Here is a 57671-nt window from a genome sequence, read left to right as displayed (position 1 = left end):
TTTCCACTAACCAATCTAAATCGATTAAATGCCCCCCTCGAATAAAACGCAGTGGGTTGAAAAAGAGTGGGCTTGTCGTATAACGCGTGATCACTCGCCTAGCATAGCCATATTGACCACAGATATAAGCAGAGAGATTTTGTGCTCCCGCCGATGTGCCAATCATGATATCAAAGGGGTTAAAGCCTGTTTTTAAAAACTCATCCAAAACACCGGCCGTAAAAATACCGCGTTGCCCTCCACCTTCACAGATAAGCGCTGTTTTTCCTTTATTTAGCTCATCATAAAAAGCCAAAGGCTCAATACTGCCAAGTGTTACTGATACATGTTTTCCCATCTTCGTCCCCTGACAACCTTCTACACATAGCGATAGGATGCCTATGTATAAACACAGCCCCATAAAGTAAATTGTCACGAATCAACAATGTAAAAACTGAACCTCTCAGTGAGGTTCAGTTTTTAACTTTGAGCAAATTATTTTAGTCGCTCAACTCACCCAATATGTGCTGACTTGAGCTATTGTGCTGGCCGTTATCGATTAATTCGCCACAACTAAACCATTTTGTACTGATTTTACACCTTCAACCATCGAGACAACCTGAACAATTTTATCGACTTGGTTATTCGATTTCACAAACCCAGAGAGGTAAACAACGCCGTTAACTGTCTTCACCGAAATCGAATTACTGTCGATACCACTGGTTGTTAGCAGCTTACTTTTGACCTTAGCAGTGATGGAGGAATCGTCCATATAGTTATCGACACTTTTCGCGCCACTGGATATCGCTTCGCTGGTATCTTTCCCTGCAATATCTGCTGTTTTAACTGCGCTATCCCAAGTTTCAGCAGCTTGCTCTTTCAATGGGGAGTTTGCCGATGAGCTACACGCAAATAAGGTCCCACTTAACCCAATAACAATTAAAGAACGTAAAAGTGCTGAATGTTTCATCGGTACCTTCCTTATCAACTACTGTTTTAAGTATTGAAATACCCACTGTATCGCCATAATCGACGTCATACGCCATATGCCTAAGCGCTGTCGCTATTTCAATTGATAACTATAGACTATGGGAAAAGCCCCTTGAAATAAAGTATTCAAACGCAAAAGACAGAGTAATCTGCAATATTTAGATAAAAAAACAGGAGAGTATTCGAAAATGGATGGTTAATTTGGGAAAACCCACTACAAAAAAGGCCTTTCTGTAGTGGGCTTAGCCTGAAAATAAAATTAGTGTTCGCGGGTTTTACGGAATTTGACTTCCGGATAACGCTCACTGGTCAAGTTTAGGTTAACCATGGTTGGAGCGATATAAGAAAGATTATCGCCGCCATCAAGTGCTAGGTTCTGCTCGTTCTTACGCTTAAATTCTTCGAATTTCTTCGCGTCATCACACTCAACCCAACGTGCCGTTGATACGTTAACCGCTTCATAAATGGCTTCAACGTTATATTCACTCTTCAAACGAGATACAACGACATCAAACTGCAACACCCCCACAGCACCAACAATCAAATCATTATTGGTCAGTGGACGGAAAACCTGTACAGCCCCTTCTTCTGACAACTGAACCAACCCTTTAAGCAATTGTTTTTGCTTTAATGGGTCGCGCAAACGAATACGACGGAACAGCTCAGGTGCAAAGTTAGGGATCCCCGTAAATTTCAGATCTTCCCCTTGTGTGAAGGTATCACCAATTTGGATCGTACCGTGGTTATGTAAACCAATAATGTCACCCGCATACGCATTTTCGACATGAGAGCGATCACCTGCCATAAAGGTCAGCGCATCAGAGATGACGACATCTTTTTTCGTACGCACCTGACGCAGCTTCATACCTTTTTCATAAGTTCCTGAAACAATACGCATGAAAGCAACACGGTCACGGTGTTTTGGATCCATATTCGCCTGAATTTTGAAGACGAAACCGGTAAATTTCTCTTCTGTAGCTTCAACTTCACGCACATCAGTTTGACGAGGCTGAGGCGATGGCGCCCACTGGACTAAACCATCTAACATATGATCCACACCAAAGTTACCAAGTGCAGTACCAAAGAAAACCGGAGTCAATTCGCCTTCAAGGAAAGCATCATGATCGAACTCATGAGAGGCCCCTTTTACCAACTCCAACTCATCACGTAGCTGAGCCGCTAATTCGTCACCGACTTCTTTATCTAAATCAGGGTTATCTAACCCTTTAATAATACGGACTTCTTGGATTGTATGACCTTGGCCTGTTTGATAAAGGATCGTTTCATCACGTAATAAGTGATAAACCCCTTTGAACAACTTACCGCAACCAATGGGCCACGTAATTGGGCAACATGCGATATTCAGCTCATTTTCAACTTCGTCCATTAACTCCATTGGGTCACGAATATCACGGTCAAGTTTATTCATAAAAGTCAAAATCGGCGTATCACGCAAGCGAGTGACTTCCATCAATTTGCGAGTTCTATCCTCAACCCCTTTACCGGAGTCGATGACCATCAAGCAGCAGTCAACCGCCGTTAAAGTACGATAAGTATCTTCAGAGAAGTCTTCGTGCCCCGGGGTATCCAACAAATTAACTAAACAATCATGATAAGGGAATTGCATCACCGATGTGGTAATTGAGATACCACGTTGCTTTTCCATCTCCATCCAGTCTGATTTTGCGTGTTGATTTGAACCGCGGCCTTTTACCGTTCCCGCACGCTGAATCGCTTGCCCAAATAGCAATACTTTTTCAGTAATGGTGGTTTTACCTGCGTCAGGGTGAGAGATGATCGCAAACGTCCTGCGCGCGTTGACTTCATGTAGAAAATTCTGATCTGCCATTTAACCGTTCTTTTTTGTTTGAATACAGATTTGTACATGCATTAGGAGAGGCAATAGGTGGCTCTTAGCTCAGCAAATCCGTCTTGTTAATCGAAATTGGCGGCTATTTTCTCAGATCTTAGGGTCATAAACAATCAAAGGTCACTTAATTGATAGCGATTGTTACCGAGAAAGAGACTCTTTTGTTACTGCCATTAAACTAATTAAAACAGAACGGACGACACGCCAAAGCCATCAAGGAGCCTCAGTAGGCTCCCCAAAAAGAGTGACTATTTGGCTAAAATCAGATCAGCAATGGCTTGCCCAAGTTGCTGTGTACTTGCATTTCCGCCCATATCGCGAGTTAAGTGATGGCGCTCTTTGATCACCGTTTCAACCGCATCCATAATAGTATCATGCATTGCTGGGCAGCCGAGATGCTGCATCATCATTGCGGCCGCCCAAATAGTGCCGATTGGGTTAGCAATATTTTGCCCCGCAATATCAGGCGCTGAACCATGTACTGGCTCAAACATAGATGGGAACTGTTTTTCAGGATTAATATTCGCAGAAGGTGCAATGGCAATGGTTCCGGTACAGGCAGGGCCTAAATCCGACAAAATATCACCAAACAAATTGGAGCCTACAATCACATCATAAAATTCAGGCATTCTGACCAAGTTGGCGGCGAAAATATCAATATGGAATTGATCCACTTTCACATCAGGGTAGTGTTTTGCCATTGCCGCAAAACGGCTATCCCAATAAGGCATTGAGTGAAAAAGGCCATTTGATTTCGTTGCCGAACTTAAATGTTTTTTCTCCCGTGATTGTGCCAATTCGAACGCATATTTTAATATCCGATCCGTACCTTTACGGGTAAAAATACTTTGCTGAGACACCACTTCATCTTCAGTACCTTCATACTGAATGCCGCCAATAGCCGAATACTCCCCTTCTACGTTTTCACGTACCACATAGAAATCAATATCACCGGGTTTTTTATCGGCTAAAGGGGATTTGATCCCTTCAAATAGGCGTACCGGACGCAAATTAACATATTGGTTGAAAGCACGGCGGATGGGTAACAACAGCCCCCAAAGTGAAATATGGTCAGGCACACCAGGGAACCCGACTGCGCCAAGGAAAATGGCATCAAATTTTTTTAACTGTTCTAAACCATCTTCAGGCATCATGCGTCCTGTACGATGGTAAGTTTCACAGGACCAATCAAAATGGGTAAAGTTAAGCTTTACCTGATGTTGACTTGCTGCGGCCTCTAAGACTTTTAATCCCTCAGGTATAACTTCTGTTCCAATACCATCACCTGGAATGACTGCGATATTAAATTGTGACATGTCACGGCACTCCCACAACAATAAATTTTATGAGTAAGTAAGATCTCCAGTTTATGGGTTGCTGTGATAAAGTATAGCGTCGAAGTGTAATCTTTGGGTTTACAAACTATGAACAAGCTACCCGCATTGGAAGACATTAGAGTATTTGTCACTGTTGCTCGCTTAATGAGTTTTTCACGAGCCGCGGAGCAACTGCTTGTTTCACCCGCCTATGTCTCCAAACGCATAAAATTACTTGAAGAAAATCTCGGACAGACGCTATTTCTGCGAGCATCCCGCTCAATTAATTTAACTCATGAAGGACGCATTGTTCTGAGCAGTGGTGAGCGGCTATTACACGAACTCGACAATATGCACAATGCGTTAAACGCCTGTCGAGAGGAGATCCGTGGTGAGTTAAGGGTCAGTTGCAGCACAGGCTTTGGTAGCGCCTATCTCAACCCCTTTATCCTAGCATTACGTGCTAACTATCCACTCTTAGGGATCGACCTTACTTTAACCGATCGTTCCATTGATATTATCAGCGAAAACATTGATCTCGATATTTATATTGGTGGCACAATCCCCGATCATTACATTGCGAAGCAAATCGCCAAAAATAAACGCATTCTCTGCGCTTCCCCTGCTTATTTAGAGCAGCATGGCAGCCCTAATCATCCTCAAGAGCTAGAAAAACAACATTTTTGCATTACGATTAAAGAGCGCAACCAAGCACCTGCACAATGGAAACTACAACATCAAACAGAAAGTATGACGGTGGCACCAAATAGTAAGCTCATAGTGAACAATGGTGATGTCGCTAAACAGTGGTGTATCGGCGGTGAAGGTATTTTGTTGCGTTCATTATGGAGTGTACTACCGGAGTTAGAGAGCGGAAAATTAATTCGCGTACTTCCACAATGGAGCCAACCTGCTGATGTGTATGCCGTTTATTCACGCACCGCCCGCAATAATGCAAACTTGCGCGTTTTTATTGAAAATTTAACAGAATACTTATCAAAACATTTACCGCATCAATTTCAGGATGAATAAACAAAAGGTGGACATGAGCCGATGAAAGACACGCAAACATTTGGACAACGTTTGCTGGCCTTATTGAAACAACAAAAAATGAGCCAGTTAAAAGCCGCTGAAGCACTTGGTGTTTCTCGGACTGCCGTCAACAAGTGGACAAAAGGCGGTATGATTGATGAAAACAACCTTGAGAAATTAGCACAATTACTGAATGTTGATAAAATATGGCTCAAATATGGTGAATACACCAATCACGCCTCTACCGCTTCACACCCAGCCATTGTTCGTAATATCAATGAAGTGCATCTTCAAGAGTCCACTGAGATCGTTACTTGGGAATGGGATTTACTCACGGGCGAACTGAACTATTCGGATAATGTTGAAGATGTTTACGGCATCAAAATCACCACTAATGATGATTTTTGGGCTTTAATGAACCAAGAATCGAAAGATAAATTAGTGAATGGTTACTCAAAGATCATTCGTGAAGGTGGCGCCCACGAAATGGATTTTAAAATTGCGTGGGATGATGGCTACCGATGGATCACCTCACGAGCAACCGGTGTTAAAGGCCCAAATGGTAAAGTGACTAAATTAGTGGGGATCAGCCTAGATAACACCGAACGTAAAAATACAGAACTACGGCTACGTAAAATTAAGTGCTACTTTGATGTCTTACTTGCTCACTTTAACCATTTAGTTGTGTTTACCGATAAAGCGGGGGAAATACTTGCCAGTAATCTCGAAAGCCAAACTGCGGATATCGATTATTTGGAATTACAGCGCTTACTCTATCAACTCGCTATCAATCATAAACCGTGGTTAGAAGGGGTGTATAGTAAAGGTCACGGTCACATTCACTTTCAAGACCGTGAAATTAGTGCCTCTTATCATCTCAATGATGAGCAGCAGCCATTCCTCATGTTTCAGCTTAAATAACACAAAAGCCCCATTATCGGGGCTAGCATACATTACAAATCTAACACTAACCGTTTAGTCTTAGCACGCGAAACACACAACATCATGGTCTTCTGCTCCGCACGCTCATCATCATCAAGGTAGTGATCGCGATGATCTGCCTCGCCTTCTAAAATTGCCGTTTCACAAGTGCCACACACGCCATTGCGGCACAAACATTCAACTTGAATACGTTTATCTGCTTCGATCGCCTGCAAAATGGAGACATCTTCGCTGATATTTAAGCTAAACCCTGAACGTTGGAAATAAACCTCAAAAGCCTCACCTTCATTTGCTACTTCACCAAAGTTTTCAAAATGAACTTGAGATTCACCTAAATGTGCATTGCCATGTTCGATAACCGCATTAATTAATGATTCAGGGCCACACACATAAACATGGCTATTTTTGGGTTGCGCTTTAACCAACTGCTCGACAGATAGGCGCTGCGCTTTCGCATTATCATAAAGATATAATCGCTCCCCCAATCGCTCTTGAAGCTGTTCAACAAAAGCAGCCGTATTTTGATCACGAAAACAGTAATGAAGCTCGAACTCCATACCCGTTTGCTCTAATTCATAAAGGTATGAGAGGAACGGGGTAATACCAATCCCTCCCGCAATCAAAATATGCTTACAAGAACTGTCATGTTTCAATGAAAAATAGTTTTGAGCAGGCGATAAATAAACTAAATCCCCTTCCGCTAACTGTTCATGCATATAAGCAGAGCCGCCTTTCGAGTTCTCATCGCGTAGCACAGAAATACGGTAACAATGGCAATCTTTAGGATCGCTAATTAACGAATAAGCCCGCTGTAATCCCAGCTCTTCGTTCATGTGTACCGTAATATGGCTCCCCGCACTAAACGGTTCAAGCAAGGTCTCTTTTGCAACGAACTCGAACATTTTAATGGTTGGGCTAAGTTGCTCTATGCGGCTAACATTTACGGCTATTTTTTGTTGGCTCATCACAATTCCCTCTTTTACTGATTACTGGCTAAGCGATGTCAATACACAGATATTTCACGGTCAGGTAGTCCTCTATGCCATATCGGGAACCTTCTTTGCCTAGGCCCGATTGCTTAACACCACCAAATGGAGCAACTTCATTGGAGATCAGGCCTGTATTAATCCCAACCATGCCGCTTTGCAGTTTCTCTGCCACGCGATAAACACGACCAATATCTTTTGAAAAGAAATAGGCGGCTAAACCATAAATCGTATTATTCGCTCGCTTAATAACCTCATCTTCATCACGAAAACGAATAAGTACCGCGATAGGGCCAAAAATCTCTTCGTGTACGATATCCATTGAATCATCCACATCCACTAACACTTTTGGATTGATAAAATTACCTTGCTCAGTGATTTCACTCCCCAACGTTAGCTGCTTGGCACCTTTAGCAAGTGCATCTTTAACTAATAAATTCATATTATCGATGGCTCGAGATGTAATCATAGGCCCAATATCAGTACCCTCATCCAACCCATTTCCAACACGTAACTGGCTTACTTTTGCGGTGAATTTCTCGATAAATGGCGCATAGATGGACTCATGAATATAAAAACGATTCACACAAACACAGGTTTGCCCACCATTACGAAATTTTGCCTGTATTGCACTGTTTACCGCTTTATCAATATCCGCATCATCAAACACAATAAAAGGGGCATTTCCCCCAAGCTCTAAAGCGCTTTTTTTGATCGTTGAAGCACACTGCTCATACAGTTGACGTCCAACTTGCGTAGAGCCAGTAAAAGAAAATTTACTGATCAATTCATGACGTGTGAGTAATTCCCCTAAAACACGAGATTCCCCTGTCACAATGTTCAGCACCCCAGCAGGCACGCTAGCTTGTTGCGCTAACTCAGCAAGTGCGAGAGCCGTAAACGGTGTTTCACTGGCGGGTTTGATGATCATGCTACAGCCCGCTGCTAATGCGGGAGCGGCTTTGCGCGTGATCATTGCGGCGGGGAAGTTCCATGGCGTAATGGCACTACACACACCAATCGGTTGCTTGATGGTTAAAAGACGGTTGCTAGCTACGGTTTGCGGGATCGTCTCACCATAAACTCGCTTGCCTTCCTCTGCAAACCATTCGATAAACGAGGCGGCATAACGAATTTCCCCTTTAGCCTCATTCAACGGTTTGCCCTGCTCTAATGTCATCAGCAAACCTAAGTCATCCATATTGGCTTCAATCAATGTAAACCAGCGATGTAAAATCGTAGCACGTTGTTTTGCCGTGAACTGACGCCAAGCCTCCATCGCATGATGTGCCTTCACAATCGCATCATTCACCTGCTCTGGTGAAAGGCTGGGTACAGTACCCAGCACCGATTGATCCACAGGGTTCAATACTGAAATAGTCTTCGAACTATCCACCCATTGACCATTGATATAGCAAGACTGGCGGAATAGCGCTGGGTTATTTAACCTATTCATGTGCTATTTCTCCCGTCACTCAGTGTGTGCCGTTGCAATCAGCTTATGGAAGTGTGCGACGCCATGCTCACTGATCCCACTACGTTGCCTATCAGCCATGATCCGCCCTTGCCCTCGATAGCCACGGGAACGTAACCCTTTTTGAACACTCTCAACGAGGCGTAGATCTTCTGGGCGAAATACCGTCCGATACCACTCCACTAAGTTCTTTTGGTACTCCGTCAATTCTTCGTTTAAGAAATAGATATCGTAATGCTGCAACGTTTCTCCCGCACTAACCGGAAACTCATAAATGACGGTCATAAAATCGCCACCTGGCGGCATATTAAACATGGTGCTAGGCCAAATCCAAAAGCCGAAGAAACGTGGATTGACTACTGATTCATCAAATTGATATGACGACTCTGAAGGTTTGGCTTGACCAATCTGTACCGTCCAGTTTTCATTCAACTGGTGCTCATACACATTCACATCGACCGAGCTAGCAAAACTGACATGGTTTGTTGGACAGTGATAACATTCGATATAGTTATCAACAATCGTCTTCCAGTTAGCTGGCGTATGGCTGACAAAGCGTGCCGCTAATTTCAGATCACGGATCACTGAGCAAGCTTCTTCCATTTTTGCCGCTAATCCAGGCAGTTGCTCCTCGATAGGTTGAGGCTCGCCTTCTGTCAAATTAATATAAATAAACCCTGCGTGCTCAATCACATGAAAACTGCTCAATGACATGGCATCGGCTTCAAAGTTATTTACGTTTTCGCAGTTTGTCGCATGTGCCAATTGACCATCCAATTTGAATGCCCAAGCATGATAAGGGCAAGTGATGACATTTTTCATTTTACCGCTTTCACCACTGATCAACTGATGGCCTCGATGCGGGCAGACATTATAAAAGCCCCGCAAAACATCATCTCGCCCCCTAACGATAACAAGGCTTTCGCCAATCAACTGGCGAGTGATATAGGCATTTTTCTCTTTCACCTCACTACTGTGAGCAACACAAACCCAAGAGTTAGCAAAGATATTTTCTTTTTCGAACTCAAATACGTCATCTGACGTGTAATAGCGTGCAGGAATGGTCCACGCATTATCAATATCAAGGTGATCATTAATCGAAATGACTTTTTTTGCATTGCTCATCATTATTGCCTCACTTATGTAAACTTATAGTTAACATGTTTTTTGGGAATGTTAATCTAGATCTCAATAATGATCAAACGAAATATTAAACATTATTATAACAATAATAATTTACCTATTTAAAACATATAGATAATGACATATCGTGAAATATATTTGTTAATTGCAGGTTAATTAATTGTTGACCACGCAATATTTTCATGGATATTCTCTGTAAACCAAAAGTAGCATTCCCTGCAAACCAACTCTCATTAAAAGACATAAAAATAAGTGAGCAACTGGAGAAGAGGTATGATGAATAATAAGAAATCTGTATTTTACGTATCACTCGCCTTTAGTCTGGTATTAATCAGCTTAGGCGCCTTTATACCTGACAAACTCGAAGCATTTTCAAATTACTCTCTGGGTTTTATCTATAACAATTTAGGTTGGTTTATACTCGGAGCCGTTTTTATCTTTTTTAGTTTTTGTATGTATCTCGGTTTTTCAAAGTTTGGTCATATTCGGCTTGGAGAGGACAGTGATCGCCCCGAATATCGTACCGCAACATGGGTTGGAATGTTATTTAGTGCATCGATTGGGATTAGCCTCGTGTTTTGGGGAGTTGCCGAGCCTGTTTCTTACTATATCAGCCCTCCAGTTGGTACAGGCTATACCGAACAAGCAGCAAAAACCGCCATGCAATATGTCTATTTACATTGGGGGGTCTCAGCTTGGGCCTGCTATGCCTTAGTCGGTGTATCATTAGCCTTTTTCCAATTTAGAAAGAAATTACCTTCATCGCTGAGCTCTGTGTTTTACCCACTGATCGGTGAACGTATCAAAGGCTCGATAGGGAAATGGGTCGATGTATTAGTGGTATTGTCGATCGTTATTGGTATTGCGACCTCGCTAGGCTTTGGCACACTGCAAGTTAACAGTGGCATGAATTACTTATGGGGGATCCCTGTAAGTATCTGGATCCAAATTGCGATTATTGCAGTGGTCACCATCATTTATATCATGTCGACCATCTCTGGTTTACAAGGTGCGATTAAGCATTTATCTAACTTAAATATGCTATTAGCATTCGCCTTGATGGGTTTTATTCTCTTTGCTGGCCCGACACAAACGATCCTTAAAGTTCTTTTTCAAGGTATTGGTGACTATGTACAAAACTTTGTCAGTATGTCATTCCGTACTGAACCCTATAATGATGGTGCTTGGATTGCGAACTGGACTCTCTTTTACTTCGGCTGGTGGATTGCATGGGCGCCTTTAGTAGGGAGTTTCGTGGCGCGTATTTCCAAAGGGCGTACCATTAAAGAGTTTATGATTGGCGCTGTCTTTATTCCTGTGTTCGGCTCATTCGCTTGGTTTGCCGTGATGGGAGGCTCAGCCATCCATCTTATCCAAAACATGGGACAAAAAGCACTTGCAGAAGCGGTGAAATCAGATGTGACTTCTGCTTTCTTTAAATTCTTAGACTATTTCCCTGCAAGCACCTTCTTATGCGTATTGGCCATGGTTTTAGTGATGGTTTTCTTTATTACTTCAGCAAACTCAGCCGTATTCGTATTGGGAATGGTCAGTGAAAATGGTAACCCAAATCCAACTCATACGACTAAGACCATTTGGGGAGTGGTTATCGCGGCTATTGCTATCGTATTGATCATCACAGGTGGATTATCCGGTTTACAATCTGCTTTAGTTGCCACTGCTATCCCGCTTTCCATATTAATGCTATTGATGTGTTATTCGACATACAAAGGCCTTAATGAAGAGGTCCGCACAGAAAAAGCAGAAAAGAAGTACCGCAAAAAAAGCCAAGTTGTGATCAATCCCCCTATTCTACCTGCATCTGAAAAGCTATCTAAATAACCCTCTAAAAGCCTATTAGAATAAAACCACAGTTTGGATACTGTGGTTTTTCATGCCGTCAAATAAAAAGCATCCGATTATAAGATCAAACACTAATAGATTAAGAAATCGAAAAAAAATAATATTTTTTTATTATTCCTTAATTAATGAATTAGTTTTTATTCATTAAAAATCGTTATCTAACAAATTGAATTATAGGAATAATAAAATTATGCCAGACAATAAAACCATTAATCACATTTTCCTCAGCAGTGAGATCGCCACGCTTTTACAGGAAAAGTCCTATCAATTCGCTTTAAATGGTGGGCCTCAAATATCAGGAAGTCAAAAATTAGCAGAGCAGGTTGCAACTCAGTTATACAACTTATTCAATGATGAAGATAAGAAACTACTGGATGACTATAGGAATGAAAAAATTCCTTATTTAGTTTTTGAAGGGTTTGTGGATACGGACGTTAATGGTGAACCGATTAACCTTCCGAATAAAAGCGCCTTACCGACCCTCCAAGAATTAGAAAGTGATATCGAAATTTTAAAATTGGCCTCACAAGAGCAAATTATTTTAGCATTATTAAATGAAACCACATTTGCTTATGATACTGAAAACCTAGGAAATATTATTAGAATTGTAGCTAACTTTAATGGCGGTGGTGCTGAAAAACGCCAAAATGAAGCCCCTGATGCCAGTTCCCATTCGGGCAAAGCGGTCGTACCACACACTGAAGACCCTTATTACTCCGCAATTAACATTATCGATGGGCACTCCCCTTCACCGTCATCGCTGATACTCACTGCAAGGTGGAACCCTTTATCAGAAACAACAAAAGTAGCCCCCATTAAGCGCATCATTGACCAATTATCACCTGAAGAAATCGTTGCTTTAACCACAGCCAGCTTTGATTTCCGTAAAGCGAAAACAGCCAGTGAAGGAAAAAGTATCGGTGGAAAATGTATTTCTATCCTCGAACTTGATAAGCATGGAAAATTGAATATGAATTATAATTCAGAGCGTTTTTCACTCAATCCCGCGGCTTCAGAATTCGTCCAAAAAACGTATAATAAATTTAATTCTATTGCCGAAAATATGGAATTTGATGCCGTCGATTTGCAGCCATATAGGATGATAGTGATTAATAATAAATTAAGCTTACATAGTCGGGATATTGTAAAAGATAACCGCCGTACACTGGTTCGGCTTTTTGGTTACCGAAAAGATGCTGAATATAATATGGTTAGCCAAGACCCACTCATTGTAAAAGGCTAATATGGCTTAAGTATTCGTATTAAATAATCGGCAGGCAAATTTACCACGACCCATATTCGGCCGTGGTTTAATAATCACATTATGCGTCATTAAACAGGGTTAATGCCAAAATAAGCGCATCTTCTCGCCCCTGCTTTGCAGGGTAATAATCTTTACGTACCGTCACTTGATGAAACCCTAATTTATCATACAGGTGCAGCGCCGGTGCATTCGATTCACGAACTTCAAGCCATAATGTCAAAATCCCTTTATCAACCAGATCCTTAATCAGTTGCTCCATTAACATACGCCCATACCCTTTTCCTTGATAATCGGGGTGCACGGCAATATTAAAGAGTGTTGCCTCATCAAGAACACACTGTGTTATAGCAAAACCAACGATCTGATTATTAAGAGTAATTTTGATGTTATGATACTTTTCCCCTTGGTTTCCATAAAAAACACGCTCAGTCCAAGGAAAATCATGACTTAACTTTTCGATTAAGAAAGCTGTCGCAAGATCAGACTGCTTTAGTGCTGAAATTTTCGTCATATTGATAAATCTGCTCCCAAAGTGCCCGTTTAGCGCTATTGCTGGCTGCCAGCTCATCTAATACAGGAGAAATAAAGGTTGTATTTAACCCTTCTGGATGAGATTGGCCGCCTAAGACCCAACAATTTATTGTTATTGGTGTTGGAAGCATTGCCAATTGCTCTGAATTAATACAAACCACATCCGTTGGATAAATTTTCATCGCCAGAAAAATATCTTTTAACAGACGGTTGTTTAAATCAAGGTTCTCATCAGTAATAATAATAAGCTTAGTCGAATCTGGAATTCTTACACCACGTTCACCACGTAATACAGCAGGGTTTCTCACTACCCATTGAGTGATACCCATTTGATTTAAAAGTCTGTCACGTCGTGCCATTCATTTCATTCCAGTCGCTATGTTAACAACGACATCTTATCAAAGCGGATCAATAGCGCCAACAGAGCAATGCTATTTCCCCATTTTCTGATAAAGTGTGCACAAAATAATTAGGCTTACATACATACCATAAACAATTTGCATTGTAGCTAGACGCTAAAACGCGATGGCTCGAAAGATTGAGGGTATTTTAGGAGATCAACAAAGTATGTCACTACTGACACCGGCTAGCGAAGTTATCCAACGCCACCTTGAGCATTTTACCGATCGCCATGTCATTTTAGCGGGTGACATCCAAGATGAATTAGCAGCAACCTTAGAAGCTGCGAGCGTACGTGTTCTCACTAATCAATACCATCGTTGGCAAAATTTGCACTCCTTAATGGGCGACAGTGTGAAATTTGCTGCGGTAGCAGATGCTGATTTTGTACGTCCTTGCAATACCTTGATCTATTTCTGGCCTAAAAATAAACAAGAAGCCTGCTTTCAACTGGATGATTTATGCACTCACCTGACCACAGGTAGCCAAATTTTTATTGTTGGTGAAAACCGTAGCGGTGTAAAAAGTGCCGAATCTATCATGGAAGGCATCGCGACATTGCAAAAAATTGACTCTGCAAGACGCTGTGGGCTGTATTATGGTGAGTTAGAACAACCTACGGATTTTGATATAACTCGTTGGTGGCGCCGCTATGAAGTAGAGAACGTACAGATCCAAGCCTTACCTGGCGTGTTTAGTCACAATGAATTAGATATTGGTAGTGAACTCCTACTTTCTACACTGAATGAGCCTATTACAGGTAATCTACTTGATATTGCTTGCGGTAATGGCGTTTTAGCTGCCGTCGTCGGAAGCCACAACCCTAATGTAACATTGACACTGAGTGATGTGAGCGCGGCTGCTATTGCCTCCTCTATCGCCACATTACAAGCCAATCAGTTAACTGGCAAAGTACTTGCAAGCGATGCCTACTCAGATATCAATGACACCTTTGATTGGATTATCTCTAACCCCCCTTTCCATGATGGGTTAAATACCAGCTACAGTGCGGCTGAAAATATGATTTTCCAAGCCCCGAAATACCTGAAAAAAGGTGGGCGACTCCGTATTGTGGCCAATGCTTTTTTACCTTATCCAGACATGCTTGATAAGGCATTTGGCAGCCATGAAATATTAGCAAAAACAGGTAAATTTAAGGTTTATCAAGCAATTAAACGCTAATCCATAAACCTCCATGATTTCTATCGCGGCTAACCTAGAAATGGTTGGCCGTTTTTACATCAAATAATAAAAGCATAATAAAAAAATTATTGACGCGCGGCTAAATTAGCCTAAAATCCGCTGCGTACTATCGACACAAAATAGAGTCTGATATTGCGAGGGTGGCGGAATTGGTAGACGCGCTAGCTTCAGGTGTTAGTGTCCTTCGGACGTGGGGGTTCAAGTCCCCCCTTTCGCACCATACAGACTACAATTTTTAATCACCAAGTTAAAAATTAAATCGATAGCTTTCAATGAATTGACAGTACCTGCGAGGGTGGCGGAATTGGTAGACGCGCTAGCTTCAGGTGTTAGTGCCCTTCGGGCGTGGGGGTTCAAGTCCCCCCTTTCGCACCACTGTTAACTTCCTATCTCGATCAACGAACCCTTTCCCTATAACCCGAAGATTCGCTGTAGGCGTGTAAACTACGGTTATCTTATACGCTATGTTGTGAGACTAAAGCCATTAGACTGCATAACAGTGCTATCACGGCGGGGATAATCAATAAGCGCCGAGAGCCGCGGTTGAATAACATTGCGGCGGTGGTTAGCATAGTCACTATCGTGACAGCTTTAAGGCTATTTAGCCCCATATTGCTGAGTAGATAAATCACGCTCAACAAAATAACCGCGAAAACACCCCATAACCCTGCTGTAGAGCGACGTAGATAAGTGCTTTTTGTTACGCTAGTTGGCATAGCGACCTCAACAATCTAAATGATAATGATTATCAATCATATCTTGTTTTTGGCAAAATACAATATTTTTTATTGAGGAAACCATGCCTATTTAAGAAAAAATAAAAGCTATTTATTCATTAAATAAATAAACAAAATGAATATCTTCAGGCTCTAAGGCAAATAGCTCTGGGTCTGGCTTATCCAGCAGTTCACACCCCATATACTGATAAAAATGGACTGTATTTTCAGAAGGCGTTGCTGATACATATAAGCCAGCTGCCCCTTTCTCTTTGGCTAATTCACAGCACTGATTAAATAACATGCCCCCTAAGCCCTCACCCCGATAGCGGTGGCTAACATGTAAGAATGACAATTGAAGTAAATTACGCTCTTCACCACGCCATACATTATCTAAACTTGCAGCGGCGATTAGTGTGTCATGATCAAACACGCCAATAAATACCGCTCCGTTATCATAGCTTTCGAGTAAATGTGGCGTATATGCCTCAGGTTCACCTTCCGGCCAACCTTTCATATCAAAGCGTTGCGCGGATAACACTAATTTCCCATTTTGGTGAAGATATAAATTTTCGATTAATTCTGTTCTATCAATTGACCAAACCGAAGGAACTTCATCCCTTGTTAATTCACGTATTTGTCTCATTTTCTAAACTCAATTGTTCTTTACGGCTTTCTGCTACGCCTTCTAGCGCATGATAAGCAACGGCACAAAATAATGAATTCAACCGTTTCATATCGCCTAGCAGGCTAACATGTAAGTTACTAGTATCTAGACTTTGCATATTTTGTTTGTGTAACCTTTCAACGTGCGCATAAGCAAAGCGTTGGTTAATAAGACGAAAACGGTGTTTTGCACGCCGTAGACGTTTCGCATTATCAATATCGGCCGAAACAAAAACAGACATCCCTAGATTCAAATTCGTCTGTAATCGCTCAAGTAAAGAATGTAGCTCTTTATAACCTTCATTAGAGAAGGAACGGCGATTATCAATCGATTTTTTGACTAACTCAGAAGTCATTCGGTGGATGATAGTCGATGATTGCTGCAAATTAAAAGCAGTATCAATAATTTCAGCCCAACGCCTTGAATCTTCCTCACTGAGTTCGCTTTGATGTAACTGCGCTAAATAGAGTTTAATGCTGCTATGCAGCATATCGACCTCTTCATCCAAGCGGTTAATTTCCCTTTTCTGCTCTTTATTACCGTTAAGAACATCTGTAAAACGTTGAAGCATTAATTCAAGTAGATCCCCCATACGTAATGTTTCTCGTACGGCGTTAGCGATTGCCAGTGATGGCGTCTCTAATGCACTTTTATCCAAATAACGCGGGGCAACCTCTTGCTCCATCGAAGGAACAATAGGGATTAATTTATTACATAACCTCGCCATTGGCCCAACAAAAGGCAACATGACAAGACAACGAGCTAGGTTATAAAACACGTGAAAATAGATCACGATTTCGGCTTCATTAAAGCCGTAGCCCCCAATCCATTCTGCCAGTGGTTTCACCCAAGGTAATACGACAACACAGCCGATTAGTTTAAATAGCAAACTCCCCAGAACGACTTGTCGTGAAATTTCATTTTGCCCGCGGCTACTCATCATGGCGAGTAAGCCACTACCAATGTTAGAGCCAATAACGATACTCAAGCTAATATAAAGAGGCACCAAGCCTGTTGCGCTTAATGTGGCAGTCAATAACACCGCTGCTAAGCTTGAATAACTCACCATGGCAAACAGAGCACCCACCAGCAGTGCCAAGACAACATCCCCACTTAACGAGGTAAAAATTGCCTTCACCGCATCAGCATGGGTAATCGGCTCTGCCGATGCCACAATTAACTGTAACGCTAATAAAATAAGCCCAAGCCCGATACCGACACGACCAATTTGCCCTGTGCGATTTTTCTTTTGGCTTAAAAAGGTTGAAACACCCACAAGGATCAGCAGCGGTGATAACCAAGAGAGATCAAACGTTAACACCCTCGCCATCAACGCTGTCCCGACATCGGCACCGAGCATGATAACCATGGCAGGCGTTAATGAAATCAGCCCCTGAGAAACAAAAGAGATAACCAGTAATGCCGTTGCATTACTACTTTGCACGAGCGCAGTTACCCCTACGCCGGAAAGAAATGCGCTTGTTCTCTTATTAACACTCTTTCCTAAAATACGGCGTAGATCTGCACCAAAAACCCGCATAATACCAGTACGGACAATATGTGTGCCCCAAACTAGCAATGCGACAGATGATAAAAGATGTAAAAGTGCCAGCATTGAAACCCTATGACGTTATATTTGTTATATTTAAGACAATGGTGATAAAACTGTACGAGTGATTTCAAACGGAAGGAGACCGCCTTTTTCACTCTAGCTTGATGGATGAATTAATTAGATAACTTAAAACGTTGCCGAATTAAGTGAAATCATACAATCATACATTATTTTTATTATTATTCAAAAAGTTAACAATAAACCTTAATGCGGATGGTATGAATAAGCGATTAAACTCTCCCCACTATGCCACAATACGCATCAAGCAGGCTCAATCGTCTAATCATTTTTTATACCTGAATCGCTGAGTTAACGCAAAAAAGTTAATGTAAGAGAGCGTAAATAGCGGGAGGTTAAAAAGAGGGGGCAATAAAAAATCCTCCGCAATCTCCTATCGCAGAGGATTCCACTTACAGGTTGGTTTATTGTTTCAATCCCATGGCATCGCGCATGGTAAAGAACAAATCGGTTTGGTCAGTTAACCCCATGACGTTAGCGGCATGTGGGCCATACGCTGCAACGCGTAACTGTGCGCCGGTGTGCTCTTGTGAATCTTCTTCTTCAGAGTTACCGTAGTTAACCACCATGACGGAACCATCTTTTGTGATCAATGCTTGTGTTAACCCAGTAGACTTGGTTCCTTCAGGGATAATTTGGCTGGAGTGCGCGTGGTCAGCAGTGACAATCACCAATGTATCACCGTGTTTTTTCGCAAACTCTAAGCCAACTTGTACGGCTTCATCCAAAGCTACCGTCTCACCAATTTGGCCACATGGATTAGCCATATGATCTTGTTTATCAATCGAAGCACTTTCAACTTGCAAGAAGAAACCATTCGGGTTGACTTGCAACAGATCGATTGCTTTTTGTGTCATTTGAGCCAATGTCGGTGCATTTGGATCTAGCTTAGCGTTCGGTTTGCACTCAAGCGGTGGATTATTGATATTGCCATAATGCGTTGCTTTAGGACCTTCCCAAGCAACCGCCATATTGCCATCATGGAATAGGCCTAAAACAGGTTTATCTTGGTTTGCAACAGTAACCGCATCTAAGGATTTCGCATCACGCACGATATTGAAACCACGCTCCTTTGCTTGCTCCTCTAGCGTTTTACCTTTGTACTCACCGGCTTTCGCCACTTGTTTAAAGCTTTTCGCACCACCACCTAATGTAACATCAGCACGGGTAACCAGCAGTTGCTCAGTGATTGAACCACGACCGCCATTCTCTAAGGCATTGCTCGCACATTTTGCGGAGGTTTCTTCTGGCCCATAACATTTACGCGCTGTGACATGGGAAAATTGCGCGGCTGGGGTCGCATCTTGAATTTCAGAGGTCGTCACGTTACCTGTCGCTTTACCATGGCGCTTAGCGATTTCAAGTAAGGTTTCATGGTCTTTATCAAACACATCAACACCTAAAGCACCGTTATAGGTTTTCACGCCAGAAGACCAAGCTGTCGCTGAAGCGGCTGAATCTGTTACGTAATCAGGTTTTTTCGTCTTTTTATCTAATGCGTAGTGAGTATATTGACCAGTAATAGGTAATGCGTCGATACCTTTAAAGAAACCGCCTGCCCCTTCTGCATAATTACGTGCCACCGTAATTTCAGAGTCGCCCATACCATCACCAATAAACAGAATGACGTTTTTCGCCTGCCCATTATGGAGCGCCGCTTTCATAATATCGGTTTGCTCTTGTGCTAGGCGACGAGCACCGCCAAATTTAGTGATATCACCTTGTGCTGCGCGATTTTGTGAAACCGCATCTGTCGGCGTTGCCGCATATACAGGGATAGCACTACCAAAAATCATTGTACTTACAGCAACAGCTAAAATCGATTTCATGCAATGACCTGTCATAACCATTTCCTTGCCAATAATAAAAAGAAATTAAATATGTAATTGCTTCAAATAATGACAGGCATGCTAATTGAGTCAGATGACAGTTGCATGACGCTTTTATGTCGAAAAAAAGATCATTGTCATTAAGAATAAAAAAAGCAGCCTAACGACACGGTGGCTGCTTCCATTATTGTTTTTCTTTGGGTCAATTAAATGACACTATTGTTTCGGTGGTTCCGCCATTAAGTAACGAGTTCCTGTATAGAGCGTTTCACACCAAGAGACATAATCATGTCCACTTGGTAGCTCAGTCGCTTCCACCTGATAACCTTTATGCTTCAATACATCCAATAATCGATAATGATTTTGAATGATACCGCCCCAACTACCACGTTGCTCAAATAGCCCCGCTTCAAGGTAAAAACGCAATGGTTTTTTCGACATCTGCTCTATTTCACGGATCAGCCACTCAGGCTCTTTTCCTTTAGGAGCCCACCAATAAGAGCCTGACATACTGAGTACATTGCCGAATAATTCAGGATGTGAGAGGGCGTTCCAAGTCGCGCCTAATCCTCCATAACTCGATCCGGCAATAATGGTTGACTGTGCAGGTGCTTGGATGCCTTTTGTTGCTAAGACAGGCATCAGCTCTTTTGACAGCATCTTCGGAAAATCAGGATTTGGTGGTAACTCGACGTTGCGGCGCTCGGAGCTAATGCTATCAAGGAACACTACATACATTGGTGGTATTGCGCCCTCCGACATCCACTTATCAAAAAAGTCAGCCATTTTGTATGTATGCAAGTAGGTTTGCCCATCTAATAATACCAACACCGATGGCTTACTCATTGCGACCGCAGGGCGATACAGATAAATCTGCCTATCATTATTTAACAGGTTACTGTGAAAATTAAATGATTCTAAGCGGCCTTTACGTTGGTGCCCCTCAATCTTGGCAAAGTCGCATTGACGTTTTTCTGGCGCTAATGACAATAATGAAAAGCGATTATAGCGATCCGTCGCAAATGACGGGATCCCATGCGCATTGAATGGATCGGCTTGTGCCGTCGCCAAAATCGCTTTGCGTTGCGCGAACCCACCTTCTGTCACTTTCGGCACATCAGGGGCGATTTTATATTGTGACAAAGTGTCTTTCGGAACGATAAAAGTGCGATACCAGATATCCGTATTCGGGATATGGGCCATGGTTTCATGATTCCCTGAAGGCGCACCTAAAATATAAGCATTGGCGGTTGCACCACGCCATAAAAAAGTGACCTTCTTTTGTCCTTTTTTGTACTCTTCAACTAAGGGGGTTCCCTGTGCTTTTACCTCTCGCCAAAAAGCGTCTGTCGTTTTCTCTTGTTTATGTGCATCAAGTAAAGCTTGTAATTTAGGGCTATCAATTTTATGTTCCGCTTCAATCGCTAATGGTTGATAGTCAGTTAAATTAAATTTGAGATGCCAAGGCTGCTCCGGTGCACCTTGTAAATTGAGGTAATATTGCCCCTGCTTGGGCACAATATAAGAGACAGAATGCGGCTCTGTTTGTGGTAAATGTTGTACTAACACGCGAATGGGTTGCTTATCATTCCCTGAAAGCACGGCTTCTGAAATACCATCCCCCTCTTGGCGAATGTACTGTTTATTTGAGATTTCAACCAGCAAACAGCTATGACCTTCGCTATTATGAATCCCCTCAATAGAAGGAGATAATTCATCCAAGCGAATACAATCTGGAACGGCTGCCATAGCTGCCGATGAAAGTAAGATACAGCCTAATAACGGTAACGATTTCACATCCATTTCCATTGAGAAAGAGTTTCAATAGCAAACATTACTATCAAATTAACATTTCAAACTCAATGATTACCATAATGTTTTTCCATAAATTGCTGGAATAATTGCAATGCACTTAATAGGCGGTGCCTTTGTTCTGGTGTTAAACGTAAATAACGGCGGATTGCTGGCATTCGACACACCATCTCGGAAGCGGTAAAAGGCTCTATTTCACAATGCCAAACCCCATCTTTGATCACTAAGTGAAAATAATTAAAGTCTAACTCTTCAAGTGTTTGAGCAATAATGGGGTACTCTTTCAATAAATTAACGACGGCTTGCCCTTCTTCATCCTTCGAGATGAAATGAACATGTTTTTGCTTTAAGCTCCCGCGGGTTTTCACCGTAATTTTTGCATTGATAGCTGAACCACAGCGCCCTGTCACAGAAAAACGGCTAAATACAATAAACGCCATAAATAAGGTTTTAACACGTTCAGTCACTCGAATAGTCAATGACGCCTGCGGGTGTATTAGGAGCTCCCCTGGAGCTCCCCATTCACATTGATACGGTAAAATATCACGCTCTACCCTATTCAAGGTTAACCCTTGTTGATAACCTGCTGGCAACCGTTTTTTATTTAAACGCTGCCAAATGTTGCCCTTAGGCGAGGTTGCGTAGTGGCTCAATTTTCACCCCCTTCAACTCTTCCTCAGTAAAGGTGCTTGATAGCACTTGCTCAACTGGAACAGGTTTAAATGGATTTACTTTCTGCACAAAGACAGTCCAAATTAAAGCGTAACTTGCTGTCAGACTTAACATAATAATAAAAGGAATGTAGACATCAGACTTATTCATTCCCGGCGGCGTAATATAAATAATCGCCAAGATAATGCCGACACTAGAAATAATTTGTGGAAGCGGGAAAAACGGTGAACGATAAGCGCGATGTAAATCAGGACGACGAATACGTAATAGAATAACCGAGATAGTCACCAATAAATACGCCGTTCCCCAAGAACATACTGCCGCTAAAACTAATGGAATGATCCGGTCTAAATCACCTTGGATCGCGAAAGTATGTAGGCAAGGGATCATCACCGCCACAAAAATACCAAATACTGGTGTTTTAAAACGTGGATGCAGGTAAGCAAAGATGCGAGGTAATGCGCCATCAAGAGCCATACCATAAAGGATCCGTGGCACCGCCGCCATCAATGTGTTAATCGTTGCACCACCCGCTAATAACAGCGCAATACCAATCCAATATTTACCAATATCCCCAAACACTTGCCCCGCGAAAGCAGGGATCGCCATTGGTGTTTCTAACAAGCTAACATTGTTCGCGGGATCAACAATGATGTTTTCAACTTGGTGTGTCATTGAAGCACCAAATAAGAACATACAAAAAGCCACACCACACAGCCCCGTTGCCATGGCGCGAGGAATAACTTTTGCTGAATTTTTAATTTCAGGGGCCATCGGTGTGACCAATTCACAACCGACAAACATAAACATCGCCATCCCCACAAAGCTTAACACGAGTGTTGGGTCTGAAATATTTAATCCAAGACCAAACCAGCCTTCAGCTGATGCATGGAATGGCATTAATAATCCGGCAATACCAAATATGACTAAAGTACTCCACATCGCAAACGTGAGCACCACTTCCACTTTACTGAAAGCTTCGATACCAAAGGCATTGAGTAGGCCGAATGTGATCACTAAGCCAACCCCAACCATCCAAGAAGTGTTACTGGTTTCCATCACGGTATTGAGACTTTCAAAGTTTACCAATGCCATGATACCCGACAGAATTGTCTCCGCCGTTCCTGCAAACACATGCACAATCAAATAGGCTGATAATGCCCCCGTAATTGCCCAAAAACGCCCCATACCACATGAAATATAATCATAGACAGAACCTGATGTTGGCAAAATCGCCGCTGCTTCAGAGAATGTCGTCAACTGAGCTTGCATCATGATAAAACTCAGCAGTACGGCTAACGCAAAAGTATCACCGCCGATCCCGAAACCGCTTGTCACCGTCAAGATGACAGGGCTTGCCATAATTACACCCACAGAGCTAGCTAGGGTCGTTGGAAACCCTACTTTCCCCTTTTCAATATGTGAGGTTAATTTTGAGGATATATTCATTTTGCTTCCCTCTCTTTCTCAGAACACAGTCATGATTGTGAATTTTTTGTAAAAATAGAGTGACTGCATTGCCACTATAGAAATAAGCATAATCTTGCCGCTATCGTCCTAAAGGACGATACCCATAGGGGGAGGGAATAAAGGGGATAGCCGCGAAAAGTACCGGATAAATTGCAAAAAAAAACAAATAACACATTAAAAATCAACAAATAACAGACAACTAGATTATTAATATGTTAATAAAGTAGTAACGAAAGATACAGATTGGCGAATTGAGTGAGTTGGCTTATCACCGATGAAGTTTAAATATTGTAATCAAGCTCACGTTATTAACATGTTTATTTTATGTTAACAAAAATTAGTTGCATGATAATGATTGGACCCACTACGGAAGGTAATATGATGAAGACACCCCCTTTGTGCTACCACCAGCGAACATTAATCAACTGTTGCTTGAACACAATTGCTCATATTATTCCTGTTTCGGCATCCGTTTATTACTTGGTGGATGATTTTTGGCAGCCTGATAACCATGTGCTCTATGGTATTAGCTCACGTATGCATCAAGATTATTTAAAGCATTTTTATCAGTTAGATCCGTTACACCCCGATAAATTCCGAGGTGATGATTTACGATTAGTCAGAATGGCACCTGACATGAAACAACAAAGCCAAGAGTTTTATAACGACTTTATGAGGCCAAATAATATTACAGATATGGCAGAGATTTTTATCCGTCGTAAAAACAAGATCATCGCAGGGATCTCCGTATTGCGGGATGCTCCCTTTCAACAACAAGAAGTTATGCGGCTTAACGCGATTTTACCTATTGCTGAATTAATGACTTTTGACATTTTGCCTGATTCTCTGGTTTCTTATACCCCAAAGGAGCAAGAGATCATTCACTTAGTCCGAGAAGGCGCAAGCAATAAACGTATCGCTTTGCAACTTGGGGTCTCACTGTCTACGGTGAAAACCCATTTACGCAATATTTTTACTAAGGCGAATGTCAGCAACCGCACAGAACTGGTTTCATCCGGTTTTATTATTCGCCAAGAAAAGATGCTGTGAGTGCTTAGACACAGCCCTTAATAAATTCATGGAAAAACCAATATATTTGATTCATTAACCATATAATTATTTGTTTATTTAATAATACAACTGGGAGTAAATGCATTGGCAACGCCCCTATTACATTGCTCTCCAAATAGGATTGAACACCAATGCATTTCATTCTTAAATAAATACGTTCACTATCACACTCAATGAAGTATTAGGCAAAGTCCTGTTATTCAACTAACGTAATTACATTAAGGGAAGTACTTTTCAACTAAGGCATAAATGATCGCAACCGTCTCAACATCCGCAATACCATCATAGTTTTCTGGTCTAAAGTGAAGCTGAAAAGCTCGAATTAACATTTTATAGCCATTATCTGTATTCGCTTTTGAAACGTCATACCCATAGCGTTTTAGCTTCTCTAAAATTTCTGCTTTTTCTGGTAATCCCCCGTTATATTTCTGCATATAACAAGATTTAGTCGCCTCATCATACCAAGCCCCAATTCCTGCATCATAAAGTTGTTTCCAAGGAAACGCTGCACCGGGATCACTTTTACGCCCATCAGGTGCAATATCCGCATGTCCGACAATATTGGTAGGAATAATATCAGGGTAACGTTCGATAATATTTAATGCTAATTGTTTGATTGCTTCAATTTGCACTTCATTATATGGCGGAAAAAGAAAATTCCCGTTGTTATCTTGAGCTTCATTGACAATTTCAATACCTATCGAAGTATCGTTCAAGTTAGTTCTACCAGCCCATGCACTCACGCCTGCATGCCAAGCTCTTTCATTTTCATCAACTAAATTAAAGACTCTCATCTCCTTAAACCCAGCATCTGTATACATTTTATCTGTTGGATCGGGAACTAAATAATGAGCACTTACAGCGGCATTTCCTGATAATGCATTAACTGAACCTTGAAAATTCAAAGCAGTGTAATGCATGACTAAAAACCTTACTCTACGATTAAAACCTTTTATTGAACGGTACGCATTGTAATCGACTTTTAACATTATCATGCCCTCATTGATACTGAATTAGCCTAACAAGGATAAAATTAAAACTGATTATCATCCCCTATTGTTGTCGGGATAAAACCAATATTAATTTCGCTGGAAAAAATAGTTCAATCTATCAGTGATATTCAGATGATTCATCTCAATTTATCAAATAGCTTTTTGACCATCTCTGCATTATTTAATGTAAAAAAATGCAATCGCTTGTTTTCTTTTATATACTCTCCGATGAGAAATTGAGTAAGCTGAATACCAAATACCCTATGGTTATTAATATTACTCGGTCTTATGTGTTTCTTTATCCATAATGGATAATCGATCGCATTATTTTTAAAAAACGACTCGATAAAACTAAAGTTAAGCATAGGCATCATTGATATTGTGATAGGAATATCATTCCCCAATTGCTTTTTCATATAAGAAAATGCATTTTTATTCAAACATAATTGACTAATAAGCTCTGTAACGCCTAATTGCAATTTTTTTCTTAGCCAATCAATTTCTATTTCAGGTGTGATACTCTCTTTGTGATAATCAGGATAAACACTGGATTTTATCATCACTTCAGGGTATCTCCTCCGAATAAAATCAATAAGTTCTATGCCATAATTAAATGGGAGTTCCTCATCAAAACGGTGTCTATCCCCCCTAATGACAAACAATTCTGTTATATCATTCTTCAAATACTCTTCAATAATAAAACATAACTCACATTCATCTTTATTATTAATCGCAATATGAGGAACCACATTTATATGAGTAAGGTTCTTTAATTCACAACACGTATTATAGGTATCTCGCCATTCAGTTTTACCTATCTCAGTATTCACTGTATAGAATAAGGGCGTTAGCTCTTCAGTATTTTTTAGCAAATGTTCTAATGTATTATCTATTTTAGACATAGCACTGATTTCAAAGCTCAAGGCTGTTTCCATATACATACCCTCGCTCTCTAACATTTCGCCACTAAAGCTTCACTCATTCATTAATCATAAGTAACAGCATCCCAAAAAACAAAACAATCGAACATTTAAAATAGAGGACATCTTATACCTTTAATCATTTTATTAAACGTTTATAGATGACTTGAAACACGGTTCCTCAACTCACTATTCTATAGAGAAAACACTGAATTATTTTAATTTTATATTCAATAACTTTATCCTTTTATTTAAATTATAGTTCATCATAGGAGAACAACTAAAATACTTCAACAAACAAAATACGCATAAAACGAGTGGTATTTTTCTATCAACTCAGTCATGGCGCATATTCACGAACTCATCGAACAGACAGAATCAATCAATATTTAATTGATTACGAGGTTGATATAGGAAATCAAACGATTAATTTCATTATTATTGATGCTTATTATTTTGAGAATTAAAAATGGTGATAGTGAACTCAGAAGATGAAGAGAATCATAAACCAAAGCATATATTAACACGTATAATGACTCATTATGCGTGTTAATATCAATAAAAAATGGTAAAAATCAATCCATTGATTTTCACCATCACCAAACGTAATTCAAATTAAATATACTCAAAAATTAATACACCACCACCACTCATATTACCTACCGATGCATTAGCCCTATTTTTTCCTAATGTCATACCAATATCTAATGTTTTATTTGTAATGCCTTGTAAAGTGGTAATTAACTGTTTTTTATTATCCACGGATAGCTCACCATACCAACCCGATGACGTGTTACCTAAATCTAAACTAGTACGAGTTGGATTAGCACTATCAATTGGTTTTGATGGTCGGTAAGTCACTTTAATATTGCCTGGATGAGTGCAACTAACCGTTATTGTTTTAGTCAAATTTTTACCTTCTGCTAATGACTGAGGTAATGTACCAAAATTAAAATCTAATTGAGTTTTATCGACTCGACACGTATTCACCACCGTGACATAAAAGTTTAACCTTGCTGAGTTTTTAGGCTGGATTAGCGCAACAGAACTTAACCATTTACTAGGTACCTCCGGATTCCTTACCCCAAACAAAGTTGTATCCACTTGAATAATATGCGGTGTACTTCTAATCGGTAAATTTGTATTACTAATTAAAGTTACTGCCGTTTGCCCACTAAAAGCCATCGGTGTATAAGGTACTGAATTGCACGTTGCACGCCCGACATTACCTGCACTTTGACCTATTTTTGCGTATTGAGCATTAGGATATCCCGAAATTGATCCCAAAGATTGAGGTAAAACAATTCTAAAATCAAATGCCTTCCGCGTTACAGGATCAACATATCTCACTGTATTTGGTACGATAACATACTGCACGTTAATTGAATTAGGAGAACCACCATAAGGAGCACAGGCACGAGTCCCCCAAGCATATTCTGTCATTCTCCCGCCAGAGCTACTTAAAATGGCATTCAACGTTAAGTTTACACCATTAAAATTAGCCCCTGTCCAAGTTGTATTTGCGGTAAACTGAGTGCCATTATATCCCATGACAGTCCAATCATCAGGGTCTCCAGCGGAGCTAATATTTGAAAAAGCAAATAATACGACCGGTAGTAAAGAAAAAAATTTTTTCATCATAAGACCTAATTCAGATTATAAATAACTCATCAAAATAGCCACCGTACTGTCAAAGCTACCTTCAGTTAATAGTGATTTATCAGGTGTAATTAAAGATGCACGAAGAATAAATGAGCCTTCTAGCTCATTACTCCCAAAAGGGATCCACTTATTTAAATCAAGATTAGTGTTTTCTTTTGTCAACGAAATTCCTAATCCCTCCTTTGATGTGCGTAATACATTATTACCTACCTGTGTATAAATGCCATATTTTGTCGGATATAAATATAAGCTCATCACTTTGTTAGCGGGTACTGAACTACCAGCGCAGTTATATTTAAGTTGAATATCTTGATAAGCAGTTCCACTCTCTACGTCAGAAAAATCAATGTTATCAAAGTTCACAAACAAGGGGGATTGATTATTATTGCCTAAAACGGTACAGACCGGAGCAACAATCGTTGCACTAATATTTATTCTGACATCTGCACGACCGCTATTAAAATCAGCGGCAAGACTCCAATTGGATAGAAACAATAATAATAAGAGTAACTGTCTTGTCTTTATCATATTATTTCCTCTTATTAATTATAATTAACCATAACACTTGCTGTGCCATGAATAGTGCCAGGTTTAGCGAAATCACCTTTAGTTAAAAATGCATTTAAAACTAATTCTGCTTTACTATCATTAGTAACCTGTACTTCTAAAGGTTGATTAAATGATATAGGCTCCCCACTCATGCTTTCTAGGCCGACAATGAGACCGGTTCCACCTTGCGTTTTCAAATAATCAACGCCATTTCGCCTATATACATTAGTAGAGTCTAATGAAATTTTTATAATCTTATTCATCAGTGTCGGCGTACAATTTTGAAATTCAATTGCAAATGATTTTTTATCCGAGATATTGCCACCGATTTCAATATAGCCTAATGAATAAGGTATGAATTGAACTGTTATATCTGATTGTTTAATTTCACACTTTTTATCAACTAAATTACCATTAAAATTAATAACCAATTCACTGGCAAAAGCGGGAGATACCATCAAGCTAAGTAATATGACCAGTATTTTTTTAATCATAATCTAGCTCCATAATCACTGCTCTACCCTTAATTTTTTTAGTCTGTAGATAAACATTATTTCTACCTGAGAATAGCTTCTGAGATGCCATCACTTGCTGATTACCTTCAAACACTTTCGCTTTTGCCTGTAATGGAATTTTTATATTATTATCATTAAACAAGCATTTATCTAACTCAATAAAAAAGAAACTTCCAACATATTCATTAGCTAAAATGACACACGGAGAGTACATTAAACTTATTTTAAAATTCAGTTTTCCACTTAATTCATTCATCTTCATTGCAGATGTCACATCATTCGAAGGAAAATAATTATTTTCCTCATACTGAGTGGCCATGCTACTAAATGAAATAAATAAAGTGTAAAACACTAAATAAAAATACTTCATTGCACTCTCACTTTGTTAGCTCTGAAATTTATTGTTTATCTGCTTTACAGACGGATGCATCACAGTTAAATGAAACTGTTGGCCTTCCGCCATAGTCGTTAATATAAGTAAGATAAGGCTTTTGAAAATGAGCAGTCTTGACTTGATAAGAACCAAAAGGTTCGATCATAAACGAATCAAAGGCACCATTTTCTGACTTATTTCTATCACCGGCTAAGCCTATCACGGTCAAATAAAAAGGTGATGTATTTTTAACCACATAACCATTACTGACAGATTGTAATTCTAAATCTAAAGCCCAATTGGTTTTTGCCTTATCTAAAATCGCCTCTGGGCGATAGAATAATTTAATTCTTGACTGTAATGCGACCTGCATAACATTCGGTTTATCACTTTTAGGCGGGATCTCTCTTAAATTAAAGTAATAAACAGACTCTCTATCTTTCGGTAACTGAGATACATCCGTCGTCGAGATTCGAATCATACTTTTTACGTTTGGTTCCAAACGTTGAACCAATGGTGTTGCAATTAACGGCCCTGTTGTTAATTTATTACCATCTTTATCATCAATCCAAGCCTGAGCTAAATAGGGCAAAGTATCACTTTGATTCTCAATATTAATAATAACTGGATTAGAGCTCCCTTCTACTATCGCTCTTGTTCTATCAAGAGAAACCGCGGCCATGCTGTTATGTGCTATAAATAATAGTGGAATTAACAATAATTTATATTTCATAAAAACTCTCTATTTCTCACAAATTAAAATAATTTGATTTACATTATCTAAGGTTGGTAAGGTCGTACTGCATTGTATTTTATTAGACCAGTTGATATTTAACTTTTCTTCTGATTGAACCGCTGTTAACCAAACTAATCCATTATCGCTTACAATCCCGACCTCTCGTCCTTTTTCATTTAATACCTGAGAACCAAATGGTGGTGACCCTGAGTTATCAGACATTTTAATCGTTGCAAATAATTTAAAACCTTTATCTGCACTTATTTTTCTATATCCAATAGCGCCTTCTGTTAAGGCGATATCATAAATTGTATTTGATGATTCAATATTATCTGGTAATTTACTCATATCCACATTGTAACTATTTTTATAATAGTTAGTCATGTTAGGAATAACGCCAATACCTAATCCATTCGTCACGGTTGTACCATTATTTAAAGGAACATCCGCGATATTATTTGTGTCTATCATTAACCTTGAGGCAGAAGAATATGATGAACTGTGTAAAGCTACACCATGTTGCGTCAATGTCACCCCACCATTGAGTCCTAAGCCTAAACTACTATCCCCTTTATCCGAGATAGACATATTACTATTGATAGATGCATAGCGTGTCGGTAAATCATACATTCCAGCAAGTGTACTTTGTTTTTTGGCATCTTTACCGTAGCTTGTCGATGCACTTATATTATAGTAGTCATTATCATCTGTTAAATTAGACACTGAAACACGCGAATTATAAGTATCGTTATATTTCATTGTATCAAAAGTATAAAACTGCTTACCAAATGGCACAGAAAGCATTAAGCTAATTTGGTCATCATATTTATTTTGATAATAACTTCTATTTGCTGATAATGTAATGCTTCCTCCCTGTAGTTTTAAGTAAGGAAGATTGATACTTTTACCTATATTAAGACCATATTGATGAGTTTGACCTCTATCCCAATATTGTTGCAATTGATAATTTAAGTTTATATTAAACTCACCTAAGCGCTTAGAAAGCGTTATTTGATAACGTTCTTTTTCGCTATCAACAACCCTATCATCTCTTAAATCTAAATATTGGGATAATGTATAGTATTTTCTATCAGTAAATCGATACCCTGCAAAAGTTAAGTCCATATCGTAGTCATCGAATGTTTTCGAGTAATTAACACTGTATGAGTTACCTGAAGGACTATCATGATCTAATTGTGCGAACGAACGCGTAATGTTCACAGAAAGTGCACCAAACCGATTCATAAAACGACCAACACCTAATGAAACCTGTTGATAGCCTTGGCTAATATCTGTTGCACCGTTTAACGACCAATTGTTATTTAAACCGTGAGAAGCCTCTGCTCTAAAAAAGAACACACCACGATATACCGAATGATCCACTTTTGTCGGTTGCCCCGCAGATACGTTATATCGCGTGGTGCCCGGACGCGTTAAATACGGAACATTCGAACTACTCACTGTAAATTGTTGTTCAGTACCATCCTGCTCAATAATTTTTACGTTAAGCTCACCACGAGTTCCACTGTTTAATGATTGAATCTTAAATGGTCCAGCAGGTACATTTCCATCGTGCAATACACGTCCGAGTTGTGTAATGACAACTCGCGCATTCGTTTTAGCTATACCTGTTATCTCTGGTGCATATCCACGTAACCTTGGTGGTAACATGGAATCATTAGTGAATAATGATAATCCTGTAAATTTAATTGGCTCTAAAATTTGTGAGGGGGTTGTACTCTCACCAATCACTAATTTAGAATCTAGCGCTTTTATATTTCTATATAAATAAATGGCATTAAATAAAAAATTACGTATTGTCGATGTTTTACCATTGGAATTTTGTCTTTGATAATTACCATAGTATTCACTACGTAGGCGCCATGCTCCCATATTGGCGCCAAGATATCCACTAATGGAAGCAATCTGATTCTTTAAGCTATCCCGATCACTATATTGATAGTTTGCATTATAGTCTAATAACAACCCACTGATACCTTCATCCCACAATGATTTCGGTAACCAGTTATTATCCATATATTCGAGATATAATTGTGGTATATTTAGCGTCACAGTGCCTTCGGATAAATTAGGGACAACACTGCCCCCTTTTAATGCCGAAAAATCAATACACGCCCCATCATTCCAATAGGTTAATTGGTCAATATACTTTTCTTTAATACCTAAGCTATTAATGTATGACTTATCAATGCACACATCACTGACAGAGGCATCTGTACTATCACCAATAATTTGAATAGGAACTGTAGACTGCGTCAATTGAGTACTATTTATAATGATGTTAAAGAAATAAGTTCCCGGTAGAATGAAATTAGGATTTTTAAATCTTGAGACGTCAATGTTAGCTTTATCTTCGCTATCAAGTATATCGGTATTAAACTCTACAGCGTAAGACACTTTAGTCAAACAAAGCATCGATACCATGAATATCGTTATTTTTTCTTTTGTTGATAACATCATAAATACTCATTAGATTAATAGTAATCGATATCAAATGTAATGATACTTGAGAATTCTCCTAATTGAGGCTTTAGCTTATCAACAACAATAACCTCAGATAAAAAGTCTAATTGCTGTTCATTAATCGATTTTGTTTTCCCAGATATTCTTTTTAATTTATAAATTGGGTAGTATTGATTAGGTTTAACAACATCGTTTCCACTTAATATATAAATAGCTAAACCATCGGCATCATTAAATTTAAAGCCATTAAAATTATTTGTTGCTGGACCTGTAAACTTTATTCGTACAGGCGATTTTTCATCATTGAAGTAAGAATTTGATAATTGGCAATTATTTAAAATTATTTTAAATGGTTTCTTTATCTTATTTTCTTCTAACTTGCTTAAGGCATAGGCACCAAAATCAATAATTTGGTCTTTACTCGTCAATTGAATTGAGCAACCAGAAGCGAGTACCTCTCCTTTTACTGTTGCCTGTCCCCAATTCATTGCAGCAAAGACTGGCATACTGAAAATAGGTGAGAATAACAGAGTAATAATCAGCAAGCTTTTCATAGTATTAATTTTTCAAATTATAGGCTCCTTCGCCTAATAGTGAAGGAGCCTGTATAACTTACTGGTATGCGATTTCGAAAGTAGAGATCGTTGAGAAATCACCTGCTGTTACAGCATTAGCACCCACCTTCTTAACGAAAGCAGAATAAGTCAATGTATTATCACCATCACGTAGGTTCAGTGCCGCAGGGGTTCCAAAAGTAATATCTTGGATACCAACTGCAACGTTTGCTGCGCTACCTGATGTTGCTAAAAGATTTTGACCTGCAATTTTGCTAACACCATCAAAAGTAATCGTTGCGGTCTTAGTAACTGTGACTGGGTTTTGTGGATCTGTATCGTCAATAGAAGTCAAAGAACAATTTTTCAGGTTCAATTCAAAATTTTTGTATTTTGAATCGCCCGCATTTAATTGGCTTAGAGATAGCTGACCAAAATCAACAACCGTTGCCGTACCGCCTTGACCCGCATCTAGGTTACAAGGAGTATCACGAACTTCACCTTTGAAAGTCACGGTGCCTGAGTTAACGTCTGCAAGTGAAGCGAAAGATGTGGTTAACATAGCCGCTGCTAATACAGCCATAGCTTTATTTAATTTCATACTATTTCCTATCAATGTTTTAAGTTTAATTATAAATTGAATAATAAAATTAAGACTATTTAATTACTCAACACAGATAAATATATCTGTATTAGAAAGCATTTTAGATAAAACACTTTCTAATACATAAAAATTCACGAAGTCCATCCCCATTAGCTATAAAGCTAAAAGGTTAATTTAATATATTAGAAAGACAATACAGCTAAAACTAGTTTAACTTTTATCTATACTATAAAGATTCTTTAAACAGAAATAGGTTATCATTTCATAACATGTAGTCTTTTGGCGTTATATGGCAATCATCAGACTTAAAGAATGACGAATATGAAATAAAGTCTAAAAATGACACATTCATCACTGATAGTATAAATGTAAAATCTGATAATGAGAGTGTATGATAACCTCTTTCATACCGTGAAATTTGCTGTTGACTTACACCTATTAATTTACCAAGCTCAGCTCCCGTTAACCCTTTTTTTATTCTAATCATTCTTATAAATTCACCAATTTCAGAGTTAATCACATCAAAATGTTCTTTTTCTTGTGAAACCATAAAACAATCTCTCTAGTGCAAGTATTTATCAGAATAAAAAAAATGAAAAACCAAATAGAAATAAATTATTAGATAATTAAATACTCTTTATTTGCATGTAATCTAACTCTTATCTATATTCGATTAAAGAAGTTTATTTCGATCGAACAAACCACTTACGATAGGTGAGGCCTATCAAGTGACGTAAATTGTTCGATGAATTAAATAATAATATAAATACAACTACTGGATTTTCACAACTAACCAAATGATTAAAAAGACTTTTTGAATAATACACTTTAAATGATTACTTTATATTTTAATAATCCCATTAAATTAATATACGTATATTTACCCATTATTATTAATAATAAATTTTTACATATGAAAACATTAAAAAATACGTATACCCATTTATCATGTTTTTCGCTAAAATAATTTTTTAGACAAAAACAAACTTAATAACATTATCGTAAATAAAATAACCAAAAGCAAAAACAACTAAAATGAGTTTCATTATTTTTTATAATATTTAAAATTAAAAAATAAACATTTTAATTGTCTTTATGATTATTTACCCCTACCATCAAAGCATTATCTACTAAATTATCTTGTATCTCACTCATCGATTTTTGTAAATTCAAGTAAACTCCCTTTTCGTGTTAATTTTTAATATGTTCCCCAAAAACCAACACAAAACCATATCGAGAATTTGTCGTTTGAGAGTTAATAGTGAATGCCGTTACAAATAACCTTCAAATCGGTTACCTGTACATTGATAACTCGCTCTTGCTAGGTGGCTTTTGAACGTGACACTGAAACTGAAATGAGTTTACGGCGATTTGATATCTATCTTTAGACTAAAAATAATTAATGGATAAGCGGTATCCTGCATCGTCTCACAATCAATATCAGAAAACGTTCTAACCTATCTAAAGGGCATTCTGTGCCCTACCTAACACTGGGTTATGTACGTAGTTAAGGCACTCTCTTCGAAGATTGTGATACCGACGTTACCAAGAGGAAAAAGATAACAAAAGCTCAGGGAGCACGGGTTTTCATGAGTGACCTCCACTGATAATTTTCTCCAGCCGAGTCTCAACGTTCCTTTAAGGCTAATGTTAGAAAAGCTGCTCCTGACTTTTTGGAGATAAAAAAAACCCAGCGTTAGCTGGGCAACCACTATAAAATTGACTCAAAAAATACTCGATACAACACGTCCAAATACAACTACTGGCAACACTGCATTGGAGGCATGCTGAATACAACAACATTAACAATTAATAACGAACCATGACCGACTTCAGTTCTGTGTAATGTTCAATAAACGCACTGCCGAATTCACGACCGATACCCGAGGATTTAATCCCGCCAAAAGGTACGGCAGGGTCAAGGAATGTGTGCATATTGACCCAAACGGTTCCTGCCTCGATACGTGAAATCATACGCATCGCCTTACTCAGATCGTTAGTCCAAAGGCTCGCGGCCAAACCAAATGGCGTACTGTTCATCTGTTCGATCAACTCTTCTTCATCATCGTAACTTAAGAAAGTACCCACTGGACCGAATGTTTCTTCTTTCATTAACGCATCATCTGGGCTGTTCGCACGGATAATGGTTGGCGGTACGAAATAACCCGCACCAGCTATCGGCTGACCACCGTAGACAATTTCATTGCCTTCTTTACGCGCTTTCTCAAATAACCCTAAAATCTTTTCATAATGGGCTTTATTCGCCAATGGCCCCATTTCGGTTGTTTCATCCAACGGAGAACCAATTTTCAAGGTAGATAAACGCTGTTTAAGCTGAGCTAATACTTCATCCATCAAAGAAGATGGGATATAGAAACGCTCCGCTGCCGCACAAATCTGGCCTTGATTGAGGTAACCCGCTTCAATAATGCCATCAACAATTTTTTCAACAGGCAGGTCAGCCAAGAAAGCCGCCCCATTCTTACCGCCTAATTCGAGAGTTACACGGGTGAGTTTCCCTTCCATTGCAGCTCGGCCTACGGCAAGTCCTGTGGGTACTGACCCCGTAAAGGTCACTTTCGAACATAATGGGTGACTAATTAACGCTGGGCCAACTTCACGACCACCGCCGTTAACAATATTAATAACACCATCAGGGATCCCAGCTTCTTTGGCTAATTCAACCACTCTCAGCATAGTTAACGGTGTAAATTCGCTCGGTTTTAAAACAATAGTACAGCCACAAGTCAGCGCCGCTGCCAACTTCCAAATGGAAATCATAATTGAGAAGTTCCACGGAATAATGCCGGCAACAACCCCTACTGGTTCACGCTGGGTAAAGGCTGAATACTGTTCACCTTTAAATGATGGTAGAGAGACATTCAGTGTTTCACCGCTAATTTTTGTCGCCCAACCTGCAAAATAACGTAAGAACTGAGCAGCAGAGCCAACTTCAAGAAAACGCGATAATTGGATGGTTTTCCCTGAACATAAGGTTTCTAACTGCGCCAGCTCTTCAAGATGTTTTTCGAGCAAGTCCGCTAAGCGATTGAGGCAGTTACCTCTCTCCATCGGCGTTGTTTTTGCCCAAGCACCACGAAAAGCGGTGTAAGCAGCCTGCATAGCAGCATCCACTTCGGCCTTAGTGCCTTCTTTCACTTTCGCGATAACTTGCTCTGTGGCAGGGTTAACGACTTCAAAGAAGGCATCCCCCTCACCGGAAACTGGCTGGCCGTTGATAAAATGTCCATGTTGACGTTGCAAAAACGCACTAACTTCCGGCAATAGGGCTAATTGATTCATCGTTATCACTCCACTTTTAAAAATAAATTATGCGTTTACACAAGCAAGATAATGCTTAACAAAACGCTCAGCGGTGATCTCCCATAGGACTTCAGTGCCTTTAGCAGCAAACCAAGTGTCACCTTTATGATATTCAACAGTCTTACCTGTTTTGACATCAGTCAGTTTGACTGAGCCTTCGTATACTGTCGCCATTTCATCAAATGGGTAAACCATTTTAAACTTACCTTTAGTACAGGCAAAAATACCACACGTTAGGTTATCTGTTGGCTCACCATGGATCATCGCAACGCTAGCTTGTGGGTCACCTTCAACAACCTCTGATCCTAAATTGGTTACACTACCAATATTCAGTAAATCAGGAAGTGGTTTGTTTAACAGTAGTGGACTAATCATGACTTCACCTTTTTATTTATTAACACGATGGTACAAAATAGTTGAGTTAGCGGCGCCCCTGCCAGTAACCCGATGTTTGGTGCATAATTTTTGCCAGTGATACGATGACATTACGCAGTTTGTCCTTACCAATGATGTTGGCATGAGGAATAGAACTCATTAAGTCATAACGGCTTGACCCTTCGACCATACCTTCTGCAAGCACTTTGCACACGATCTGGCTCGGCGTCACACCAAAACCGGAATAGCCTTGTACATAAAATACATTTTTATGTTGTGGCAATGTTCCTATTTGCGGGAATAGGTTCGCACTACATGCCATCGGTCCGCCCCATGCTAATTCGATTTTGACATCTTTTAGATAGGGGAAAACTTTTAGCATCAAATTACGGTTCCAAGCTTTTAGATCAGACGGGATATACTCAAGAAAATGCGTTGAGCTACCAAACAGCAGCCTGTTTTCTTTTGTCACTCGGTAATAATCAATGACAGGGCGAATATCACTGTAAGCACCACGAATAGGGCTAATTTGCTCAATGAGTTCTTCAGGTAACTCTTCTGTCATTAATTGATAAGCGTAGGTATTAATGGTTTTTGGGTAAATTGTGGGTTCAAGACCATTCAGGAATGAGTCACAAGCCCATAGCATTTTTTGCGCTCGCACAGATCCCATTGCCGTACGCACTGTGATGGTATTACCGTATTCCACATTGACGACTTGGCTGTTTTCGAAAATTTTCGCACCATAGACTTCGCTAATAGCTTTTGCTTCACCCAAGAGTAAATTCAAGGAGTGAACATGACCGCCGCCCATATGTTTGATGCCACAGGTATATGCATCCGAACCAATGATCTGTTTAAGATCAGAGCCTGAGTAAAACTCAATTTCCTCATCTGGATCGACGGCTTTAAAATCATTCAACCAACTGCGTAACGTTTTTTCTTGGCGTTTGTTACTCCCTAAGTAGGCGTAACCACGACAAAAATCGGCATCAATATTATATTTAGCAATACGGTCGCGCATGATCCCCGCCCCCATGTTGCTAAGCTTAAAAATAGTTTCTAAACCTTCCTTGCCAACATATTTTTTAATGGCGTCAATATCATGACCGATTCCCGCCATGACTTGTCCACCGTTACGCCCTGAACCGCCATATCCCAGATAACGCCCTTCTAAAATCGCGATATTGGTGATGCCTTTTTCACATAATTCAAGCGCCGTATGGATACCGGAAAAGCCACCACCAATGATCACAACGTCAACATCTAAGTCTTCTCTCAATGTTGGAAAACGTAGGTCATACTTTTTAGTAGCAGCGTAATAAGTTAATGATTCTACTTGGTTATTCATAATGGATACCCTATTTAGTATCTTTCGATAACCTCGATTATCTTAACCTTGCTTTAACATTTACATAGCCCTTTAGGGATATTTGAAACATTGATTTAACATTTGTGACACAGGTAGAATATTTCGATATAAACAACTAATTTAAAAATAGAACAAAAACAAATTAAATCATAATATTATGTATTATTTTTATATTAATAATCACAATTTTAAAGTCATGCTTGATGTTAGAAATTTCAACACAAACAGCGACGATAAGAAGGGTGGTTTCGATGATTCATTAATAAGTTAAACAATTCTGCTTGAGAATTAATATCCAACTTTTGATAGATATTCTTACGATGGTTTTTTACTGTGCCTAAACTAATAAAGAGAGACTGCGCAATCTGCGGAGAGCCTTTACCTTCAAGGATCAGTTCCACTATTTCACACTCTCTTGGCGTTAAACCGAAACGAGTCTGCATATCTGCTAAGCGATAGTGGCTAGAAACATCATTTGGAGAAATTTCTTTATGCAGTTTTGCCATGCTACGAATAATTTCAAATGCTTCTTTTAAAGGTGCCTGTGTTGATTTTTCAGATAAAAACGGTTCATCTTCATTACCAAAAAAGATCCCTAACTGCCTATCTGCGGTGATTTCCAGTAGCAGCCCCGCTTCATCACACCAACCTGTTTTCCGGTAAAAATTGAGATAGTAATCCGTGTGATAAAAACCTTTTGGTGCTAGTTCTCTCAATGTCAGCACCTGGGAGCCTCCCCCTTTTTGTAACTCTTGGTAGAAAGGATCCATAAGGTAAGCCCCGCGTTGATAAATGCGGTTCACACTGTCACTGTTGCGCTTTTCAACTTTCGATAAAAAGCGTGGTGGGGCATCTTTTTCAAATGAATAAACAATGGCATTATCAAATGCAATAAATGATGATAGCCATGATAATAAATTAGGATAAAATTGGTTGGTTGCAACAGAATCAATCACATCAGGTAGTTTATCCAGATAGTTTTCCATTCTGCCTCCAAAGTCATTAACTTATTAATAAGCTATTTTCTCTCAGCGATAAAATCAGCTGCCAAAAGCTTATAAAAACCACATTATCCTAAGCAACTCAATCCAATTGTTATTAATATGTTAATCAAATCACACTCTCGTCCAAAAGTATTAATAATTTGTTACCAACTATTTATCACCATCCATATAAATCCGAGATGTATCACAGGAAATGTACACGCAATTTTTTAACCTTAATAACACGCTTAGATAGACTCAATTAGCAATGGATCCTATGGTTAAGCTCATTCCTTAATACATTCATGCTTAACCATTTTCCTGCCAACTTTAGGAGAGAAAAATGCCACAAAAGAAAATCATTTTAGACTGCGACCCCGGCCATGATGATGCAATGGCAATTCTATTGGCATTAGGGCATCCTGATATCGATGTGCTAGCAATTACTACTGTCGTCGGTAATCAAACGTTAGATAAAGTCACCCACAACGCTCAAGCCATCACTGAATTCGCTGGTGGAAAACAAATCCCTATTGCAGCAGGCTGTCCTCGCCCACTAATACGTAACATCCAAAATGCGGCAGAAGTACATGGTATAAGTGGCCTTGATGGCACCCATCTTCCTTCCCCTACACAGCCACTCGATAAGCGCCATGCCATTGATCTCATCATCGATACCCTAAAATCCCATCCACCTAAAACGGTCACACTCGTTCCTACTGCGGGGCTAACTAATATTGCCCTTGCTGTAAGAAAAGCGCCTGAGATCGTCGATTTAGTTAAAGAAGTGGTTTTAATGGGAGGAGGCTACCACACCGGAAATCGTTCTGCGGTCGCCGAATTCAATATTGCTATCGACCCAGAAGCTGCTCATATTGTGTTTAATGAACGCTGGCCACTCACCATGGTAGGCCTCGATTTAACACACCAAGCAAGGCCGACAGACAAAATTATGGCCGATATCGCCGCACTCAATACACCGATAAGCCAGTTTGTCGTGGACTCATTAAGTTACTACACTGCGGGATATCGCCAACGTAATGGAACCAATGAGCACGCCCCTGTGCATGACCCTTGCGCTGTTGCTTATGTTATTGATCCAACATTAATCACAACCCAAAAAGCGCCGGTAAATATTGAATTACAAGGGGCACTGACCACAGGGATGACTGTCACTGATTTCCGGCATCCGCCAGTTAGCGACTGCCATACGCAAGTTGCGACTCGATTGGATAATGCTAGATTGTGGGAATTGTTTATTGATTCATTGAAAAGATTACCTAATTAGGCCTTTTCAAAACAAGGGTAGCCAATGTTTCCATTCGCTACCCTTTAGCGATTATTTAGCGATAGCTTTCAACTTAGTGTAACGACGGATCAAACGCCATTTTAACTTGATCGTCGTCGCATGAGACCAGATCACATCCCAATAACCTTTCTCAAAAAACATGCGGGCGACATCTCGCTGTGTTTCCGGTGATTTAATGGCAAGTATGGCTTGAGTAATCCCAAGCCCTTCTTTACCGACCTGCCATAAACACGCTGGCGCCTGTTCAACCTGTTTCGGATAGCGCTTATAGATATCCAACAGCATATCAATGATTTTCAAATAGGTATTTATCTTACGAATAGACCGTTCATCCCCTTGCAAGGAGTGGGAAACCGACTGATTATGGATCAGATAATCGTAATATTGCTCATTAATAAATTGAACTCGCTTCGCCACCAGCAGTAATTCCGTAGTCCATGGAATATCTTGATGGTGCAATTTAGGTTCAAAGGAAAAGTTATGCTGGCGAATTAAATCCAAACGATAAAGATTCAACCAAGTCACATGTAAAAATTTACGTGAACTTAAACCAATTTCCAGCCATTCAGGGCCACTAATCACACCTGTTGATGGTACTTTATTGGGTGGAAAAATCGCTTTTGGTGCATCACCATTAGTGTAAATATATGTTCCGTTACAGGTGGCTACATCCAAATCTCCCGCCAACGCAATTTCTAACAAGCGACCATACATTTTAGGACTAATTTCGTCATCAATATCAGGGAAAGTGATATATTTCCCTCGCGCTTCTGCCATGCCGGTATTACGTGCGACAGAAACCCCCTGATTGTCTTGCGTTAATAATGTAAAGTGACTGAATTTATCTTGATACTGGCGGATCACCGCCTCACTGTTATCTTTTGAACCATCGTTTACGACGATTAATTCCCAATTACTCAGATTTTGCGCTAATAAGCTATCAAAAAAATGAGGAAGAAACTTTTCACCATTATAAACGGCAACGACAATACTCAAAACAGGTGCAGGAGACATGTATTAACCTTATTAAACCATTCATTCGAAAGCCACCTTCCTTGGTCACTTTCTGCTATTATTTTGTTCAAACGATACTTTTTAAAACTCATCTAAACACGGTAATTTAGATGATTAGAGAGAAAATATATATATTGGTTCCACTGTCATAAAAAATTCACAATTAAAAAGTGGAGCCTCCATCTCTTGGCTTACAGACATAGATTCCTTCTAAATCGGATTTATTTACCTACCGAAAGGTGAACTAATTATCGCAATATCAGCCTAATTAACATTAAACACACCTTAAATTAGACAAAAAGGATCACTCTGTGGCAGGAAGTAGCTTACTTGCTTTACTTGATGACATTGCAGCCGTATTAGATGACGTTTCTGTAATGACAAAAATGGCCGCGAAAAAAACCTCCGGTGTATTAGGTGACGATCTCGCCTTAAATGCCCAACAAGTCACAGGGGTTCGAGCAGAACGAGAAATCCCTGTGGTATGGGCCGTAGCAAAAGGCTCTTTTATCAATAAACTGATATTGGTTCCGCTCGCCTTATTGATCAGTGCCTTCATACCTTGGGCCGTGACGCCTTTACTGATGATTGGTGGGGCTTACCTGTGTTTTGAGGGCGCAGAAAAATTAATGCACAAATATCTCCATTCCGCCCAAGAACACCATGAAAAAAGGGAACAAAAAGCCGTCATGTCGCCGGAAGAGCTGGCGGCATTTGAGAAAAGCAAAATCAAAGGAGCAGTACGTACGGATTTTGTGTTATCCGCTGAAATTATTGCGATCACACTCGGTATCGTTTCTGCAACAACCTTTATGAACCAAGTTATTGTTCTTTCCATTATTGCGATTGTTATGACAATTGGGGTTTATGGGCTAGTGGCAGGTATTGTCAAACTGGATGATCTCGGATTCTATTTACAGAAAAAGGCTTCTGCTTGGTTAAGCAAATTAGGTACATGGCTTATTTACGCCACGCCTTACCTAATGAAAACCTTATCCGTTGTCGGCACAGCTGCCATGTTTATGGTCGGAGGCGGTATTCTGACTCATGGTATAACAACAGTCTATTATTGGATAGAAGAGTTAGCCCTAGCGCTATCATTAACACCTGCAATTGGTAAGGTAATGCAATTCATTACGCCTTCATTGGCAAACCTTATTTTTGGGTTAATCGTGGGCATTATACTCGTTTTGCTTATCACTTTAGCCAAACAAGTCAAAACACGTTTAAGCGCCTAAAGAAGCAAAAAACCCCATATCGATGATATGGGGTTGCTACATTAGCAATATTTGTTGTTTACACAAGAACACGAGCTGACCTTGCCTTCATTTGCAAGGCCATATTTTTAGTGACGATTTCTCACTAGCTGGTAACGGCGCGTAATATACTCTATTGGCGCACTCCAGATATGCACTAAACGGCAGAATGGGAATAACAAAAATAGCGTCATTCCTAAAACAAGGTGTAACTTAAAGACAATTCCAACTCCTTCGAGGTATTGTGACGCCCCCCAATGGAAGGTGACAACCGATTGTGCCCACCCTACCAATTTCAACATTTCACTACCATCCATATGCTGAGCAGAGAATGGAATAGTCAGTAACCCTAAACAGACCTGTATTACCAGTAAGGTTAAGATCATAATATCGCCAAAGGATGAAGTAGCTCTGACACGCGGATTCGTTAAGCGGCGCTTTAATAACATCGCTCCACCTATCAGTACCATTAGCCCACATACGCCCCCACCAATCATCGCCATCAATTGCTTAATATGCATTGGCAAGAAAGACTCATATACCCAATGCGGGGTTAACATACCGAAAAAATGCCCCAAAAAGACACCAATGATCCCGACATGGAACAAATTGGACGCTAAGCGCATATTCTTTTTATCAAGCATTTGGCTTGAACCAGCTCGCCAGCTATATTGCCCATAGTCATAACGTAACCAGCTACCGACAATAAACACAGTACCGGCAATGTAGGGGTAAATATCGAAGAAGAATTGATTGATAAAATTCATTTTTGAACTCCCGCATTATAGCCCGCATCAAGATCCAAATATTGAGGCACAACCGCGTTTGCAAAGCGATGTTGATGAGCCGTCACTTCACTCGCGCAACTTTTTTCATCGGTAAAGAATTTCACTTGCTCCTCTTCCCAAACAGCATCCAATGCCTCTGGCGTATCATCTCGTGCTTCCGCTGCGACTTGCCCACTCAATTGGCTAGTTTCGATAGCAGTCGCCGATAGCGTCAAAAGAAGGTCAAATAACACACCGAATCGGCTTTGGCGTTGTTTCAATCTTTCACCCAATAGCGCCAAAATTGGCGCAATATCGCTTAAGCCTTCACGGGTTTGGTCGGGGGTTAATACCGTTAAATATTCCAAATAAATCGGTAAATAGTCCGGTAATTCGCGGCAATCAATCTGCAATCCTTGCTGTTGATACTGCGCCATCAAATCAACCATTGCTTGCCCTCTATCACGAGACTCCCCATGCACATGTTCAAATAGCAACAAGGAAGTTGCGCGTCCTCTATCAAATAGCTCGCAATATTGTGCTTGCATGTCTAACAGATCTTCATCAAGGTATTCGCGCACAAACATCATCAGTTGAACGGCTTGGGTAAATGGCAACTCATTCGCTTGCTCTAGCGCCTCGATAAGCTCATCACGATGCTGCCATAACGCTTCACTTGGGTAGTCAAGTAAGCGCGAAATCACTTTCAACGACATCATAATGTTTTCTCCTGCGATGTTTTTGGTGTCACATCTATCGCATCGATACGGCGACTATTAAACAAATTCACCTTGCTATCGCTGCCATGACAGCCATCGCCAAAGCTAAAGCCACACGCTTTCGCTTCTGGGAAAGCTTCTCGCGCTAACTCACGATGGCTTGATGGGATCACAAAGCGGTCTTCGTAGTTCGCTATTGCCAAATAACGATACATCTCTTGTGCCTGAGCTTCTGTTAGACCAACTTGTTCTAGTGCACTGGTATCACATTGATTTTCTACTGTTTCAGCCCGTTTATAGTGACGCATCGCTAACATACGTTTTAGTGCAAGCAATACTGGCTCGACATCTCCAGCGGTTAATAAATTCGCTAGGTACTGTACTGGGATACGTAAACTTTCAACATCAGGTAAGACACCATTGCTCGCCAACATACCTGCATCCGCAACGGATTGGATGGGTGACAAAGGCGGCACATACCACACCATCGGTAAAGTTCGATACTCTGGGTGCAATGGCAATGCAAGCTTCCACTCCATCGCCATTTTATAAACAGGAGACTTTTGAGCAGCGTCGATCACACTCAGAGGGATCCCTTGTTTTTGTGCTTCTTCTATCACATGTGGATCATGTGGGTTAAGGAATACATCAAGTTGGCTTTGATATAGGTCGGTTTCTTTTTCTACACTCGCCGCTTGCTCAATCTTATCGGCATCGTATAGCAGCACGCCTAAATAACGGATGCGCCCAACACAGGTTTCAGAGCACACTGTCGGCATACCAGACTCAATGCGTGGATAGCAGAAAATACATTTTTCTGATTTACCACTTTTCCAATTGAAGTAAATTTTCTTGTATGGACAGCCTGTTAAGCACATCCGCCAACCACGACACTTATCTTGGTCAATCAAGACAATGCCATCTTCTGAACGTTTATAGATAGCACCACTCGGGCAAGTCGCTACACAAGCTGGGTTCAAACAGTGCTCACATAAGCGCGGCAAATACATCATGAATGTATTTTCAAATTGCCCATACATCTCTTTTTGAATATGCTCAAAGTTCTTATCGTGCGCGCGTTTGCTAAATTCGCCACCAAGATCATCTTCCCAATTTGGCCCCATATTGACATTGCTCATACGCTGCCCAGTAATTAATGAGCGTGGGCGAGCCGTTGGCACATGTTGCCCTTCTTTAGCATTTTTTAAATGACTGTAGTCATAATCAAATGGTTCATAGTAATCATCTAGAGCAGGAACATCTGGGTTAGCGAAGATCTTTGAAAGTACCCCGACTCGGTTGCCCATACGCGGCACTAATTTACCTTTGATATTACGGATCCAGCCGCCCTTCCATTTTTCCTGATCTTCCCAATTATGGGGATAACCGATACCTGGTTTCGTTTCGACGTTATTAAACCAAGCATATTCAACGCCTTCACGGCTGGTCCAGACATTCTTACAGGTCACTGAACAGGTATGACAACCAATACATTTGTCGAGGTTCAATACCATGCCGACTTGAGAACGAATTTTCATTATGCTTTCTCCTTTCCGCTCAGCGCCTGCTGATAGCCATCTTGCTCACCATCAAGCCAATCGACCTGCTTCATTTTACGTACCACCACAAATTCATCGCGGTTAGAGCCCACGGTGCCATAGTAGTTGAAGCTATATGCTAAATGCCCATAACCACCAATCATGTGGGTCGGTTTAGGGCAGACGCGGGTCACTGAGTTATGGATCCCGCCGCGCTGCGCCGTAATTTCGGAGCCTGGCAAATTAATCAAGCGTTCTTGCGCGTGATACATCATGATCATGCCATCAGGAATACGCTGGCTCACCACGGCTTTCGCGGTCAACGCCCCGTTGCTGTTGAAGGCTTCTACCCAATCGTTGTCTTCAATACCTAACTGGCGGGCATCTTCTTCACTTAACCAGACAATCGGTCCGCCTCGACCCAGCGTTAGCATCAGTAAATTGTCACTATATGTGGAGTGGATCCCCCATTTTTGATGCGGCGTTAAGAAGTTAAGCGCCTTTTCAGGGAAACCATTTGGCTTTTTCCCCATCAACGGTTGGGCCGCACGGGTATCAATAGGAGGACGATAAACCACAAGGCTTTCACCAAAAGCTCTCATCCACTCATGATCCTGATATAACTGTTGACGACCACTTAAGGTACGCCAAGGGATCATTTCATGAACATTGGTATAACAGGCATTGTAAGACACATGCTCATCTTCCAAGCCTGACCATGTGGGGCTAGAGATGATTTTACGTGGCTGCGCAACAATGTCGCGGAAACGGATTTTTTCATCCTCTTTATAGCGTGCTAAATGGGTATGATCACGGCCTGTGACTTTACCTAAAGCATCCCACGCTTTCACTGCCACCTGCCCGTTGGTTTCTGGTGCTAACGTTAAGATAACTTCCGCAGCATCAATAGCAGTTTCAATCTTCGGCCGTCCTTGGTTAACGCCACTAGGTTGGGTTTTATTCAGTTTTTTCAGGAAGTCTATTTCATCTTGCGTATTCCAACTGATCCCTTTACCGCCATTACCGAGCTTATCCATCAAAGGACCAAGTGAGGTATAACGTGCATAGGTCGATGGATAATCACGCTCAACCGTCATAATGTGCGGTGCCGTTTTCCCTGGGATCAGTTCACATTGGCCTTTTTTCCAATCACGCACATCGAAAGGTTGCCCCATTTCAGCGGCACTGTCGTGCTGGATTGGCAGCGTAACAACGTCGGTTTCTTTCCCGAGGTGACCTACGCTGACTTCTGAGAATGCTTTAGCAATCCCTTTATAAATTTCCCAATCGCTTTTCGATTCCCAAGCAGGATCAACCGCCGCAGACAATGGATGAATAAATGGATGCATATCCGAAGTATTCATATCGTCTTTTTCATACCACGTTGCGGTTGGTAGAACCACGTCCGAGAACAAACAGGTACTCGACATTCTAAAGTCGAGGGTTACGACTAAGTCGACTTTTCCTTCTGCCGCTTTATCTGCCCATTCAACCTCTTCAGGCTTCACTTCTCCTTGTTGTCCTAAATCAAGCCCCTGAATACCATTTTCAGTACCTAATAGGTATTTCAATAAATATTCATGGCCTTTACCGGCTGAGCCAAGTAGGTTCGAACGCCAAATAAATAGGTTACGCGGAAAGTTTTGTGGGCTATCGGGTTGCTCCGCAGCAAAGCGAATATTCCCTTCTTTCAATTGGTTAACCGTGTAATCTACCGCCGACATACCTGCACTTTCGGCTTGTTTAGCAATCGTAATAGGGTTAACGTTTAATTGTGGTGCGGAAGGTAACCATCCCATGCGCTCTGCGCGCACATTCATATCAATAAGAGAGCCGCTAAATGCTTTTTTATCGGCTAATGGGGATAATAGCTCTTCCGTCTTGACTGTTTCATAGCGCCATTGGCTTGAATGATTGTAGAAAAATGAGGTGCTATTCATATGGCGCGGTGGACGTTGCCAATCTAAGCCAAAAGCAAGAGGCAGCCAACCCGTTTGTGGACGTAATTTTTCTTGTCCGACATAGTGTGACCAACCACCACCACTTTGTCCTATACAGCCACAGAACACTAACATATTAATAATAGCGCGATAGGTCATATCCATGTGATACCAGTGGTTGATACCTGCACCAACAATCACCATAGAGCGTCCATGCGTTTTTTCTGCCGTATCCGCAAATTCCCGTGCAATCCGGATGATATTTTGACGGCTAACCCCCGTCACTTTCTCCGCCCATGCGGGGGAGTATGCCTTCATATCATCGTAATCTGCGGCACAATTCTCATCGCCTAAACCACGTTCAATACCATAGTTCGCGAGTATCAAATCATAAACAGTGGTCACCAAAGCGTCGCTACCATCCGCCAATTGAATACGTTTTACGGGCAGTTTATGTAACAGCACGTCTTTAAGCTCAACATTTTGGAAATGTTCGCTTTCTAAGCCGCCAAAGTAAGGGAAACCAACCTCGACAACCTCATCGCATCCATCCAAGAGGCTAAGCTGCATTTTGAACTCTTGCCCATCATCCGCTTTACGAGGCTCGAGGTTCCATTTGCGACTATTATCCCAGCGGAACCCCATTGAACCTTGAGGAACACATAACGCCCCTGTTGCTTCATCAATAGCAATGGTTTTCCACTCAGCATTTTTCTCTTCGCCCAGAGAATCAACCAAATCGGCGGCTCGTAACATTCTACCGCCAGCATATGTTCCGTCTTCACGTTTATCCAACATAACCAACATTGGCATATCGGAGTAAGTACGTACATACTCACGAAAATACTCAGCTTGGCGTTCGATATGGAATTCTTTAAGGATCACATGCCCCATCGCCATCGCCATTGCACTGTCTGTACCCTGTTTAGGATTCAACCAGTGGTCACACAATTTAGCTATTTCGGCATAATCAGGTGTGACTGCGACCGTTTTCGTACCTTTGTAACGTACTTCAGCAAAGAAATGCGCATCCGGAGTACGCGTTTGAGGCACATTAGAACCCCATGCAATGATATAGGAGGAGTTATACCAATCCGCCGATTCTGGTACATCCGTTTGTTCACCCCAAGTCATCGGTGAAGATGGCGGTAAATCACAATACCAATCGTAGAAACTGAGGCAAACACCACCAATCAGCGATAAATATCTTGCTCCTGAAGCATAAGAAACCATCGACATTGCGGGTATTGGAGAGAAACCAATAATACGGTCAGGGCCAAACTCTTTAATCGTTGTGACATTAGCTGCGGCTATCAGCTCATTTACTTCCTGCCAGCTTGAGCGTACAAAGCCGCCGCGCCCACGAGCTTGCTTATAGCTTTGTGCTTTTTGTGGATCATTGATAATAGAAAACCAAGCCTTTACAGGATCTTGATGTTCTGCTTTCGCTTCACGCCATAATTTTAGTAAGCGCTTACGAACCATTGGATATTTCACCCGATTAGCGCTGTAAAGATACCATGAGTAACTCGCTCCACGCGGGCAGCCTCTTGGTTCATGATCAGGTAGGTCAGGGCGTGTACGTGGGTAATCTGTTTGTTGCGTTTCCCATGTTACCAAACCATTTTTGACATATATCTTCCAACTACATGACCCTGTACAGTTTACGCCATGTGTCGAGCGCACAATTTTATCGTGCTGCCAACGGCTACGATAACCATTTTCCCAATCACGATTGACGTTCAACTCTTGTCCGTGATCGCCTGAAAAAGTCTCGCCAAGCTGTTTGAAATAACGAAATCGGTCTAAAAATTTGCTCATTCGGATTGCCTCCAAAGAGACGCCGACAGGCGTCATACATTGCTTAAATCGTATTTATTGGTTGTTATTATTTGTGCTTACGCCCATAAACTAACCATGTGATAAACACACAAGAGACATAGAACACGAAGAAAACTTTCATCGCACCAGCGGGTGAACCTGTCAGTGTTAAAGAGGTTCCAAATGCTTTTGGAATAAAAAACCCACCGATTGCCCCAATAGCGGAAATAAAACCTAATGCTGCCGCGCTCTCTGTCACCGCTTGTTTTTGTGCATCTTGTTCTGAAGCCCCAAGAGACAAGGCGCGATCAATAGTTAGCTTGCGAAAAACAACTGCGATCATTTGGAATGTTGAGCCACTACCTAATCCCGCCGTTAAAAACAGCACCATAAATACCGCGTAAAACGCGATGAAGGAACCGCCTTGACCTTGAGTTGGTAGTGTGAAGAACAGCAATCCAGAGAAAATAGCCATCACAATAAAGTTAATCATCGTCACTTTTACGCCGCCAAAGCGATCAGACAGCATGCCTCCGGCAGGGCGGGCAAGTGCGCCGAGTAATGGCCCAAAAAAGGCGAACTTTAAGATGATGACGTCAGGAAATTGCGTCTTAGACAGCATCGCAAACCCTGCAGAAAAGCCAATGAAAGACCCAAAGGTCGCAAGATAAAGAAAACTTAAGATCCAAAGATGGGCTCTTTTGAGTACAGGAAGTTGTGCTGTTAACGATGCTCTGTTAGCTGCCAAATCATTCATGCCAAACCAAGCCATCACGGTGAAAAATAATAAGAAAGGTACCCAAATCCATGCAGCATTTTCTAGCCATAACACAGAGCCATCAGCCTGTGGTGTGCCAGCTCCCCCCATAAAAGAGAATACGCCAACACCAACAATAAATGGCGCAACTAACTGCATTACGCTCACCCCTAAATTACCAAGGCCACCATTTAGCCCAAGCGCTCCTCCTTGACGTGATTTAGGGAAGAAGAAACTGATATTTGCCATACTGGACGCAAAATTGGCCCCAGCGAAACCACATAGCAACGAAATAATGACAAAAACACTATAAGGTGTTGTTGGATTTTGAACAGCAAACCCTAACCAAATACAGGGAATAACAAGAAAAACAGTACTAATTGCAGTCCAACGACGGCCACCAAAAATAGGAATAACAAATGAATACGGTACTCGTAAAAGTGCACCCGAAACTGAGGGTAGCGCTGTTAATAAAAATAGTTGGTCAGTTGTGAAATTAAATCCTACTTTATTTAAATTAACGGCAACTGCACTAAATAACATCCAGACACAGAATGCGAGTAACAAACATGGTACAGAGATCCACAAATTGCGATTTGCAATGCGCTGCCCTGTTGTTTGCCAAAACTGAGTATCTTCAGGGCGCCAATCCTGAATAATCGCTCCAGATTGTTTTGTCCGTGTATTTAAACTTTCTCGTTGAGACATAACTCACCCCAATAAATAGCATTTATGAGGTCAGTTTGTGTTCATTTAGGAACAACTAGCCTGATCTAAATCAAGAGATATTCAAGTTAGGTTTTGCACACTATATAAACAACCTACTAGAGGGGTACAAGGGGTATATTTAGCTAACCCTATAAATATTCAAAATAAAAATAGATTTATTTAAATTACTTTTATCCTGATATTTACGCTATCCTATAGATAAGAAATTTAGGGTTAACCCTGAAGTAGTATATTTAAATTTAAGCAATCTCTGAACAATATAACCATCATAAAAAAGAAAAAGTAGATTGCGAGGTCATTTTGAAGGAAATGAATATGCCGGTATTTCACCGTCGATTTTCAATTATTAATCAAGTTATCGGATTGATGTTGCTTATAGCCATCCTTGGTATTATCGGAATGACGATTTCAAATCGTATGATAATCAGTGTGCAAGGTAACGCTCATGCGATTAATAAATCCGGTTCACTTCGAATGCAAAGCTACCGGCTGCTTTCTTTAATTCCTTTAAATGACCATACCAAAGAGTACCTTGATATACTAGAAAATGATTTATCCAGCCTAGAATTAACTCAAGTTGTTAAAGCTGAAGATCTCACTGAAAAATTCTCCGAATTACACACATTTTGGTTAAAAACCTTACGCCCTGCACTCTCTGAAGCCAATTCTGCCAGCGATGCGCGGTATGAAGTGATCTCTTTTGTCAATATGTTGGATGAACTCGTTCATGATATTGACGAAAAAACAGAACGAAAAATCGCATATGTCGCCATGACACAAATGATCTTTATTGGCTTAGTCTTTTTGTTATTAATGGTCACGATTTGGCACCTTAGACGTAAAATTTATTATCCATGGATGAAACTCCTCTCTATGGCTCATGCGATTGGGCAAAAAGATTTTAGCCAACGATACCCTAATAATAACAAACAAGATGAGTTAAATACTTTAGGGCTAACCTTGAATCAAATGTCTGATGAGTTAGCACAAAGTTATCATCAGCTCGAATCGAGAGTAGCGGAAAAAACGGCCGATCTTCGCAACAAGAACCGTGTACTTTCTTATCTTTATCAATCAAATCAGATACTACATTCAACTGAGCCGCTCGATTTACGATTACAAAAAGTCCTTGGCGAACTCAAAAATATCACAAGTTTAAAAAACTTGAGTTTAAAGCTCTACGAAGATAGCAATGAAAAATACTTTCATGAAATTTGTTGTACTTCAAATGATCCGCTATCCGAAGATCCGTCATTTATTCCCAAAGATATTGTTCATCATCCCAAAACATTATTATGGGAGCTATCCGATAATATGCACCGTTATGGTGTCATTTCTGCGGAAATTGAGAACAATGAAGATATTTCTGAGGAACAAAATAACTTGGTTCTTATGCTAGTAAAACAAATTTCAGGCATGCTAGCGATGGAACATCAAATAGAGCAACAGCAACAATTACTCATTATGGATGAACGCTCTGCTATCGCAAGAGAGCTACACGATTCGATCGCCCAATCGCTGTCTTGTCTAAAAATGCAAATTAGCTATTTACAAATGCAACCAGAATCTTTGCCAGATAAACACCAACAATTGCTCAGTGAAATGCGAGGTGAAATTAACACTGCCTATAGTCAGCTTAGAGAGTTACTCACCACGTTTCGATTAAAGTTAATGGAGCCTGGACTACTTCCGTCATTGGAAAGCACAATTAACGAATTTAGTCAGAAGATGGGATTTAAGATTTTATTGAATTACCATATTCCAGCGAAAAGCATTTCACCCCATCAATCGATTCATATCATACAGATAATCCGAGAAGCGCTGAGCAATATTCTGAAGCATGCTCACGCCAATTGGGCACAAGTTACTCTTCAACAAGATTCCGGTGTTGTCACAATTACAATCGAAGATAATGGCGAAGGTATTGCCCCTACACCAAGCAAACAAAACCACTATGGTTTAATTATTATGAGAGAGCGAGCGCTTAGCCTTAATGGTGAGTGTGAAATCATTCCGAGAGCGCAAGGTGGAACAAAAGTGCAAGTCACCTTTTCTTTACCTGTTACTTAATCATTTTGGAGCAAAGCAATTCATGGGAAACACAAATATAATGAGCGAAAAATCCACGATTTTATTGATTGATGATCATCCGATGCTAAGAAATGGCGTCAAACAATTAATCAGTCTTGAGCCATCATTACTCGTGATAGGTGAAGCCGGTGATGGCGCTACAGGTATAAAAATTGCTGAAGAACAAGATCCAGACCTTATCCTTCTTGATCTCAATATGCCAGGTATGAATGGTTTTGAAACCCTAGATGAGCTTAGAAAACGGGAATTATCTGGCAGGATCATTCTTTTCACCGTTTCTAATTACGGTGAAGACCTTGTTAGCGCCCTCAAACGCGGAGCGGATGGTTATCTATTGAAAGATATGGAGCCAGAAGAGCTGATTGTCGCTCTTAAAGAAGCCGCCAGTGGCAAAATGGTGGTTAGCCCAGCGTTGACTTCCGTGTTGGCAGAATCACTGAGAGACAATCGACCACAAACCGAAAATAATCTTCTATCTTTAACGCCTAGAGAAACCAATATCTTAGAGCTTATTGCACAAGGGCTATCAAATAAAATGATTGCTCGCAAACTCGATATCGCAGAAAGTACAGTCAAAGTTCATGTGAAGCACCTCTTGAAAAAATTGAATCTAAAATCTCGTGTCGAGGCCGCTGTATGGGTGCTACAACAAAAATAGTCGCTATTTAATGTGCATAACAACGTACCTACGTTCCCCATAATTGCTAAGCAAACCAATTGAGTCTAAAAAATCCCCCTAGTCACATAGCTAATATGTGATTAGGGTCGTTATAAATAGCGTTTATCAATGAAAAAGCTCAAATCTACAAGTAACACGAATTGAACTATAATATGATAAACTAATGAAATAATTAATACGGAAGATTAAATCAAATGGAAGAAAAGATCATTCTTGTTGATAGACAAGATAACCCTATAGGCACTATGCCTAAACTATTAGCCCATCAACAGGGAAGATTACACCGCGCATTCTCGGTTTTTATTTTTAATACCAAGGGAGAATTACTTATTCAACAGCGTGCTGCTCATAAATACCACTCTGCGGGTCAATGGGCAAATAGCTGCTGTAGCCATCCTCGCCCTAACGAAGATACATTAGCGGCAGCTAAACGTCGATTAATGGAAGAGCTTGGTTTTACTACCGAAATTTCATTAGTTGGCCACTTTGTTTATCATGCAGAAGTCAATGGCGGCTTAATTGAACATGAATATGACCACCTCTTTATTGGTTATTATGATGGCGCCGTAACCCCTAATCGTGATGAAGTTTCTGCCATTCGCTGGGTATTACCTTCAGACTTACAAACAGAAATCAAAAATACCCCTGACCAATTTACGCCTTGGTTTAAATTAATTATTAATAAATATCCGTTACTGCAATTTAAGTAATTTATATTTAATTATATATAAATTTTATTTCTAATGAGTAATAAATTTATCTGCTATCAATCCCCCTCAGTTTATTTTTTATTAGCATTAATAAATTCTATAATAAAGAACTGGGGCTGATAACGTTTATTTAATTGGCTTACTGATTTTAATCTTAGCTCTATCTTTTAAAGGGCATAGAGTAATAAAAATGAATACAGATATAATATTTCCCTCATCATCTATCCGTACGTAATTGGGATTGATTGGCGCTAGCGTCAGGCTGAGTGGATATTGCATACCGCTGGGAATAGTCTAAGTGAGTAGCGATAAGGCATTTTTTAATATTCTCAGTACCTACAGAGCCGTCTAAGTAACAGGAGGGTTACTTTAATATCTTCAATAACCATAGAAACAGCCTAAGTAACAATAGGTTTGCTTTAATATCCTCAATAACCATAGAAACAGCCTAAGTAACAAGAAGTTACTTTAATACATCAATAACCACAGAAACAGCCTAAGTAACAATGGGTTACTTTAACATCCTCAATAACCACAGAAACAGCCTAAGTAACAAGAAGTTACTTTAATACATCAATAACCACAGAAACAGCCTAAGTAACAAGGGAGTGCTTTAATATCCTCAATAACCATAGAAACAGCCTAAGTAACAAGAAGTTACTTTAATACATCAATAACCACAGAAACAGCTTAAGTAACAATGGGTTACTTTAACATCCTCAATAACCATAGAAACAGCTTAAGTAACAACGGGTTACTTTAACATCCTCAATAACACAAAAATAATCTAAATTATAAGATATGTATTACAGATCTTAGATACATTCAAAAGAATAAAAGCAGAACGTTACTCAAGCGCCTCGCTCATTAGTATAATTAAAGCTTAGTAATAAGGTTGATACTCTCAATACCGGACCACACAAACCTGTGAGCTGTTACTTACTACTTTATATCCACTCAACCTATTCGCCCTATCAATGCTCAGCAAAGAGATTAGTGAGTTATAAACCCCTTGCTAATAATTCATTAACTCATCGAAATAAATAGCTTAGTAACTAACCTGATATCCTGATTAATACCGAAACACATAAACCTGTGAGCTGTTACTCACTACTTTATATTTGCCAAACCTATTCACCTTATCAATACCCAGCAAAGAGATTAGTGAGTTATAAATCCCTTACTAATAATTCATTAACTCATTGAAATAAATAGTTTAGCAACTAACTTGATATCCTGATTAATACCGAAACACATAAACCTGTGAGCTGTTACTTACTACTTTATATTTGCCAAACCTATTCGCTTTATCAATACCCATAAAAAGAAGCAGTAAGTGATAAGTTTTTACTAATCCCCCCTAATCCATTGGGATAGATAATAATTAATAACAAATTTGATACCCTCAATACCTGAACACACAAACCTGTGAGCTGTTACTCACTACTTTATATTTACTCAATCTATTCAATGACCAAATAATTTTGTTTAAAGCAGGGCATTATCACTGAAGCTTTAATTCCCCCCTTTAATTAACGCATCAATCATCCTATCAATAACGGTTCATGTAGTGTGCCAAACTCGGTATAGCTGTGCTGTAGAGGGAGAATAACAACCATATTTATGGTTATAGCTAATCAGGGGGAGATATGCGCTGAGATAAAAAGTGGTTAATAAAGTATGAGATGGGGTTTGGGGTTTGGGGTTTGGGGTTTGGGGTTTGGGGTTTGGGGTTTGGGGTTTGGGGTTTGGGGTTTGGGGTTTGGGGTTTGGGGTTTAATTTTATAATATCGATAATAACGACCATCAAAACAATGTATCAGCCACCATACCGTGTTTTATGGGATGCGGTGATTTAAATCGTGTGTGGCTGCCTATTCTTGCTAGGCTAAACTTCCCCCCACTATGTAAACAAAACTAAAAGTACAGGCGACTGAATTTGCCAAAAGCAGTAAAACTGAAGGGGGGCGTGATGTTCGCAACGGCCTCTCACCGTGAGGCCGCTACCACAAAGTAAGAGATTAAACTTTATCTTCTCC

Annotated in this window: 48 protein-coding genes and 2 tRNA genes (1 of these 50 running past the window's edge); 13 read left to right on the top strand and 37 right to left on the bottom strand. The window is 40.2% G+C overall.

Features of this window, described 5'->3' with window-relative positions; genetic code table 11:
• The 4 genes from PSE69_RS01925 to PSE69_RS01910 all read right to left on the bottom strand — a co-directional run.
• Positions 1-337 carry the start of a patatin-like phospholipase family protein gene (locus PSE69_RS01925; RefSeq protein WP_014656831.1) on the bottom strand. 818 nt of this gene lie to the left of the window's left edge, so 337 of the gene's 1155 nt are visible here — the first part of the coding sequence; the start codon lies at positions 335-337; its stop codon lies beyond the left edge, outside the window.
• 201 nt (positions 338-538) lie between these two features.
• On the bottom strand, positions 539-949 hold the full coding sequence (locus PSE69_RS01920; protein WP_004926633.1) for a BON domain-containing protein: 411 nt from the start codon (positions 947-949) through the stop codon (positions 539-541).
• Positions 950-1228: 279 nt separating this feature from the next.
• Positions 1229-2818 carry a peptide chain release factor 3 gene (gene prfC / locus PSE69_RS01915; RefSeq protein WP_004926630.1) on the bottom strand — a complete coding sequence of 530 codons (1590 nt, stop codon included), beginning with the start codon at positions 2816-2818 and terminating at the stop codon, positions 1229-1231.
• A gap of 269 nt (positions 2819-3087) precedes the next feature.
• Positions 3088-4155 carry a tartrate dehydrogenase gene (locus tag PSE69_RS01910; RefSeq protein WP_004926627.1) on the bottom strand — a complete coding sequence of 356 codons (1068 nt, stop codon included), beginning with the start codon at positions 4153-4155 and terminating at the stop codon, positions 3088-3090.
• Positions 4156-4263: 108 nt separating this feature from the next.
• Between PSE69_RS01910 and PSE69_RS01905 the strand changes: the two genes are divergently transcribed.
• Both PSE69_RS01905 and PSE69_RS01900 read left to right on the top strand, forming a co-directional pair.
• The gene (locus PSE69_RS01905) at positions 4264-5187 is read left to right on the top strand and encodes a LysR substrate-binding domain-containing protein (RefSeq protein WP_121874839.1); all 924 of its coding nucleotides are present in this window, start codon (positions 4264-4266) and stop codon (positions 5185-5187) included.
• Positions 5188-5208: 21 nt separating this feature from the next.
• Entirely contained in the window at positions 5209-6108 is a 900-nt protein-coding gene (locus PSE69_RS01900) for a helix-turn-helix domain-containing protein (RefSeq protein ID WP_004926622.1), read from the top strand.
• A gap of 32 nt (positions 6109-6140) precedes the next feature.
• Here the strand turns inward: PSE69_RS01900 and PSE69_RS01895 are convergent, their stop codons facing one another.
• From PSE69_RS01895 to PSE69_RS01885, 3 genes are read right to left on the bottom strand one after another with little or no spacing between them, the layout of a single operon-like run.
• On the bottom strand, positions 6141-7094 hold the full coding sequence (locus tag PSE69_RS01895) for a PDR/VanB family oxidoreductase (protein WP_004926619.1): 954 nt from the start codon (positions 7092-7094) through the stop codon (positions 6141-6143).
• 28 nt (positions 7095-7122) lie between these two features.
• Positions 7123-8571: an NAD-dependent succinate-semialdehyde dehydrogenase gene (locus tag PSE69_RS01890; protein WP_272674918.1), complete on the bottom strand. Its 1449-nt coding sequence runs from the start codon at positions 8569-8571 to the stop codon at positions 7123-7125.
• Between the two features lie 15 nt (positions 8572-8586).
• Positions 8587-9714: an aromatic ring-hydroxylating oxygenase subunit alpha gene (locus tag PSE69_RS01885; protein WP_014656833.1), complete on the bottom strand. Its 1128-nt coding sequence runs from the start codon at positions 9712-9714 to the stop codon at positions 8587-8589.
• 291 nt (positions 9715-10005) lie between these two features.
• On the opposite strand from PSE69_RS01885, the gene PSE69_RS01880 reads away from it, so the two are divergent.
• Positions 10006-11574 carry a BCCT family transporter gene (locus PSE69_RS01880; protein WP_004926609.1) on the top strand — a complete coding sequence of 523 codons (1569 nt, stop codon included), beginning with the start codon at positions 10006-10008 and terminating at the stop codon, positions 11572-11574.
• A 211-nt stretch (positions 11575-11785) separates the two neighbouring features.
• Positions 11786-12838 carry a hypothetical protein gene (locus PSE69_RS01875; RefSeq protein ID WP_072502538.1) on the top strand — a complete coding sequence of 351 codons (1053 nt, stop codon included), beginning with the start codon at positions 11786-11788 and terminating at the stop codon, positions 12836-12838.
• Between the two features lie 79 nt (positions 12839-12917).
• Here PSE69_RS01875 and rimI read toward each other — a convergent pair whose 3' ends face one another.
• Together rimI and PSE69_RS01865 are read right to left on the bottom strand one after the other, a co-directional pair.
• Positions 12918-13370 (bottom strand): ribosomal protein S18-alanine N-acetyltransferase, encoded by a 453-nt coding sequence (gene rimI / locus PSE69_RS01870; RefSeq protein WP_004926602.1) that lies wholly within the window; start codon positions 13368-13370, stop codon positions 12918-12920.
• Entirely contained in the window at positions 13339-13749 is a 411-nt protein-coding gene (locus PSE69_RS01865) for a DNA polymerase III subunit psi (protein ID WP_004926599.1), read from the bottom strand. The genes rimI and PSE69_RS01865 overlap by 32 nt, the downstream gene beginning before the upstream one ends.
• A 208-nt stretch (positions 13750-13957) precedes the next feature.
• Here PSE69_RS01865 and rsmC point away from each other — a divergent pair, with 208 nt between their 5' ends.
• The 3 genes from rsmC to PSE69_RS01850 all read left to right on the top strand — a co-directional run bounded on the left by rsmC (position 13958) and on the right by PSE69_RS01850 (position 15367).
• Positions 13958-14971: a 16S rRNA (guanine(1207)-N(2))-methyltransferase RsmC gene (gene rsmC / locus PSE69_RS01860; protein ID WP_121874840.1), complete on the top strand. Its 1014-nt coding sequence runs from the start codon at positions 13958-13960 to the stop codon at positions 14969-14971.
• Positions 14972-15126: 155 nt separating this feature from the next.
• Positions 15127-15212: transfer RNA gene (locus PSE69_RS01855), tRNA-Leu, on the top strand.
• A 69-nt stretch (positions 15213-15281) separates the two neighbouring features.
• Positions 15282-15367: transfer RNA gene (locus tag PSE69_RS01850), tRNA-Leu, on the top strand.
• Between the two features lie 80 nt (positions 15368-15447).
• On the opposite strand, the gene PSE69_RS01845 is transcribed toward PSE69_RS01850, so the two are convergent.
• The 7 genes from PSE69_RS01845 to PSE69_RS01815 form a co-directional block, all read right to left on the bottom strand.
• Positions 15448-15708 (bottom strand): DUF1435 family protein, encoded by a 261-nt coding sequence (locus PSE69_RS01845; RefSeq protein ID WP_004926595.1) that lies wholly within the window; start codon positions 15706-15708, stop codon positions 15448-15450.
• Between the two features lie 112 nt (positions 15709-15820).
• Positions 15821-16354 (bottom strand): GNAT family N-acetyltransferase, encoded by a 534-nt coding sequence (locus tag PSE69_RS01840; protein WP_121874841.1) that lies wholly within the window; start codon positions 16352-16354, stop codon positions 15821-15823.
• Complete coding sequence (locus PSE69_RS01835) at positions 16338-17990, bottom strand: Na/Pi cotransporter family protein (RefSeq protein ID WP_121874842.1); 1653 nt, start codon at positions 17988-17990, stop codon at positions 16338-16340. Before PSE69_RS01835 ends, PSE69_RS01840 begins: the two co-directional genes overlap by 17 nt.
• 419 nt (positions 17991-18409) lie before the next feature.
• Positions 18410-19849 (bottom strand): alkaline phosphatase, encoded by a 1440-nt coding sequence (gene phoA, locus PSE69_RS01830; protein WP_014656836.1) that lies wholly within the window; start codon positions 19847-19849, stop codon positions 18410-18412.
• A gap of 201 nt (positions 19850-20050) precedes the next feature.
• The gene (locus PSE69_RS01825; RefSeq protein ID WP_223854867.1) at positions 20051-21637 is read right to left on the bottom strand and encodes an alpha/beta hydrolase-fold protein; all 1587 of its coding nucleotides are present in this window, start codon (positions 21635-21637) and stop codon (positions 20051-20053) included.
• A 56-nt stretch (positions 21638-21693) separates the two neighbouring features.
• Positions 21694-22299 carry a DUF3156 family protein gene (locus PSE69_RS01820; protein WP_060560948.1) on the bottom strand — a complete coding sequence of 202 codons (606 nt, stop codon included), beginning with the start codon at positions 22297-22299 and terminating at the stop codon, positions 21694-21696.
• A complete protein-coding gene (locus PSE69_RS01815) occupies positions 22274-23767 on the bottom strand; it encodes an APC family permease (RefSeq protein ID WP_004926576.1) in 1494 nt (497 codons plus the stop codon). Before PSE69_RS01815 ends, PSE69_RS01820 begins: the two co-directional genes overlap by 26 nt.
• Before the next feature lie 399 nt (positions 23768-24166).
• Here PSE69_RS01815 and PSE69_RS01810 point away from each other — a divergent pair, with 399 nt between their 5' ends.
• Positions 24167-24838, top strand: a complete 672-nt coding sequence (locus tag PSE69_RS01810) for a LuxR C-terminal-related transcriptional regulator (protein WP_014656840.1) — start codon at positions 24167-24169, stop codon at positions 24836-24838.
• 239 nt (positions 24839-25077) lie between these two features.
• Here the strand turns inward: PSE69_RS01810 and PSE69_RS01805 are convergent, their stop codons facing one another.
• The 15 genes from PSE69_RS01805 to PSE69_RS01735 form a co-directional block, all read right to left on the bottom strand.
• Positions 25078-25848, bottom strand: coding sequence for an N-acetylmuramoyl-L-alanine amidase (locus tag PSE69_RS01805; RefSeq protein ID WP_014656841.1), 771 nt, complete (start codon positions 25846-25848; stop codon positions 25078-25080).
• 140 nt (positions 25849-25988) lie between these two features.
• On the bottom strand, positions 25989-26786 hold the full coding sequence (locus PSE69_RS01800) for a methylenetetrahydrofolate reductase (protein ID WP_230088936.1): 798 nt from the start codon (positions 26784-26786) through the stop codon (positions 25989-25991).
• 600 nt (positions 26787-27386) lie between these two features.
• Positions 27387-28409, bottom strand: a complete 1023-nt coding sequence (locus PSE69_RS01795) for a PapG chaperone-binding domain-containing protein (protein ID WP_101495259.1) — start codon at positions 28407-28409, stop codon at positions 27387-27389.
• Between the two features lie 18 nt (positions 28410-28427).
• Positions 28428-28961 carry a fimbrial protein gene (locus PSE69_RS01790; protein WP_004926558.1) on the bottom strand — a complete coding sequence of 178 codons (534 nt, stop codon included), beginning with the start codon at positions 28959-28961 and terminating at the stop codon, positions 28428-28430.
• A 14-nt stretch (positions 28962-28975) separates the two neighbouring features.
• Positions 28976-29476 carry a fimbrial protein gene (locus PSE69_RS01785; protein WP_004926555.1) on the bottom strand — a complete coding sequence of 167 codons (501 nt, stop codon included), beginning with the start codon at positions 29474-29476 and terminating at the stop codon, positions 28976-28978.
• Complete coding sequence (locus PSE69_RS01780) at positions 29469-29867, bottom strand: hypothetical protein (protein ID WP_014656844.1); 399 nt, start codon at positions 29865-29867, stop codon at positions 29469-29471. The genes PSE69_RS01785 and PSE69_RS01780 overlap by 8 nt, the downstream gene beginning before the upstream one ends.
• Positions 29868-29895: 28 nt before the next feature.
• Entirely contained in the window at positions 29896-30603 is a 708-nt protein-coding gene (locus tag PSE69_RS01775) for a fimbrial biogenesis chaperone (protein ID WP_004926549.1), read from the bottom strand.
• A gap of 9 nt (positions 30604-30612) precedes the next feature.
• Positions 30613-33087 (bottom strand): fimbria/pilus outer membrane usher protein, encoded by a 2475-nt coding sequence (locus PSE69_RS01770; RefSeq protein WP_272674916.1) that lies wholly within the window; start codon positions 33085-33087, stop codon positions 30613-30615.
• 14 nt (positions 33088-33101) lie between these two features.
• Entirely contained in the window at positions 33102-33644 is a 543-nt protein-coding gene (locus tag PSE69_RS01765; RefSeq protein WP_004926542.1) for a fimbrial protein, read from the bottom strand.
• 58 nt (positions 33645-33702) lie between these two features.
• Positions 33703-34245, bottom strand: coding sequence for a fimbrial protein (locus PSE69_RS01760; RefSeq protein WP_004926539.1), 543 nt, complete (start codon positions 34243-34245; stop codon positions 33703-33705).
• 265 nt (positions 34246-34510) lie between these two features.
• Positions 34511-34798, bottom strand: coding sequence for a helix-turn-helix domain-containing protein (locus PSE69_RS01755; RefSeq protein WP_004926536.1), 288 nt, complete (start codon positions 34796-34798; stop codon positions 34511-34513).
• Between the two features lie 1259 nt (positions 34799-36057).
• A complete protein-coding gene (locus PSE69_RS01750; RefSeq protein ID WP_004926533.1) occupies positions 36058-37551 on the bottom strand; it encodes an aldehyde dehydrogenase family protein in 1494 nt (497 codons plus the stop codon).
• 27 nt (positions 37552-37578) lie between these two features.
• Positions 37579-37947: a cupin domain-containing protein gene (locus tag PSE69_RS01745; RefSeq protein ID WP_004926531.1), complete on the bottom strand. Its 369-nt coding sequence runs from the start codon at positions 37945-37947 to the stop codon at positions 37579-37581.
• Positions 37948-37993: 46 nt separating this feature from the next.
• A complete protein-coding gene (locus PSE69_RS01740) occupies positions 37994-39298 on the bottom strand; it encodes an NAD(P)/FAD-dependent oxidoreductase (protein ID WP_004926527.1) in 1305 nt (434 codons plus the stop codon).
• 236 nt (positions 39299-39534) lie between these two features.
• Positions 39535-40305, bottom strand: a complete 771-nt coding sequence (locus PSE69_RS01735) for a helix-turn-helix transcriptional regulator (RefSeq protein ID WP_014656847.1) — start codon at positions 40303-40305, stop codon at positions 39535-39537.
• Between the two features lie 340 nt (positions 40306-40645).
• On the opposite strand from PSE69_RS01735, the gene uriH reads away from it, so the two are divergent.
• Positions 40646-41590, top strand: a complete 945-nt coding sequence (gene uriH / locus PSE69_RS01730; protein WP_121875223.1) for a uridine-preferring nucleoside hydrolase UriH — start codon at positions 40646-40648, stop codon at positions 41588-41590.
• Positions 41591-41641: 51 nt separating this feature from the next.
• On the opposite strand, the gene PSE69_RS01725 is transcribed toward uriH, so the two are convergent.
• Positions 41642-42625 (bottom strand): glycosyltransferase, encoded by a 984-nt coding sequence (locus PSE69_RS01725; protein WP_004926519.1) that lies wholly within the window; start codon positions 42623-42625, stop codon positions 41642-41644.
• A gap of 311 nt (positions 42626-42936) precedes the next feature.
• On the opposite strand from PSE69_RS01725, the gene PSE69_RS01720 reads away from it, so the two are divergent.
• Positions 42937-43863, top strand: coding sequence for a DUF808 domain-containing protein (locus PSE69_RS01720; RefSeq protein ID WP_004926518.1), 927 nt, complete (start codon positions 42937-42939; stop codon positions 43861-43863).
• 107 nt (positions 43864-43970) lie between these two features.
• On the opposite strand, the gene narI is transcribed toward PSE69_RS01720, so the two are convergent.
• From narI to PSE69_RS01695, 5 genes are all read right to left on the bottom strand, one after another.
• Positions 43971-44648 (bottom strand): respiratory nitrate reductase subunit gamma, encoded by a 678-nt coding sequence (gene narI, locus PSE69_RS01715; RefSeq protein WP_004926515.1) that lies wholly within the window; start codon positions 44646-44648, stop codon positions 43971-43973.
• Positions 44645-45367, bottom strand: coding sequence for a nitrate reductase molybdenum cofactor assembly chaperone (gene narJ, locus PSE69_RS01710; protein ID WP_040132754.1), 723 nt, complete (start codon positions 45365-45367; stop codon positions 44645-44647). Before narJ ends, narI begins: the two co-directional genes overlap by 4 nt.
• Entirely contained in the window at positions 45364-46905 is a 1542-nt protein-coding gene (narH, locus tag PSE69_RS01705; protein WP_004926510.1) for a nitrate reductase subunit beta, read from the bottom strand. The genes narJ and narH overlap by 4 nt, the downstream gene beginning before the upstream one ends.
• Positions 46905-50666, bottom strand: coding sequence for a nitrate reductase subunit alpha (locus tag PSE69_RS01700; RefSeq protein ID WP_014656850.1), 3762 nt, complete (start codon positions 50664-50666; stop codon positions 46905-46907). The genes narH and PSE69_RS01700 overlap by 1 nt, the downstream gene beginning before the upstream one ends.
• A gap of 67 nt (positions 50667-50733) precedes the next feature.
• Entirely contained in the window at positions 50734-52131 is a 1398-nt protein-coding gene (locus PSE69_RS01695) for a NarK family nitrate/nitrite MFS transporter (protein ID WP_040132752.1), read from the bottom strand.
• Positions 52132-52467: 336 nt separating this feature from the next.
• On the opposite strand from PSE69_RS01695, the gene narX reads away from it, so the two are divergent.
• The 3 genes from narX to idi all read left to right on the top strand — a co-directional run bounded on the left by narX (position 52468) and on the right by idi (position 55632).
• Positions 52468-54222 carry a nitrate/nitrite two-component system sensor histidine kinase NarX gene (gene narX, locus PSE69_RS01690; RefSeq protein ID WP_014656852.1) on the top strand — a complete coding sequence of 585 codons (1755 nt, stop codon included), beginning with the start codon at positions 52468-52470 and terminating at the stop codon, positions 54220-54222.
• Between the two features lie 40 nt (positions 54223-54262).
• Positions 54263-54901, top strand: a complete 639-nt coding sequence (narL, locus tag PSE69_RS01685) for a two-component system response regulator NarL (protein WP_014656853.1) — start codon at positions 54263-54265, stop codon at positions 54899-54901.
• Positions 54902-55116: 215 nt separating this feature from the next.
• The gene (idi, locus tag PSE69_RS01680) at positions 55117-55632 is read left to right on the top strand and encodes an isopentenyl-diphosphate Delta-isomerase (protein WP_004923075.1); all 516 of its coding nucleotides are present in this window, start codon (positions 55117-55119) and stop codon (positions 55630-55632) included.
• Positions 55633-57671: the final 2039 nt, after the last annotated feature.

The organism is Providencia sp. PROV122 (genome assembly GCF_028482365.1).
GTDB classification, from domain to species: domain Bacteria; phylum Pseudomonadota; class Gammaproteobacteria; order Enterobacterales; family Enterobacteriaceae; genus Providencia; species Providencia stuartii.
The sequence above is the reverse complement of the archived record's forward strand: the minus strand, read 5'-3'. Positions and strand labels throughout refer to the sequence as shown.

What these genes read in the sequence shown, in the direction of transcription:
- narH (WP_004926510.1), bottom strand. Translation starts at nt 46,905, where the DNA reads ATGAAAATTCGTTCTCAAGTCGGCATGGTATTGAACCTCGACAAATGT.
- PSE69_RS01885 (WP_014656833.1), bottom strand. Translation starts at nt 9,714, where the DNA reads ATGAGCAATGCAAAAAAAGTCATTTCGATTAATGATCACCTTGATATT.
- prfC (WP_004926630.1), bottom strand. Translation starts at nt 2,818, where the DNA reads ATGGCAGATCAGAATTTTCTACATGAAGTCAACGCGCGCAGGACGTTT.
- PSE69_RS01880 (WP_004926609.1), top strand. Translation starts at nt 10,006, where the DNA reads ATGATGAATAATAAGAAATCTGTATTTTACGTATCACTCGCCTTTAGT.
- narL (WP_014656853.1), top strand. Translation starts at nt 54,263, where the DNA reads ATGAGCGAAAAATCCACGATTTTATTGATTGATGATCATCCGATGCTA.
- narI (WP_004926515.1), bottom strand. Translation starts at nt 44,648, where the DNA reads ATGAATTTTATCAATCAATTCTTCTTCGATATTTACCCCTACATTGCC.
- PSE69_RS01765 (WP_004926542.1), bottom strand. Translation starts at nt 33,644, where the DNA reads ATGAAAAGCTTGCTGATTATTACTCTGTTATTCTCACCTATTTTCAGT.
- PSE69_RS01875 (WP_072502538.1), top strand. Translation starts at nt 11,786, where the DNA reads ATGCCAGACAATAAAACCATTAATCACATTTTCCTCAGCAGTGAGATC.
- PSE69_RS01825 (WP_223854867.1), bottom strand. Translation starts at nt 21,637, where the DNA reads ATGGATGTGAAATCGTTACCGTTATTAGGCTGTATCTTACTTTCATCG.
- PSE69_RS01840 (WP_121874841.1), bottom strand. Translation starts at nt 16,354, where the DNA reads ATGAGACAAATACGTGAATTAACAAGGGATGAAGTTCCTTCGGTTTGG.
- PSE69_RS01745 (WP_004926531.1), bottom strand. Translation starts at nt 37,947, where the DNA reads ATGATTAGTCCACTACTGTTAAACAAACCACTTCCTGATTTACTGAAT.
- PSE69_RS01760 (WP_004926539.1), bottom strand. Translation starts at nt 34,245, where the DNA reads ATGAAATTAAATAAAGCTATGGCTGTATTAGCAGCGGCTATGTTAACC.
- rsmC (WP_121874840.1), top strand. Translation starts at nt 13,958, where the DNA reads ATGTCACTACTGACACCGGCTAGCGAAGTTATCCAACGCCACCTTGAG.
- PSE69_RS01755 (WP_004926536.1), bottom strand. Translation starts at nt 34,798, where the DNA reads ATGGTTTCACAAGAAAAAGAACATTTTGATGTGATTAACTCTGAAATT.
- PSE69_RS01865 (WP_004926599.1), bottom strand. Translation starts at nt 13,749, where the DNA reads ATGGCACGACGTGACAGACTTTTAAATCAAATGGGTATCACTCAATGG.
- rimI (WP_004926602.1), bottom strand. Translation starts at nt 13,370, where the DNA reads ATGACGAAAATTTCAGCACTAAAGCAGTCTGATCTTGCGACAGCTTTC.
- PSE69_RS01910 (WP_004926627.1), bottom strand. Translation starts at nt 4,155, where the DNA reads ATGTCACAATTTAATATCGCAGTCATTCCAGGTGATGGTATTGGAACA.
- PSE69_RS01805 (WP_014656841.1), bottom strand. Translation starts at nt 25,848, where the DNA reads ATGTTAAAAGTCGATTACAATGCGTACCGTTCAATAAAAGGTTTTAAT.
- idi (WP_004923075.1), top strand. Translation starts at nt 55,117, where the DNA reads ATGGAAGAAAAGATCATTCTTGTTGATAGACAAGATAACCCTATAGGC.
- narX (WP_014656852.1), top strand. Translation starts at nt 52,468, where the DNA reads ATGCCGGTATTTCACCGTCGATTTTCAATTATTAATCAAGTTATCGGA.
- PSE69_RS01845 (WP_004926595.1), bottom strand. Translation starts at nt 15,708, where the DNA reads ATGCCAACTAGCGTAACAAAAAGCACTTATCTACGTCGCTCTACAGCA.
- PSE69_RS01770 (WP_272674916.1), bottom strand. Translation starts at nt 33,087, where the DNA reads ATGATGTTATCAACAAAAGAAAAAATAACGATATTCATGGTATCGATG.
- PSE69_RS01920 (WP_004926633.1), bottom strand. Translation starts at nt 949, where the DNA reads ATGAAACATTCAGCACTTTTACGTTCTTTAATTGTTATTGGGTTAAGT.
- PSE69_RS01905 (WP_121874839.1), top strand. Translation starts at nt 4,264, where the DNA reads ATGAACAAGCTACCCGCATTGGAAGACATTAGAGTATTTGTCACTGTT.
- PSE69_RS01785 (WP_004926555.1), bottom strand. Translation starts at nt 29,476, where the DNA reads ATGATTAAAAAAATACTGGTCATATTACTTAGCTTGATGGTATCTCCC.
- PSE69_RS01835 (WP_121874842.1), bottom strand. Translation starts at nt 17,990, where the DNA reads ATGCTGGCACTTTTACATCTTTTATCATCTGTCGCATTGCTAGTTTGG.
- narJ (WP_040132754.1), bottom strand. Translation starts at nt 45,367, where the DNA reads ATGATGTCGTTGAAAGTGATTTCGCGCTTACTTGACTACCCAAGTGAA.
- PSE69_RS01775 (WP_004926549.1), bottom strand. Translation starts at nt 30,603, where the DNA reads ATGAAATATAAATTATTGTTAATTCCACTATTATTTATAGCACATAAC.
- PSE69_RS01890 (WP_272674918.1), bottom strand. Translation starts at nt 8,571, where the DNA reads ATGAATAGGTTAAATAACCCAGCGCTATTCCGCCAGTCTTGCTATATC.
- PSE69_RS01895 (WP_004926619.1), bottom strand. Translation starts at nt 7,094, where the DNA reads ATGAGCCAACAAAAAATAGCCGTAAATGTTAGCCGCATAGAGCAACTT.
- PSE69_RS01740 (WP_004926527.1), bottom strand. Translation starts at nt 39,298, where the DNA reads ATGAATAACCAAGTAGAATCATTAACTTATTACGCTGCTACTAAAAAG.
- uriH (WP_121875223.1), top strand. Translation starts at nt 40,646, where the DNA reads ATGCCACAAAAGAAAATCATTTTAGACTGCGACCCCGGCCATGATGAT.
- PSE69_RS01780 (WP_014656844.1), bottom strand. Translation starts at nt 29,867, where the DNA reads ATGAAGTATTTTTATTTAGTGTTTTACACTTTATTTATTTCATTTAGT.
- PSE69_RS01735 (WP_014656847.1), bottom strand. Translation starts at nt 40,305, where the DNA reads ATGGAAAACTATCTGGATAAACTACCTGATGTGATTGATTCTGTTGCA.
- PSE69_RS01725 (WP_004926519.1), bottom strand. Translation starts at nt 42,625, where the DNA reads ATGTCTCCTGCACCTGTTTTGAGTATTGTCGTTGCCGTTTATAATGGT.
- PSE69_RS01790 (WP_004926558.1), bottom strand. Translation starts at nt 28,961, where the DNA reads ATGATAAAGACAAGACAGTTACTCTTATTATTATTGTTTCTATCCAAT.
- PSE69_RS01750 (WP_004926533.1), bottom strand. Translation starts at nt 37,551, where the DNA reads ATGAATCAATTAGCCCTATTGCCGGAAGTTAGTGCGTTTTTGCAACGT.
- PSE69_RS01900 (WP_004926622.1), top strand. Translation starts at nt 5,209, where the DNA reads ATGAAAGACACGCAAACATTTGGACAACGTTTGCTGGCCTTATTGAAA.
- PSE69_RS01810 (WP_014656840.1), top strand. Translation starts at nt 24,167, where the DNA reads ATGATGAAGACACCCCCTTTGTGCTACCACCAGCGAACATTAATCAAC.
- phoA (WP_014656836.1), bottom strand. Translation starts at nt 19,849, where the DNA reads ATGACAGGTCATTGCATGAAATCGATTTTAGCTGTTGCTGTAAGTACA.
- PSE69_RS01800 (WP_230088936.1), bottom strand. Translation starts at nt 26,786, where the DNA reads ATGGAAACAGCCTTGAGCTTTGAAATCAGTGCTATGTCTAAAATAGAT.
- PSE69_RS01700 (WP_014656850.1), bottom strand. Translation starts at nt 50,666, where the DNA reads ATGAGCAAATTTTTAGACCGATTTCGTTATTTCAAACAGCTTGGCGAG.
- PSE69_RS01815 (WP_004926576.1), bottom strand. Translation starts at nt 23,767, where the DNA reads ATGAATATATCCTCAAAATTAACCTCACATATTGAAAAGGGGAAAGTA.
- PSE69_RS01695 (WP_040132752.1), bottom strand. Translation starts at nt 52,131, where the DNA reads ATGTCTCAACGAGAAAGTTTAAATACACGGACAAAACAATCTGGAGCG.
- PSE69_RS01795 (WP_101495259.1), bottom strand. Translation starts at nt 28,409, where the DNA reads ATGAAAAAATTTTTTTCTTTACTACCGGTCGTATTATTTGCTTTTTCA.